Here is a 57,671-nt window from a genome sequence, read left to right as displayed (position 1 = left end):
CCTACAGGTTCTTTGCTTCCGCCCGGAGTTAAAACTTCCCAGAATAAAGTATGGTTAAAGTGTCCTCCTCCATTGTTTCTTACTGCTGGTTTATCAGTTCCTGTCTGGCAGATTTCTTCAATAGTTTTTCCTTCAAGATCAGTTCCTTTAATCGCATTATTTAAATTGTCTACGTATGTTTGATGATGTTTTGTATGGTGGATTTCCATTGTTCTTGCATCAATTGTCGGCTCTAATGCGTCGTAAGCATATCCTAGTTTTGGTAATTCAAATGACATAATTTTATTTTTAATGTTATTACCCAAATTTAGCCATTATTTAATCTATATTCAAAAAATGAGGATTACTTTAATAAATCTTTAACATTGATATATTGATTTAGAATGAATTAAATTTTCATGGTAAGAAAGTCTAATGACGGAAGCTTATCAATTTTGAAAAATTTATTTTTGAATTAAAGCTGATAACAAACCAAAGGGTTCAAACAAGAATTTTTTCAGACTTTATTTTAATGCTATATTGAACTCTTTCAGGATCACAAATTTTGTGGATTCAATGAAATATTGAAATATCTGACAAAAACCCTAGCCTCGATTGCAGCAATTGTCTGAGCTCATTTTAGGATTTCGGCGGCGGCTTCGCCGCCGAAATCCTAAAATAGCGAGTGCGGAAAGCGAGATAAAGCTCCAAAAAAAATAATTTAATTTCAAACCAAAAACTAAAAAAGCACGAACATTAAACGTCCGTGCTTTCTATTTAACAAATTAAATTCAATTTATTTATTCATCGACATCAGGAATTCTTCGTTATTCAAAGTTCCTTTGATGTTTTTGTCTACAAATTCCATTGCTTCGATTGGATTCATTTCAGAAAGGTATTTTCTAAGAATCCACATTCTCTGGGAAGTAACTTCATCCAGAAGCAGATCGTCTCTACGGGTACTTGAAGCCACCAAATCAATTGCAGGATAAATTCTTCTGTTGGCAATTTTTCTGTCCAACTGAAGTTCCATGTTTCCTGTTCCTTTAAATTCTTCAAAGATTACCTCATCCATTTTAGAACCGGTATCGATAAGAGCTGTTGCGATGATCGTTAGAGAACCTCCTCCTTCAATCTTTCTTGCCGCTCCGAAGAATCTTTTCGGTTTATGGAGTGCATTTGCATCAACACCTCCCGATAAAACTTTACCTGATGCAGGAGTAACGGTATTGTAAGCTCTTGCCAATCTTGTGATGGAGTCTAATAAAATCACAACATCATGACCACATTCTACCATTCTCTGTGCTTTCGCCAGAACAAGGTTAGCCACTTTTACGTGCTTTTCTGCCGCTTCATCAAAAGTAGATGCAATTACTTCCGCATTCACGCTTCTTTCCATGTCGGTAACTTCTTCCGGACGTTCGTCGATCAGAAGAACCATCATATAAACTTCAGGATGATTGGCAGCGATAGAATTGGCAATATCTTTCAGCAACATGGTTTTACCGGTTTTCGGCTGTGCAACGATCATTGCTCTCTGTCCTTTCCCGATGGGTGCGAAAAGATCCACCACTCTTGTAGAAATAGTAGAGCCTTTTCCGGCAAGGTTGAATTTTTCCTGTGGGAAAAGCGGCGTTAAATATTCAAAAGCAACACGGTCTTTAATAAAAGCAAGATCACGTCCGTTAACTTCTGTGGGTCTTAATAAGGAAAAATACTTTTCTCCTTCTTTCGGTAATCTTACAATCCCTTTTACGGTATCTCCTGTTTTCAGGCTGTAATTTCTGATCTGTGCCGTAGAAACGTATACGTCGTCCGGTGAAGAGATATAACTAAAGTCTGAAGAACGTAAAAATCCGTAATTGTCCGGTAAAATTTCCAAAACCCCTTCAATGCTTACCATTCCGTCGAAACTGAATTCCTTTTTAGGAGCTTCGTGCTGTTCTTCCGCTCTTTCAGAATGCTGCTGTTGCTGCTTATTCTGATGCTGATTTTGGTTTTGATTCGGACTTTGGTTATGGTTTTGATTTCTATGCTGGTTTCCGTTGTTGTTCGGATTGTTGTTTTGTCCTTTTGGGGATCTGGCCTGCTGTTGAGGGGTATTATTCGGCTTTTCTTCTGCCGGAGCAGCTTCCTGAGATTCTGTGTTTTTTGGAGCTTCTGTTTTTTCCTGAGGCGCTTCTGCATTGGTTGTACTGGCAGGAGAAACTCTTTTCCTCTTTTTCTTAGCTTGTGCTGCTGCAGTCTGTTCTTCTATTGCTGCTGCAGGTTCCGCTTTGGTTTCTTCAGATTTTTGTTCTTCAGAAATGGGTTCTTTTACTTCTACTTCCGCTTTTTCTTCTGCTTTAGGTTTTGTTTCTTCCGCAGGTTTCGCTTCAGCTTTTGTCTTCGCTGCCGTTTTTTTCGGAGCAGCTTTTTTAGCAGGAGCCTTCGCAGGTTTTTCTGCCGGTTTTTCTTCAGTATTCGTACTGATTTCAGTAGCGTTGAAATATTCTTTTGCTACTTTTGGATTGGAGGCCTGAAAGTCAAGAATTGCAAAGATTTTGTCATTTTCAGTGCTGTTTCTTGCCACTTTAACGCCCAAATCCTTTAAGATTTTAGTCAGTTCCGTTACGGATTTTGACCTTAACGTTTCAATGTTAAACATATTTAGTGTAAAAAATGTAATTAATTGTGAATAAGAAAAGTAAGTCAGGTGACTGTTGTTTTCAAGTACATTCGTATAATGCAAATCTACACTTATTTTTGAATTGTGCAAAATTTATATTACTTTTGCGTAGAATTAAATATTCAATGCTACAAAGAATACAGACTATATGGACTTTTTTAGCAGTGTTGGCTGCTGTATTTCTGTTCATTACAGGAGAGGATGTTGTTATTTCGGACAGCATTCCTGTGATTAATATCGGATGTATTGTCCTTGTTTTGGTGGGAGTACTCAGTATTTTCAGCTTTAAAAACAGAAAAAGACAAATTCTGCTGAATAACATCAGCATTATTATAAACGCTTTGTTGATTGGTGTATTGATGTACTGGTTACTAAAATTATCCGGAGGAATAGATTTTCCTGAGAAGGGTATTGAGCCGGTTTTCTCATTAATTGCGGTGATCTGTCTGCTTATAGCAAACATTTACATCAAAAAAGATGAGAGGCTCGTAAAATCTGTAGACAGACTTCGATAACCTTACAACGATTTTTTGAGTGAGAACAGCTTCTTTTAGGAGCTGTTTTTTTATTTGTGTATTTTCAGAATTATTCGTCTTTAGGAGATGTATTCCTATTATTTTTCAACTGAATATATTTTCCGTGCAACATTTCCGTTTATACTGCGACAGATTGTTTATAAATTATTAAAAATGAAAAAACTTACTTATCTTACTTTCTCGCTCTTTTCAATATTTTCTTTTGCACAGGAAGTTTCGACGGAAAGAGTGCAAACTGTGCTTGCAACTCTGGCCTCCGATGAAATGAAAGGCAGAGAAATCGGAACTGCTGAAAATGATAACGCCGCCAATTATATCGCAAAGCTTTTTAAAGAAAACAATTTAGATTTCTGTACCGGAAATTCTTATCTCGTTCCTTTTGAATACAAGGGAAAAACCGTGTATAATGTATGCGGCGTAAAAAAGGGTAAAACAGAAAAATTCTTAGGATTTTCCGGACATTTTGATCATATCGGAACCAGCAATAATCTTAAAGACAATATTTACAACGGAGCCGATGATGATGCAAGCGGAATTACCACTCTGGTAGGAATTGCAGATTATTTCAAAAATAAAAAACCGGAGTTTTCTTTGGTTTTCATGGCATTTAACGGAGAGGAAAAAGGAATGCTGGGTTCCAGAGCCATTTCAAAGGACGAGAATTTAAATCCGATTTATGATAAAATGACTGCGCTGTTTAATTTTGAAATGGTGGCTACAGAATCTGCTTTCGGAAAGAATGCTTTGTTTATGACGGGTGATGAATTTTCGGATCTTGATGAATTGTTTAATAAAAATGCGGCAAACGGCTTAAAAATAAATCCTGATCCTTATGCTTCAGAACAGCTTTTCTACCGATCAGACAATGTGAGTTTCGTTAAGAAAAAAATTATCGCGCATTCTTTTTCTACGGTTGACATGACGAAAGCTACACATTATCATCATGAAAACGATGATGTAAATGTGGTGGATTTCGAGAATTTAACCACCATCATCAATAATTTCGGGAAGACTTTAGACAAACTTTCGCCAAAGAATTTTGAACCGAAGTATAACGATAAAGTGAAATTTTAAAATTCGATATCTAAAGCCATCTTTCTTCGGGTGGCTTTGTTTTTTCTGAGAAATATCTGCACGAAAATCTGTAACAAAATACTTGGTACATCAACTTATTATAAAGTAAAAGTCGATTAAAAACGTCTTATCATTTTAATTACGTAATTTTGCTATCCAATTTTTTCATTGAATGAACGAATATAAAAAAATATTAAAATTCGCCAAACCACACCAGAAATATATTTTCGGAAGTTTATTTTTCAACTTATTATATTCTGTATTTCAGATTGCTTCTTTAGGAACCATTCTTCCTGTTTTGGGAATGCTTTTCGGAACTATTAAAAGGGAAGATTTTGAATCTCCGCCTGTTTATTCCGGAAACCTTACAGATTTATTTCCTTATCTGAAAAACTATTCCAATTACTACATCCAGACTTTAGTGGATGATTATGGTACGCTGAATGTTTTGGCATGGCTCTGCGTCATCACAGCATTTATGTTTTTGCTGAGAAACCTTTTCAGATATTTAGGATCTTTCCTGTTGATTAATTATCGTGTAGGTGTTACAAAAGATCTGCGCGGAGAAATGTACCGTAAGGTTTTAGCTTTGCCGGTTTCATTTTTTACAGAAAGCAGAAAAGGAGATATGATGTCGCGTATGTCCAATGACGTAGGCGAGGTGGAAGGCAGTATTTTAGGAAGTTTGGTAGAGCTGATTAATGCTCCGTTTATGCTTGTGAGTACTTTAATAAGTCTGTTTCTGCTAAGTTCTGAATTAACCCTTTTTTCTCTTCTGGTTTTACCGGTGATGGGAACTTTAATCGCGTTAATCGGGAAAAGTCTTAAAAAAGATTCTCACGAAGCGCAGAATGAAATGGGAACGATATTTTCTATTGTTGATGAAACTTTAAAGTCTTCAAAAGTAATTAAGATTTTCAGTGCAGAAAAGATCATGGATAACCGCTTTATGGGTTCTATGCAGAGATGGATCAACAGCTCAATACGATTGGGAAGAAAAAAAGAACTGGCATCGCCAATCAGCGAATTTCTGGGCTCTGTTACCTTCTTAATCATTGCATGGTATGGCGGAAAGCAGATTGTTGTGGAACACAGCATTGCGCCACAGGATTTTCTGGTTTTTTTAGGAATGTTCTTCCAGATTTTGCCTCCGGTAAAGAGTTTATCACAATCAATTTCAAACGTACAGAAAGGAGAAGCTTCTTTGCACAGGGTTTTGGAAATTCTTGAAGCTGATGTAAAAATTGAAGAAGTTGCTGATCCTGTAAGTATTTCGACGCTTAATACAGCTATTGAGTTTAAAAATATCGGTTTTTATTATGATAAAGAACACGCCATTCTTAAAAATTTCTCTTTGAGTATTCCAAAAGGAAAAACGGTAGCTCTTGTCGGACAAAGCGGAAGCGGAAAAACAACGATCGCGAATCTTCTGGCAAGATTTTATGATGTTTCCGAAGGGGAAATTCTGATTGATGGGGTAAATATTAAAAATTTAAGGTTAAAAGAATACCGTAAGCTTCTCGGGATGGTTACCCAGGAATCTGTATTATTTAATGATACGGTGTACAATAATATTCTGATGGGGAAACCTGAAGCCACCAGAGAAGAGGTAATTGCCGCTGCTAAAATTGCCAATGCAGATAACTTTATTACGAATCTTCCTGACGGATACGATTCTAACATCGGAGATGACGGAGGAAAGCTTTCAGGAGGTCAGAAACAGAGGGTTTCCATTGCAAGAGCCGTATTGAAAAATCCACCGATTATGATTCTGGATGAAGCAACTTCTGCTTTGGACACCGAATCGGAAAGATTTGTTCAGGATGCACTGGAAAAGATGATGGAAAACAGAACCTCTTTGGTTATTGCCCACAGACTTTCTACCATTCAGAAAGCGGACTGGATTGTGGTAATGGAAAAAGGGGATATTGTAGAACAGGGAACCCATCACGATCTTATCGCGAAAAAAGGTGTTTATCACAAACTTGTAGAACTGCAGAATTTCGATTAATTCTGTTTACAATAAAATTAAGAAAGAGTATTTCGAAAGGGTTAAAATCTGAGGAATACTCTTTTTTTTATTAAACGGATTCAGTTTCAATGCAAGATTAAAAACCAATATCTTTATGAATCAGGTTTTCAAATTTCCATTTTTGGCTTCATTTAAGCTTATTATTTCTACAAAACAAAAGCTTCTGCAACATGAACGATGCAGAAGCGACCTTTAAAAACTATATAATTGTGACTATTATATTCTTTACTGTGTATTTATTCCATTAAATTCAGCTTGTTTTATTGCCCATGCAAAAGCATTCGCAGAGATAATTGAATTATAAACATCCTGATCTAATGCATCTCCTCCTCTTCCATAAGAAGTTTTAACAACCGGCAAATTACTTCCGTTTACTTCAAAAGGACAAATAGTATCAGAAGCACCACAATTTGAATTAAAACCACCATCACCAATCCATATGAAATTCAGTGTTTTATGCTTAAATGCAGTGACTCTTCCCGCTGTACCTCCAGGTGAAGCCTGTGATAGATCAGAATCTGTAGAATATATATCTATTTCGCTGGAAGGAATACCTGATGCATAAGTAGTTGCTGAAGCATCTTCTCCCCAAGTCTTGCCTCTTGCATCACCAAAAGGTCCGTTTATAATTTCATCATTAATTACAGGAAGTCTGTACAAAGCACCCGCTGCATTTACACCACCTGTTGTAATGGTATTATCATTAAATACATACCTAAAAAGTCTTTGCATACCTGCATTGGATTCACTGAATGCCAAAACAACTCCTCCTTTCACCAAATAATCTGCAATAATATCTGCTTCAGCATCAGAAGGTGCCCATGAATATCCTATAACCATAATATCAACAGGACTTGAACCAGAAAGCCAACCTTGCAACTGAGCAATACTAGGACTATTTCCACCATTAATTCTTGTAAACCCTTCTGCTTTTACTACACTTGTTGCTGTAGTCCCAAAATTTGAGGCTGTAGAAATCATTCGTCCAGATGCTGCTATTCCTGAAAAATTATACCCATATACATTTTCTGACGTTCCTACTGCGAGTAATCTTTTAATTGGAATAACTACAACTACACTTACCGTACATGTTGTAGATACACCACCTTGGCTATCAGAAGTTATTGTAATTGTTTTAACCGAAGTAGAAGTAGGCGTGCCCGTTCCTTGTAAAGTAATGTTTTGATTTCCAGTTGCTGTAAAAGTTCCGGAACCACTAAAAGAAATTCCATCAACTGTATTAGTGGTAATCGTGTAACTTCCCAGAGAAGTAACATTTACAGGCAATGTTATTGTATTTGAAGCCGTGAGAGGCGTTCCTACTTTATATACACCATTTACTATTGCTTTTCCACAACTCATTGTATAGGTTGCTGCAGGGCTTAGAACAGTAATCGTAACTGGTGGTGTACACGTAACATCAACTCCATTGGCAGAAAGCTGTATTGTGTCTGTTTGTATCGCGGCAGGAGTTCCCTGTCCCGGAATTTGTATTGTTTGTATACCTGTGTTCAAAAAAACTCCTGTTCCATAAAAATTATAACCGTTAGTTGTGGTGCCCATAATCGTATAATTTCCTATTTTAGTAACATTTACCGTCACACTAAGGTAATTGGAAGTGGTTAATTCTTTTCCTTTTACGTAACTTCCAACAGCTTTTGTATTAGAACAATCGATTGTAAAAACCGATTTTCCTATTTGTCCGCAGACGCTTTTCCATTCATTATCTGCAAGGCTCCAATAGTTCAGGCAGTCTTCTGTGGTATTGTAAACCGTAAGACCATCATCATTTGCCGAGTTGATGACTATGGCATTTCGCTGAGTTTCAGTAAGACGCGGAATGAGAATTCCCTTATTGCTATTTCCTGAAACAATGTCCAGAACAGAATTGGTATTGGGCGAAGAAGTATTAATCCCTACTGCTCCGTTGTACTGCGAAAAAAAATTTTCAAAAGCAAAGAACAGAACAATCAGTAATGTTCTTGCTAAACATCTGGTAATTTTTGTATTCATCATTTTTTATTTTTAGATTAAAATTTTAAATAAAGATTATAATCTCTGCAAAATTAGTCTCTGTAAAAATGATGTAACAAAATTTTTGATACGCAATGTTACTCACGCGTAGTAAAACTCACACGTTATTAACATTTTAACACAAATTCAGAATTCCGGATGATAAAAATCTGAAAACTGCATGGTCTTATATTTTAAGAAGAAAGCTGTTGATATTAATATCGGAAGGAATATTCAGTTTTTTTCGTATTCTGTACTTTTTACTTTCTACGGCTCTTATGCTGTTATTGGTACACTGGGCAATTTTTTTCGTATCGAAATCCAGCTTCATTAATGCACAAAAATAGAGTTCAGAATGAATGAGGTTAGGATTAATCTCTAAAATAGCGGGGATGAAACCCGGAAAAAAGATTTGAAATCTCTCAAAAAACAAAACTGAATTTTTCTCTGCCAGTCTGAATATTTCTTCAATATTTTCGTCCGTAAGATGATTCACCAGCATCTGGTTTTTCATGAGCTGAGTATTGGTTTTTATAAGGTCTTCAATTGTTGAATCCTTAATTTTTGTGTTTTTCATTAATCCGTTGATAAGTTCATCTTTCTGGCTTATAAATACCATATCTATTAAAAAAGAAACGATAGAAAATAAAATATTAATGAGTTTTATGGTAATGTAATCTTTGTTTTGTAAAAATTTGCTTCTCGGTAAAAAGCTAAAATCATAATAAAGACAGATAATAAAATTAAAGCTGATGAACAGAGCTAAAAAATAAATTTCAATCTTGTCTTTACGGTAATTGAAGAAAAGAGGTATGGCAAACAGAATACTGAAATAGAAATATTCTATCCCTGCCAATTTTGATGTATAGATATTAAAAAAGCTTACAATAAGAGTAAGGAATACAAGAATGCTGGTAACTGTTATCTTGATATTCTTATGAGACTTTTTTACCTTATCTTCAATTGAGATCATCAATATCCAGAATAGGGTAATGATGATCAGGAAAACAGAAGCAATAATATCTCTGTAAAAAGTAATTATAAAAAGAGAATAAAATAAAAATATAAAAAAAAGAAAAAGTAAATAGCGATTAATTAACTGATCATAACCATTTTCAGAATTATCCACTTTTTCTCCTTTATGGAAGAAAAATTTGTAAATCATTGAGTGTGTTTTTTTAGAACTGAATTTATCGTTTAGTACTTTAAATTCAATATTGCAAATATACTAAAACCTGATAAACTATTTTTACCTTCAACCTCAAACATCTTAAAACCCCGATTTTTCATTTGAAGAATAAATTTCAATAAAGTAATACATCAAAATTATCGGTAAATTGTCTGGTGTCAATTAAAGGTAAAGTTAGCAGATCAGAGGATCTTTTACACACTACACCTCCACTCAATTATACGTATGCGTAGTAAAGCGTAATAAAAGACTGTGCAAACTCTTAAAAAAACAAAAAGAGAGGCTAAAAAAACCTCTCTCTGTATTATAATAATTTTGTATCAGATTCTATTCTTCCTTCATTCTGGCGATCACATCAAGACCTCCTTTCGTAATGTCCCCGATCTTACATACAATTTCTGTATCTAACGGAAGAAATACGTCCATTCTGGAACCGAACTTAATGAAACCGAACTCGTGTCCTGCTTTTGCCGTATCGCCCTCATTACAGTAGAAAACAATTCTTCTTGCCACATATCCTGCAATCTGTCTGAAAACCACTTTATGATTGGTTAAACTTTCCACTGCAACGGTTGTTCTTTCGTTTTCCGTAGAAGACTTTTCATGCCACGCTACAAGATATTTTCCCGGATGATATTTCTTATAAATTACGTTTCCTGAAACCGGATATCGGCAGATATGAACATTCAGCGGAGACATAAAAATAGAAATCTGAATCGCTTTTCCTTTGATAAACTCGTCCTCTTCTACTTCTTTAATCATTACCACTTTTCCGTCCACCGGAGCAATAACATTTTCTTTGTGATCGAGAATTTCGCGATTCGGAACTCTGAAGAACCAAAATACTAAACTGTAGATTACCAGTAATGGCAGAATGATCACCAACGACCACATTTCAAGAAAATAAATCGCCAATGCGCCCAAAATGATGAACAGAATGGTGGCAACGGTAATGGTTCCTTTTGATTCTCTGTGTAATTTCATGAGATTAAATAAATTTTTCTAAAATAAAGTACAAATATACGACAGGAACACAAATAATGAAACTATCCAGCCTGTCTAATACACCTCCATGTCCCGGAATGATGTTTCCGCTGTCTTTCACGGCAAAATTTCTTTTCAGTTGGCTTTCCACCAAATCCCCGATCGGCGCGAAGGCAGCAACCAGAAAACCTACCACCATCCAGTTTCCGCGAAGATCCGGATGATAATGTTCTACAAAGTAAGACAGGATTAAAGTAAGAACAACACCGCCAATATAACCTTCCCATGTTTTTTTAGGAGAAATTTTAGGCGCCATTTTATGTTTTCCGAAGAATTTTCCGGTTAAATAAGCAAAGGTATCACTGCTCCAGATCAGGATGAACAGAAACAGTACTTCTAAAGAAAAACTGTCGTCATAGCTTGTAAATTTAGGAAGTCCCAAAGCAAAGCTGAAAGGCAGAGCCACATAAATTACGGTGAAAATAAGCTTTCCGCTGTCAAAATATAATTCGTTCGGGAATTTAAATAATGTAACGGCAGCAATCACGATAAGAACCATTGCAAGGATTTCACTCAGTCTGAAATCGAAAAAGAAATCAAAATTGAAATACCTTTTCGAGAAGACATAAAAAATAAAAATTACCAAAGGAAAAACAACAAACCGTTCATAGCCTTTCCCGAATTTCATGATTTTAAAACATTCCCAAGAACCGACTCCCATTAAAAGTGTGATTAATCCGTAATACAGATACTGCTGTTTCACAAGATCCGGCGAAATACTGTTGATTAAATGGGCTCCAAGCGGAGTGGTACAAAGAATAATAACTGCTACGTAAACAATTCCTGATAAGGTTCTTTGAATGAGATTTTTGTCCAAGATGTTAAATTTTAAATCTGATGCTTAATCTTCAAGCAACAATAAAAACAGTTTTGTATTGGTATGGGAAGAAGTATCCATTTTCGACTGTCCGCCGCTGATGGAAGTTAGATTTTTGATATTTCCGTTTCTTTTGATCTTTCCCATCGCATCATTCAGGTTGTTCACAATCTGTGAAATATTCGCCATAATGATAATTTTATCCGGCAGTCTGGAAGAATGATAATGAAGGATATTATTGTGAGAAAGCATAATTCTTCCGTCGTACGCAATAAGATATTCGCAGGTAATGAAACTTGCATCATTATTGCTCTGAAGTTCAGAAGTATACGGTGTTTTTACCACATTAAGGAAATTCTGAAGGTCTTTATCCCAACAGAATATATTGTGAATTCCTTCAATTTTAATAATCTGGTTCAAAGTCTGTAACGCCTCCGCTTCATCAGCACAGTAGTTAAAAAAACCTCCGGAATGCGTAAACAGTTGGGCAAACTTATAGTCGAGATCCGCATTTTTCAGGGAATCTCCTAACTTTTCCAGACTCTGCTTTTCTTCCTGCTCAGGCTGGTTGGTAAGTTTGCTTACAATCTTCTTAAATAAATTCAATTTGATCTATTTTTAGTCAACTTTATACAAAAATATAAATTAATCATATAGAAATCCAAAAACATACCGAGAAATATAAAAAAACCCGACAATTTTGGAACTGTCAGGTTTTGTGTTATTTAAATTCTAAGAAATTTTAAAGCTGTGTAGGGCTTTCAGGAGCCTGAATTTCGTTGTCTCCTTCTTTCTCTTCAACAAGAATCTGTTCTTGTGGTTCTTTACCATCCGGAATCGTATTGGTAACAGGTTTCTCTGTTAATTCGGGATCCCATGCTCTTTTTCCGAAAATTTCTTCAAGATCTTCACGGAAGATTACTTCTTTTTCTAACAGCTTACTTGCCAAAGCATCAAGCTTGTCTTTATTCTCAGTTAAAATCTGAACTGCTCTGTCATACTGATTTTCGATAATTCCTTTGATCTCAATATCAATTTTCTTCGCTGTTTCTTCAGAATAAGGTTTTCCGAAAGAATATTCAGACTGCCCTGAACTGTCATAGTAAGAGATATTCCCGATATTCGGACTCAAACCGTAGATGGTTACCATTGCCTGAGCTCTTTTCGTTACACTTTCAAGATCAGAAAGCGCTCCTGTAGAAATATTATTGAATATCACCTGCTCTGCAGCTCTACCTCCCAATGTTGCACACATTTCGTCCAACATTTGTTCTGTAGTTGTTAACTGTCTTTCTTCCGGAAGATACCAAGCTGCTCCCAAAGAACGTCCTCTCGGAACAATAGTTACTTTCAATAGCGGTGAAGCGTGTTCTACCAACCATGAAATCGTGGCGTGCCCTGCTTCATGATAAGCAACTCTTCTTTTTTCAGAAGGTTTAATGGCTTTATTTTTCTTTTCAAGACCACCGATAATTCTGTCAACCGCATCAAGAAAATCCTGTTTCGTTACCGAAGTATGGTTATTTCTTGCGGCAATTAATGCTGCTTCATTACAAACATTCGCAATATCCGCTCCACTGAATCCCGGTGTTTGTTTTGCCAAGAATTCGCGGTCTACATTATCATCAAGTTTGATTTTCTTTAAATGAACATCAAAAATCTGTCTTCTTTCGTGCAATTCCGGAAGGTCTACATAAATGGAACGGTCAAAACGTCCGGCTCTCATTAACGCTTTATCCAGAATATCCGCTCTGTTGGTTGCAGCCATTACAATAACGTTTGTATCGGTTCCGAAACCATCCATTTCAGTTAAAAGCTGGTTCAGCGTGTTCTCTCTTTCGTCGTTTCCGCCTGAGAAATTATTTTTTCCTCTTGCACGTCCGATGGCATCGATCTCATCAATAAAGATAATCGCTGGAGATTTTGCTTTTGCCTGAGCAAAAAGGTCTCTTACTCTTGAAGCTCCTACCCCAACAAACATTTCCACAAAATCTGAACCTGAAAGCGAGAAGAAAGGAACTTTCGCCTCTCCGGCTACTGCTTTTGCCAATAATGTTTTACCGGTTCCCGGAGGACCCACCAAAAGAACTCCTTTCGGAATTTTACCTCCCAGTTTGGTATATTTTTCTGAGTTCTTAAGGAAATCCACCACTTCCTGAACTTCTTCTTTAGCACCTTCCAGACCTGCAACATCTTTAAATGTTACCTGAATTCTTTCTTTTTCGTCAAAAAGTTTCGCTTTAGACTTTCCGATAGAGAAAATTTGTCCGCCGGGTCCGCCTCCGCTACCCATTTTTCTGAAAAGAAGGAAATAGAAAATTCCTAAAATCGCAATCCAGATTAAAGCCTGAATTAAAAAGCTCGTTAACGGACTTTCGCCTTCCGCATAATCTTTAGACGTTTTTATCGCCGGATTTTGCATTCTGATGGCATCAAATTTTTCAAGGAAAAGTCTAAGATCTCCATATTTAAGCGTGTAATCTGCCTTTGGAGCCATCATAAGCCCCGAAAAAGGATTAGATTTATCGTCTTTTTTTACGGTAGCTGTTTTGGCAGCCTGCGTTAAAAATACATCAGCTTTCTGAGCCTGTTTGTCAATTAAAACTCTCTGGACTTTCCCTGCCTGCATTTCTCTGAAGAAACCGTCTTCATCAATTGTCTTACCCGTGCTGTCGCCCATAGAATTGGCAACAAAGAACAGCACAAGTGCTACAATCATGATAGGAAAAAACCAGTTAAATCCTTTATTGTTCATTTATACTTTTTAAAATTTAATAATTAATTTTCGATTCTCGTAATCACAGCATCTCCCCAAAGTTCTTCAATATCATAATACTCTCTTACTTCTTTCTGGAAAATGTGGACTACCACGGAAACGTAATCTACCAAAACCCACATAGAGTTTTCGGTACCTTCTACGTGCCAAGGTCTGTCTTTAAGGTCGTTTCTTACTTTTTTCTCTACACTTCCCGCCAACGCCGAAACCTGCGTATTTGAGTTTCCGCTACAAATGATGAACGTTTCTGCTACTGAATTTTCGATATTGGAAAGATCAAAGATCATGATATCTTCACCTTTTACATCCTGGATAGCCTCTACAATTTTATCTATTAGCGCTTGTTTTTCTACTGTTTTATTCATTAAAAAATACTATAATCTGCAAATTTATTGTTTTTCTTTTACTTTAGCCTTATTTTTAGCCTTTTAAAGTCTTAAAGTTTTCTTAAATGAGTGCACTGTTTTATCTGAAAGAATGTTCTTCTACTAATGACGAAATATCTAAGTTTTTACTTTACGGAGATTCAGATTTTATTGCACTTCACACATTTAATCAGACGAAAGGTCGCGGACAGTACGGAAATACATGGTCTTCAACGGCTGAAAAAAATTTGGCGTATACTCTTGCTGTAAAGGCTGAACACTTTACAGTCTCGGATTTTATGTTCAATTATTATACCGCAATTGCAATACGGGATTTCCTTGACAATTTGACTGACTGTGACGTGAAAATAAAATGGCCGAATGATATGATTCTTAAAAATAAAAAAATCGTCGGGATTCTTATTGAAAAGAAAAAATTTAATCAAAATCAATATTTCATCGTAGGAGCCGGATTTAATATTCTTCAGGAAAAATTTGAAATTTCCAATGCAGGATCGCTTTTAACGCAGACCGGAAGATGTTTTGATCTGAATGATTTTACGTTGGAACTTCATGATTTTTTAACCGAAAAACTGAAAAATATTCCTTTGGAAGAGGAAATCCTCAAACTTTTCAATACAAATCTATTCCGTAAAGACGAAATATCCGTCTTCGAAATTGAAAAAACACGCCAAAATGGCATCATCAAAAAAGCTGACGAAAATGGTGAACTCTGGATTGATCTTGAAAATGACGGACTACAGTCTTTCTATCACAAAGAGGTAAAATTACTTTACTGATTGGCTCTTTTAATGTAAAGAAAAGCAGCAAGCGGGAAAAAGATCATATTGGGAAGCCACATCGCCAAAGCCGGCGAAATACTTTTATTTTCCGAAACCACTTTTAAAGCCTCAAAGGAAAATACGAAAACAAAGGCTAAAGAAATACCCAGAGCTAAGTTAATCCCCAATCCGCCTCGTTTTTTCTGCGAAGAAAGTGAGAGCGCCAGAAAGGTAAGAATAACGATAGAAAAAGGCATTGAGGTTCTCTGATGAAGCTCGTTTAAGTGCGCATTTAAGTTGCTGTTTCCTTTTTCGGTTTCTCTTTTAATAAATTTTATCAGTTCCGGTGTTGTTTTATTCTGCCCTAAAAGTTCATTAGGGAAAAGTTCTTCCGGATCATGACCGTATTTTTTCTTCAGATCGAAACCGCTGGATAATTTCTCTGTATCGTCTTTATTGATGGTTTTTTCCGTATAGGAATTCAGGACAAATTCTTTTTTGTCTTTATCCCACGAAACATCGGAAGCCTTTAATTCGTATGTCATTCTTCTGTCCTTATCAAACTTCTGATAGACGAATCCTGAACCTCTTTTGTCTTTTTTATTCCATGAATTGATAAAGATGTATTCGGTTTTGCTTAATTGCGCAGAAACCGGAGCCGTCCCTAAAACTTTCTCTTTATTGGTTGCATTGTAAGTATAGGCTTCAAGCTGGTTTTTCTGAATATTCGCCCACGGAAGCAGAAAATGATTGATTCCCAACGATAAAACAGCAATAAACAAAGACGTAAGCAAATAAGGCCTTGCAAACCTGTGAAAACTCGCTCCACTGCTGATGACGGCAACAATCTCGGTATTGTTTGCCATTCTTGAGGTGAAATAAATCACCGAAATAAAGACGAGAATCGAAAGGAACGTCATGACCAGATTCACGATCCAGAAAGGATAAAAGTGAATCAGGAAGTACGTAACATTAAGTTTCGGGTCTAATGCCGTTGCATTTTCAATTCTTGGAATTTTCTGCTGAACATCGATCACCAAAACAACAATAGACAGCAATATCAGCATGAAACTGAATGTTCCAAGGTATTTTCTAACGATATATCGGTCTATTATCTTAAGCATTTTACTGCGTTTTTATTTTTAATTATAATCTCTGACGAAGAATTGGAACCACCGAATTTTTCCACTGATAGAAATCTCCTGCCATAATATGTTCTCTTGCCACTTTTACCAGATCCAGATAAAAAGCTAAATTATGAATGGAAGCAATCTGTTTTGCCAGATATTCTTTAGAAACAAACAAATGTCTTACATACGCTTTAGAATATTCTCTGTCTACGAAACTTGTTCCAAATTCGTCCAGAGGCGAAAAATCTTTCTTCCACTTTTCGTTTTTCATATTCATGACTCCTTTCCATGTGAAAAGCATTGCGTTTCTGGCATTTCTCGTCGGCATCACACAATCCATCATATCAATACCTAAACCGATGGATTCCAGAATATTCCACGGAGTTCCCACTCCCATTAAATATCTCGGTTTTTCTTTTGGTAAAATATCGGTAACCTCATCTGTAATTCTGTACATTTCCTCTTCAGGTTCGCCTACGGAAAGACCGCCAATTGCGTTTCCTTCAGCACCCGCTTCCGCAATGACTTCTGCGGAAATTTTTCTTAAATCTGAAAAAGTAGATCCCTGAACAATGGGGAAAAGCCTTTGCTTGTGACCGTACAACTCAGGATTGTTTTCCGTCCATTCAATACATCTTTTTAACCAACGGTGTGTAAGTTCCATTGATGTTTTTGCCTGATTGTATTCGCACGGATACGCCACACATTCATCAAAAGCCATAAAAATATCGGCTCCGATCTGTCTCTGGATCTCCATGGATTTTTCCGGAGAAAACATATGGTAACTTCCGTCAATGTGAGATTTGAATCGGGCTCCTTCCTCAGACATTTTTCTGCTGCTCGCCAGTGAAAACACCTGAAAGCCTCCCGAATCCGTAAGAATCGGCAGATCCCAGTTCATGAATTTATGCAAACCTCCTGCTTCCTGCATGACTTCCATTCCCGGACGAAGGTATAAATGATAGGTATTCCCCAGAATAATCTGAGCTTTGATATCTTCTTTTAATTCTCTCTGGTGAACGGTTTTTACACTTGCAACGGTTCCTACAGGCATAAAAATAGGCGTCTGAATTGTCCCGTGATCTGTGGTAAGTTCTCCGGCTCTCGCCTTCCCCTCAGAGGTTTTTTCTATATTAAAAAACTTTTGCATCTTAAATTATCTCGATAAAGCAGGAGGATTCTGAAGATTTCCTGTTTTATTTTTTTTATCCTTTACATACTGATCCGCTTTCGGATCTTTCTCTAATATTATTTTCTGGGCATCATCTGCGATACCGCTCATCTGTTCCTTTACTACATAATATTTGAAGCTTTCCACAAAATCCTGAGATTTTACATTGTGCGTTTTCAGAATATATCTTGTTCCTGCCTCCAGATTCGTGTTTGGATACATGAAAGTCGCCTGATCGTTAATGGAAAGATCAGCCATAATTTCTGCCATCTGATCTTTCGGGATCAGATTTTTAGGCTTATCGATGTAGTCTCCGCATGAAAACAGACACATCAGAACGAAAATGAAGATCAGCTTTTTCATAATCTGTTGATGATGGATTTCCATTTTAAATTTAAAACTCCAAAAACCGCTTCATGAATGATGCCGCCATTCATTTTGCTTTCTCCGAGAATTCTGTTTGTAAAAATAATAGGAACTTCTACAATTCTGAATCCTTTTTTAAAAGCCCTGAATTTCATTTCGATCTGAAATCCATATCCTTTTAATTTGACATTATCCAAACCAATTTCTTCCAGCACCTTTCTTGAAAAGCAGACAAAACCTGCCGTGGTATCATGAATCGGAAGTCCTAAAACAAACCGCACATATTTTGAAGCGAAATAAGACAGCAAAACGCGTCCCATTGGCCAGTTTACCACATTTACTCCTTTGGAATACCGGGAACCGATTGCCATATCTGCGTTTAAACAGGCTTCATACAGTTTAGGAAGATCATTCGGGTTGTGAGAAAAATCGGCATCCATTTCGAAAATATAGTCATACTTGTTTTCGATTGCCCATTTAAAACCATGAATGTATGCTTTTCCCAAACCATCTTTCACTTTTCGTACCGAAAGATGAAGATAGTGCGGAAATTTTTTCTGTAAATCCTTCACCAGATCCGCCGTTCCATCAGGAGACGAGTCATCCACTACCAAAATATGAAAGTCATCTTCCAATGCAAAAACTGCGGAAATAATATTTTCAATATTTTCCTTTTCGTTGTAAGTCGGAATTATGACCAGTTTTTTCATTTCAGTTTGCAAAGATAGTTTATTTAACCTTTTTATTTTATACAAAATAATCTATAATTTTGCAAAAAAATTCCGTTGCCGTTATCACAAACATTTATAAATCATGTAAGAATACCTGAAAATAACGATTGGGTAATCTTTATATTGCTGGGCTGTATCTTTTTATACCTTTTTATGATGAACGTTGTAGAAAGAGAAGCCAACCTGAAAGACTTTCTGCTTCAAAAATATTTTGATGCCAGTAACAACCTTCCGAGCTGGGTAATCACTTCCTGTGTTATCACTCTTACGCTTTCGGTTTTAATCTCACAGTATATTCCTGTTGTTCCTAAATTTGTTGCCGATCTTCAGGTTTTAGGATATCAGCTTAATAAATTCGGTTTCTGCTTAATTGCGGTTATTCTTTTTTATGCAGTAAAATCAACTTTAGGATTTTTATTTTTCCAAAGCATTGGTGACGGAAAAAAATGGACTGTTTTTTATTTTACCTCTACAAAATTTTATTTTATCCTGTCTTTTTTGTTAATAATTTTATGTGTAACCCACTATTATTTCCCGATCGACAGAAATAAAATGTTTTTATATTACATTTTATTTTTCTCTTTTGTATTCATTTTCAAGGTGTTTTTCTATTTATTTCATAAGAACAACATCTTACCCGAAAAATGGTATTATAAATTTTTGTATATTTGCACGCTCCAAATCGCACCCATTTTGTTGCTTTGGAAACTATTGTTTTTTTAATAACTGTCAATGATGAGAATAAAGTCTATATTGGTTTCTCAACCAGCGCCAAGTGAGTCGTCTCCGTACCTGGAAATTGCAAAGAAGGAAAAGATAAAGATTGATTTCCGCCCTTTCATCCACGTCGAAGGAGTTGACAATAAAGAGCTTAGAACACAAAAGATCGATCTTACACAATATACCGGAATTATTTTCACGAGTAAAAATGCGATCGACCATTACTTCAGATTAGCTGAAGAGCTTCGTTTTTCGGTTCCTGACACGATGAGATACATCTGTCAGTCGGAAGCCATTGCGAACTATCTTCAAAAGCATATTGTATACAGAAAAAGAAAGATCAGCTTCGGGGAAAAGAATTTCTCGGACCTTCTTCCGCTGTTTAAAAAATTCCCGAGCGAAAAATATCTTTTGCCCTCATCAGATGTTTTAAGTCCGGATATTACCAAAACAATGGAGGCTTCTAATGTAGACTGGAAAAGAGCGATCATGTACAGAACGGTTTGCAGCGATCTTACAGATATCAATGTAAAAGATTATGATATGCTGATCTTCTTCAGTCCGCAGGGAATAAAGTCTTTACAGCAGAATTTTCCGGATTTCAAACAGGAAGAAACAAAAATCGGCGTTTTTGGCGCAACCACTTCAGCAGCAGCAGAAGAAGCAGGGCTGAAAGTAGATTTAATGGCTCCTACAAAGGAAACTCCGTCCATGACGATGGCTTTGGAAAAGTATATTAAAGCACTACACAAGTAAGTTTTAATACAAAAATATACAGGAACCGTCTTTTCTTACCGGAAAGATGGTTTTTTTTTAACTAAATTTGAACAAGAATTAATATTGAATGGAAGCTCCAAAGGCAAAAAAAATAGAAAAAACACTTGAAATACACGGTGATAAAAGGTTAGATCCCTATTTCTGGCTCAATGAAAGAGAAAATCCGGAAGTTATAAAATATCTTGAAGAAGAAAATGCATATGCAGATTTCATCATGAAAGATACAGAGTCTTTTCAGGAGGAACTTTTTGAGGAAATGAAAGCCCGCTATAAAAAAGACGATGAATCTTTACCTCATTTCTTTAACGAATACTGGTATATCGTTCGTTATGAAGAGGGAAAAGAATATCCTATTTTCTGCAGAAAATATCAAAGTCTCGAAAACGAAGAAGAAATTATTCTGGACGTTAATATTTTGGCAGAAGGTGAAAGTTATTTTGAAGTCGGAAATGTTGCTGTTTCTCCAAACAACCAATTGGCTTCATTTTCAACGGACAATGTGAGCCGAAGAATCTACACCATTAAATTTAAAAATTTACAGAACGGAGAAATTCTTCCTGATAAAATTGAAAACACTACAGGAAAAGCAGTCTGGGCAAATGATAACGAACATATTTTCTACATCAGAAAAGATGAAAGTTTAAGAGCTTTTCAGGTGTACAGACACAAACTGGGGACAGATTCTTCAGATGATGTGCTGATTTTCCATGAAAAAGATGATACATTCGACGTTAATGTTTTCAAAACCAAATCTCTGGAATATATTTTCATTGCCAGTTCGAGTACGATTTCGGATGAGCACAGATTTATTCCTTCGGATAATGTTTTCGCAGACTGGACGATTATTCAGCCCAGAATAGATGATCTGGAATATTCGGTTGAACATTACGAAGATGAATTCTACATCATTACCAACGCAGACGATGCTTTTAATTTCAAAATTGTAAAGACAAAGATTAATAACTGCGGAATGGAAAACTGGGTGGATGTTATTCCGCACCGTCCGGAAGTTCTGCTGGAAGGTTTTGAGATCTTTAAAAACTATCTGGTTCTTGAGGAAAGAGAACAAGGTCTGTTACAGATTAAAATTATTGACGAAAAAACGCAGGAATCGCATTATCTGCCGTTTTCAGATCCTACCTATACTGCTTACATTGGAGTAAATCTGGAATTTGATACGGAAGTTCTCCGCTACGGCTATACTTCTCTTACACAGCCAAGTTCCACCTACGAATATAATATGAAGGAAAAAACCACAAAACTTATGAAACAGCAGGAAGTTTTGGGCGGAAAATTCTTTGCCGAAAATTATATTTCCGAAAGAATCTGGGCAGATTCCAGAGACGGAGAAGCGAAAGTTCCCATTTCTCTGGTTTACCATAAAGATACCCCAAAATCTGCGGATACACCTTTACTTTTATATGGTTATGGAAGTTACGGACACACTGTTGATGCAAGTTTTTCAAACGTGAGGCTTTCTATTTTAGACAGAGGTTTTATTTACGCAATTGCCCACATACGAGGCGGAGAATATCTGGGAAGAGAATGGTATGAAGACGGAAAAATGCTGTTCAAGAAAAACACATTTTTTGATTTTATTGATGCCGGAAAATTTTTAATTAAAGAAAATTATACTTCCTCAAAACATTTGTACGCGATGGGCGGAAGCGCAGGAGGACTATTGGTGGGAGCGGTAATGAATTATGAACCTTCCCTATTTAACGGAATTGTAGCACAGGTTCCTTTTGTGGACGTTGTAACGACCATGCTGGACGAAACCATCCCTTTAACAACAGGAGAATACGACGAATGGGGAAATCCGAATGACGAAGAATATTATCATTATATGAAAGAATATTCGCCGTATGATAATGTAGAAGCTAAAGATTACCCAAATCTATTGATTACTACAGGATTACACGATTCTCAGGTACAATATTGGGAACCGGCAAAATGGACGGCAAAACTGAGAGAACTGAAAACGGATGACAATATCCTGATTTTCAAAACAGACATGAGCGCAGGACACGGCGGAGCGAGCGGAAGATTTGAATCTCTGAAAGAAGATGCTTTGGAATATGCTTTCCTGATGAAATTAGAAGATAAATATTAAACCGATTTTATGACACTCCTGATTATTTTCTTTGGTCTTGCGGTGGTATATTACCTTTTTCAGAAAAACAGAATCAACAGAATTGAAAAACAGGAATACCTCCGCGAAAGGAAGAATGAAAAATTCGAACAGCTTCTGGATCTCGCAAGAAAACAGGATACGGCAAGATCTGAAGAGCAGGACAAAAATAATAACACGGAGAATTGATTGATACATTATGATGAACGAAGCGGAATTATGGCAAAAAGTAGAGCAATTTTTCATTGAAAATTTCGATACGGAAAAAAATGCTCCGATAGAAACCTACCTTTTCCTGATCGGACTTCAGGAACTGGGAAGCGGACAGCAGAAATATACAAAAGATGATAAGGTGAATTTAATCCACATTGCAGTGTGCAGATTACTGGAGCCTTTCGGATATTATAAATTTTCGCATTACGACGACGACGGATATCCACACTTTGACAAACTGGAAGATCTTCCGGAACTGAAACCGAATGAGCAGCAGCTTTTAATGAAAAAAGCAATTATTCAGTATTTTCAGGATGAGGAAATACTTTAGTGATAAAAAAAGGAAAGTACATTTTACTTTCCTTTTTTATTTTAATGCACAGCGGTTGTTATAATAAAAAATTAAAAATTTATAAAAAAATGTTAAATAACGTGTTTTTAAGAAAAATTACACAATTTATTGGCGCGTTTTTTGTTTATCAAGTCATAAAATAATTAATTTTAACACTCATTATTTCAAAATCGATTAAAATAAAGTAAATGAATAATAAGTTCATCCCAATAATTTCGGTGTTTATGACAATTTCACTGATTGTCTTTGTTACGCTCCAGTTTTATTGGCTGAAAAATTATTACGGTGCACTGGAACAGGAGTTTTCCAATAAAGTGTATTCCGCATTGGAAAGTACTTCCAAAAACATGGAAGAAATTGAAGTAGATAAATATTTAAATATTGACAATAAAGATTTCAGAAACAATATTTTAGCAAACAGCGATCAGCCTACGTTAACGACGATTCAGCAGGTAGAAGATTCCGGAACGCAGAGACAGATCATTTACTCTAAAAATATTATTGAAAAAAGTCAGCTTCCGATTTCCAAACAGGGAGATTCCATCAAGCTTACAAAATTGTATTCTGACGAAGCGGCATATAAAATAAAAAGAGATACGACCAGTCGTGAAATTCTTACCGCAGACATTAATCAGGATCTGGAGAATGGAGATTATGCGATGAAGGAATATGCGAAGATTATAGGAAATAATTTACCGATCAGCAAAAGAGTTGATGCAAAAATTTTAGATTCAGTTATTACCAAAGAATTAAAAATCAGAGGAATCAGCGCGAAATTCGGCTATGGAATTATTGATAAGAATAATAATCTTACCAAAGTTTTTAATAAAGATTATAAGGAGAAAAAAGACAACAATACGTATAGTTATCCGCTTTTTACAGATCAGAAAGAAAGAACACTTTACAGTCTCGCTCTGGTATTTCCAAAGAAAGATTATTCTTTAGCCATGAACAACTGGCCGATGCTTTTGGGAACTTTTCTTTCGCTTCTTACCATTTTGGGAATTTATATTATTTCCATTAATTATATGATGAGGCAGAAAAAACTGGCGGAAGTGAAAACGGATTTTATCAACAATATGTCTCACGAGTTTAAAACTCCTTTGGCAACAATTTCTGTGGCAACAGATTCTTTGGCGAATGATAAGATTGCAACCAATCCGGAAAAGGTAAAATACTATTCGGAACTGATTAAGCAGGAAAATCTGAGGATGAAAAAGCAGGTGGAAAACGTTCTGAATATGTCTAAACTTGAGCGTAATGAGGTAAAATTATTCCTGAAAGAAACCAATGTAAGAGAACTCATCAGAAGAACGGCGGAATCTTTCAGCCTTATTGTAAAGCAGAGAAACGGTACACTGAGAGAGGAATTCAATGCAACGAATTATAATTTTAAAATTGATGAATTCCACATCTCGAATATGCTGGTAAATCTTTTGGACAACGCCAATAAATATTCGCCGGAAACGCCTGAAATCTCAATTAAAACAAGAAATGAAGGACATTTTTATGTAATTGAAGTTTCGGATAAAGGAATGGGAATGGAAACCCAGAATAAAACGAAAATTTTCGAAAAATTCTTCAGGGAAGAAACCGGAAATATTCATAATGTAAAAGGACAGGGTTTAGGACTTTCCTATGTTAAAAAGATTGTGGAACTCCATAAAGGACAGATTATTGTAGATTCACAAAAAGGAAAAGGAAGTACATTTACAATAAAGCTTCCAATGGCGTAGATAAAAATTTAACCAATAAACAAATATTAGAAAAGAGGAGAATGACTTGTTCATTCAAAATTATTAACGATTAATAGTTAAAACTATGAGCAACAGAATATTATTAGTAGAAGACGACCAGAGTTTTGGGGCAGTGCTGAAGGATTATTTAACGATAAATAACTTCGAAGTTACTCTTGCTACAGACGGAGAACAGGGATTGAAAGAATTTACGGAAAATGAATTCGATATCTGTATTTTCGACGTGATGATGCCTAAAAAAGACGGTTTTTCATTAGCAGAAGACGTAAAAAAAATAGATAAAAATACACCGATCATTTTCTTAACCGCAAGAAATATGAGAGAGGATATCTTAAAAGGATATCAGTTGGGAGCAGATGATTACATTACAAAACCATTTGATACAGAGCTTCTTTTATATAAAATTAAAGCAATTCTGCAGAGAAGTTCCACGTTGGAAAATGAAGAGCAGGAACAGTTCAAGATCAGCAATATTTTCTTTGATTCTATGCTGAGACAACTGAGAGTTGGCGATAACGAATACAAGCTTTCTCCAAAAGAAAATGAACTATTGAAACTTCTTTGCATCCACAGAAACGATTTCATGCCGAGAGACTTGGCGTTGAGAAAGATCTGGAAAAAAGAAAACTATTTTACGGCAAGAAGTATGGACGTTTATATTGCTAAACTTCGTAAACTTCTGAAAGACGACGAAGGACTGGAAATCATCAACGTACACGGAGAAGGATTCAGACTTTTGGTTAAGAATTAATTCTAAAATATCACTATTATTATAAAATTGGCAAAGCATTTAAAAATGTTTTGCTAATTTTGTTTTATATGAAAAATACATTGTTAGGCATACTTGCCATTTCTATATTTGCTGTATCGTGTAAGAAGGATGAGAGAGCTACTTATCTTAAAGAAGAAACCGGAGTTCAGCAGGCTCCTGTAGCGGTTAATCAGGCTCCTAAAGCTTCTATTCTGGATCAGGCGGGAATTAAAACAACAACAGGATCTGGAACTTCCACCGTTACTTCTCCCGGAATGAATCCGCCACACGGTCAACCCGGCCACAGATGCGATATCCCGGTCGGACAGCCATTAAATTCGGCTCCTGCACAACCTCAACAGGGAACTCAGAATGTTGCGGTAAATGCTCCGCAGGGACAGACCATTCAGATAGATCCAAATTCTTTACAACCCGGAAAATTTGCCGTAGACCAAAGCGGAAAAGCAAAAACCGTTAAAACTCCGAAAGGGATGAATCCGCCTCACGGAGAACCGGGACATCGATGCGATATTCCGGTAGGACAACCTTTGAACAGCAAACCGGCTCCGATTCAGCAGCCTGTACAGCAGAATATGGCACAAAACACTCCCGCTCCCGCTCCAACCCCTGCTCCAACAGGTCCGAAACCGGCGGTAAATCCTCCGCATGGAGAACCTTGGCATGACTGTGCGAAGAAAGTTGGAGAAGCCCTGTAAGAATTATGCTTGTTTACGACGTCAGCCAGAACATCAGCGAAACCATTCATGAAGATTTTCTGATGAATAGTCTTGATCGATGTATTAAGCCACATGATCATAACTTTTTTGGTCTTGAATATCATGTCTCCGTAACATTGCGGGACAAGACGTTTCTTCCCTGTGTGACTTTAAGACATCTGGGAAAAGCGATACAGTTACAGTTTGAAAGACTGCACAAAACATATTATTCGGGAGTAACCGCCAGAAACCAATTACCTCAGGATTACGTTCAAAAAGATATTATTGAAGGCTTGATAGTTCAAGACAATACAGTTTCTCTGTCAGATATTGAGAAGATCGAAAAGTGTAAATATTCTTTTCCCGAAGAATTTCAGAAAAAATTCAGTTTTTACCCCACCCATTACTTTCTTGCTCAATTTGGTGACGGAAGTTTTGAAAATTTTCGTGGCTCCGAAACAGGATTTTATGAGGTTCCCGCTAACAGAGATTTGGAAGATATTGTAGAAATATTTAATTCAACTTTAATACTCGAAAACGGAAATATTATTGAATTAAAAAACTATATGGATTGGAAAAAAAACGAGAAAGAGTTTAAAAGAATTCATTTGGGAAAACCTTTTTTCGCCTGCTATTTTGGAGGATATGAAGAAAAAGATTTTGAAGATAAGTTAGCCAAAATCCGAATTAATTTTAGAGAATAACCATCATCATTAACATTTTTCCTACCTTTGTATGGTGAAATTTATTCAGTTTATATTCGTTATCTTTTGTCTGGGAATTTTTTTAGTTCCTAAAGACAGTTTCTATGCACAGAATATGCAGGAAAACTGTTGCAAAAAAGATTCTGAAATGAGCTGCTGTAAAAAAGATCACTCCCAAAATTCCGAAAACAATCATCACGAAAAAGAGCAGAAATCAAATTGTAACGACGATTGCTGTTCAACGTGTTTAGCCTGTTATACTTTTATAGAAACTCCTTTTTCAAAGAGTTTACAGTTAGAATATTCATATTACAAATCGAATAAAAATTCACAGTTCGAATATTCGGATCCTTATCTTTCAAGCCGTTTAAAAGAAATCTGGCAGCCGCCAAAAATAGCTTAATTAAAAATAATGTTACTAAACATCGGTTGACCGGCATCAGAATGACTGGTTATCGACCTGATGTTTATATTGCAGCATTCAAGCTTTAATTAATCTAAATTTTAAACAAAATGAAATTATATATTTCCAGGATTATTCTTGGTGTATTCTTATTATCCGTACAATGTATTTTTGCCCAGAATCTTTCTAAAAACCAGTTCAAAGTAAAAGGAAACTGTGAGATGTGCAAAGAAAGAATCGAAAACACTGCTAAGAATGCAGGCGCAAAAACAGCAACCTATTCAATTGATTTACAGACATTAACTATTGAAACAAACAACAATGCTTCTTCTGATGAAATCTTAAAAAAAGTCGCCGAAGCAGGTCATGACAATGAAAAATTCAAAGCCTCTGCTGAAACGTATGAAGCTCTTCCCGGATGTTGTCATTACGACAGAAATTTACAGCCGCAAATAATTGATAATCATAAAATTCATACTAAAAAAGAGACTGAGTTTTATGTGAAAGGCAATTGCGAATCCTGCAAAGCAAGAATTGAAAAAGCGGCAAAAGATGCAGGAGCAGATTCCGCAGAATGGAATGCTGAAAGACAAATTGTAACGCTGAATTTTGATTCGAAGAAAACATCATCAGACAAAATTTTGAAGAAAATTGCGGAAGTTGGGCATGATAACGAGAAGTATAAATCCAGCGAAAATACCTATAAAAACCTGCCTTCCTGTTGTCTGTATGACAGAGAAACTCCTTTTGGAGAAGCAAATCCGAAAGTTCATGCGGAAGAAGTAAATCCTTCAGAAAACACAGATCACGCTGATCATCATGAAGCGGGTGAAAATCACAGTAGTCATGAAAAAAATATAGAAGGTGTTACTGTAAACGGATCAAAAGCAGCAACGTCTTTAAACAAAAAAGAGGCAGGGCTTATTTTTAATATTGATAAAAAAGAATTGCTGAAAGCAGCCTGCTGTAACCTTTCTGAAAGTTTTGAAACCAACGCAACGGTTGATGTTTCTTTCAGCAATGCCGTTACAGGGACAAAACAACTGAAAATGTTAGGTTTAGATCAAAAATATACGAGCCTGACAAAAGAATTACTTCCCGAAATTCGTGGCTTGGCTTCCGCTTACGGACTGAATTTCATTCCCGGAAGATGGATTGAAAGCATTCAGCTTACCAAGGGCGGAAGCACCGTAACGAACGGTTATGAAAGCATCACAGGACAAATTAATACAGAACTTCTGAAAAATGCAGAAAAGCCGGAAACTTCACTGAATTTATTTTCAGATTTTAACGGAAGAGCAGAAGCGAATATCACCAGTGTTTCGCCCATCAATGAAAAATGGTCACAGACATTTTTGCTGCACGGAAACGGAACTTTTGGAGATACGGATATGAATGATGATGGATTTCTGGACAGACCGAAAGGAACTCAGTTAAATGCAGCTTATTTACTGAATTACAATGATTTGGAAAACTCAGGATTGGGTTCGCATTTTGGAATTAATTTCATCAAAGACGAAAGAACTTCGGGACAGACCGGATTCGATAAAAAAGTGCCACAGGAAAAGCAATCGCTGTACGGAGTTGGAATTGATATCTCCAGATTTCAGGTTTGGAATAAAACTGGATATGTTTTTAAAGGAAAACCCTACCAGAGTCTGGGCTGGATGAACCAGTACACTTTTCATCAGCAGGACAGCTTTTTCGGACTGAGAAATTATTCCGGAAAGCAGCAGACGTATTATTCCAATTTAATTTTTGAAAGTATTTTGGGAAATACCAATCATAAATATAAAGCCGGAGCAAGCTTCATGTATGATGGATATGACGAAAACTATTTAACCTCGACCATCAAAAGAAACGAGATTGTTCCGGGAGCTTTTGCGGAATATACTTTAACAGGTTTAAAATACACCTTAGTTGCCGGAGCGAGAGTAGATTTTCATAATCTTGCCGGAACGCAGTTTACACCGAGACTGAATTTTAAATATGATTTTACCCCGCAGACGATTTTGAGACTTTCCGCAGGAAGAGGGTTCAGAACAGCCAATATTTTTGCCGAAAGTCAGCAGTATTTTGCATCCGGCCGATCTATTCAGGTATTGCAGAACGAAGGGAATATTTACGGTTTAAGACCTGAAATTGCCTGGAATTATGGAGCCAGTTTACAGCAGGAATTCAAGCTTTTCGGAAGAAAATCTACCGTTGTTGCTGATTTTTTCAGAACGGATTTTCAGAATCAGGTGATGGTGGATCTTGACCGGTCTCCTCAACAATTAACTTTCTATAATCTTGACGGAAAGTCTTTCGCCAATTCTTTCCAGACTCAGTGGGATTTCATTCCTTTCAAAAATTTTGAGGTGAGACTGGCTTACAAATATTACGATGTTCAGGCAGATTATCTGGATGGAAGACGTGAAGTTGTTCCTTTCATGGCGAAACACAGAGGTTTTGTGAATTTTGCCTACTCTACCAACAAAAACAGCAAAGGTGGATTCTGGAGTTTCGACACCACACTGAATGCAGTCGGAAAACAGAGGCTTCCCAATACTTCATCGAATCCTGCTGAATTTCAGCTTCCAACCTATTCTGAATCCTATGCGGTTTTAAATGCACAGATTTCAAGGAATTTCAATAAGAAAATCAGGGCGTATTTAGGAGGAGAAAATTTAACTTCCTATTATCAGAAAAACGCCATTGTTGATGTTAAAAATCCTTTCGGAAATTATTTTGACGGCGGAATGGTATATGCTCCGATCATGAAAGCTAATTTTTATGTGGGACTGGATGTTACTTTTTAAGTTTGAGATTTTGAGGGTTCTAGCGTTAGTGAGTTGGAGTAGTAAGCCAAAAACCAGAACTAATATTAGTTGCAATTAGTTTAAACCATTAAGATTTCTGTTAAGGAGTTTAGAATATTAAGATGAGCTTCGCTTTTTTAGTTTTATCCTTATTAAAATCAATTTGATTTTCTAAACTAACTTAACTACTTAAATCCTCTTAATGTTTCAGAAAATTCAGCAATCAAGCTTATATTATTAAGCATGGTTTCAATAATTTAATAGTGTTGGAATCATGCTTTTTTGTACATTTATAGGAAAGCAAAAGGATGTCGCAAACACTTATCTTTGAAGACCAGTACAAGAAACTGGGATTCGAAACTTTTTCCGAAAACAATCTGCACGATTTTAAAGACAACAAGTACAAATCTGAAATTAAAATTTTCTATATTCCTGCAGGATACGACCTGTCTGTGGATTTCAGACATTATAAAACCGAAAATCCGGCTCTATTTTTTCTGACGAATCAGCATCTGCAAATTGAAAAAGGAAGCAACGAATCTCATTTGATCTATTATAACCGGGATTTTTACTGCATTCAGATTCATGATAAGGAAGTCGCCTGCGACGGACTGCTTTTTCATAACGTGTTTGAAATTCCTTTTGTTGAACTCGATGCCGAAGAAAATTCTGCAATTCAACATTTATTTCAAAACATTAAAAACGAACTGGAATGGAAAGATTCTTCCGCAGAGGAAATGATCCGAACCTACGTTAAACAAATCATCATTCGCGCCACCAGAAAATGGAAAAAGCAGAATCTGAATAATGATGAAATAAAAATTCCGGCGCACGAACTGGATATTTTCAGGGATTTCAGCCGTTTGCTTGAAGTTTATTTTCGGGAAAAACATAATGTGGCTGATTATGCAGAACTGCTTCATATTTCTCCAAAGACACTCACGCATAAATTCAAAAATCTGAATCTGGAATCTCCTAACCAGTTTATCATCAGCAGAATTTTATTGGAAGCCAAAAGGCTTTTATTTTATACCGATAAACCCGTAAAAGAAATCGCTTACGATCTGGGCTATGAAGATCCTGCTTATTTCAACCGTCTTTTCACGCAAAAAATCGGAAGTACCCCTGCAAATTTCAAAAAAAATTACAATTCGGGAAAAAAGTACAATAGTTAGTTCTTTTTGTGTATTTATCTGGAACGAAATCTGCAATACCTTTGTCACATCAAAATAACAATATTAAAACAAAAACATTATGAGACGTAACGCAACAGCCGTTTGGAACGGAACTATTAAAGAAGGAAAAGGACATCTTACCACACAAAGCACCACTTTAAACCAGACTCAGTATTCATTTAACAGCCGATTTGAAGACGGAGTGGGAACAAATCCTGAAGAATTACTGGCAGCGGCTCACGCAGGATGTTTTACCATGAAATTAAGTGCAGAGCTTTCTCAGGCAGGCTTTACTCCGGAAGAATTAACGACAAAATCTGTTATTACTTTAGATCCGAGCGCAGGAAAAATTACAAAATCTGAATTGACATTAACAGCTAAAGTTCCCGGAATTTCAGAAGAAGAATTCCAGAAATATGCAAAAATTGCGGAAGAAGGCTGTCCGGTAAGTGCAGCATTCAATTTCGAAATTACTTTGGAAGCTACTTTGGCTAACTAAGAGTTTGAACGATTAAGATTTTAGTTAAGAAATTAAGACTATTAAGCTCTTCACGTAAATTATTTAAAATCTTAATATCAACATGAATAGGAACGGGCTTCAGCCCGTTTTTTCATTAAAAGAACAAATAAAAGACTTTAGCCAAAACTTAAAAAACTGAAGATTCAACTTAATTAACCTCAGTTCAGGATAAGAAATAAAATTTAAACAATTGATTTATAGCATTATATTTATTTATCGCAAAGAAAAACAAAATTTTTTTTTACTTATTGAAAGTTTGTAAGCTAAACAAAGGCACTTCGTTTATTTAAAAAAGACAAAAATGGTATTACTTTGATAAGTTTTACGACTTTGTATATCTTAAAAGCTGAATTCCTGATAATTGAATCTCTTTGTTTAACCTTGCGGTTAAGAAGACTTATCCCGAACTCAGGTTAGTTAAGAAGTTAAGACTATTAAGCTCTTCACATAAATTATTTAAAATCTTAATATCAACATGAACAGGAACGGGCTTCAGCCCGTTTTTTCATTCAAAAAATAAACCATAAGGCTTTAGCCAAAATTTAAAAAAAAATATTCAACTTAATTAATCTAAACTTCTTACAAGAAATCTTAATGGTTTAATATAGACGGATACATTTAATCTTATTATAAAATATACCGATTGGTATATTTTTGTATCTTTGCAGGAATTCAGCAGAAAAATGTCAAAAGCAGAAAAGACAAAACAATTCATCATTGAGCAAACCGCCTCTTTATTTAATACCAAAGGCTATACCTCTACATCCCTTTCGGACATTACAAAAGCGACGGGTTTAACCAAAGGAAGTATTTACGGAAATTTTGAAAACAGAGATAAAGTAGCTCTTGAAGTATATCAGTTCAACGCAGGAATGCTGAAGAAAAATATGCAGAGATCTTTCGGTGAAGAATATCCTACGATGTCTGCCAAACTGTATGCTTTTATTGCATTTTACAGAAAAAACTGGAAAATTGTCTTCCAAAACGGCGGCTGTCCGCTAATGAATGCAGCGACAGAATGTAATGACTCCTTTCCGGAACTGAGAAAAAAAGTAAGACATTCGTTTGAAGACTGGATAAAAAGCATCTTAAATATTATTATTGAAGGACAAAAAAGCGGAGAATTCAAACCTGAAATTAATGCGGAGGAATTTGCATCCTTATTCATCATGATGATTGAAGGCGGTATTCTTTTATCCAAAACCACAGAAGACGAAAAATATCTCAACATCGCCTTAGACAGGATCTTACAGGTTATCGACAAAGAAATTAAACAAAATATCTCATAATTCATATGGATAAATTACAAATCATAAAATCATTCGTCGGAAAAGAGTTTACAGCATCTCCTTCCCCATTTATGAAATGGCTGAATCCTGTTGTCCTTTCGGCAGAGGAAGGACAGTTGGAATTCCAGTACAAGGTAAGGCAGGAATGGCTGAATCCGATGGGAAATCTCCACGGCGGAGTTACCGCAGCTATTTTTGACGATGTTATCGGAGCCACTATGTTCTCTTTAAACGAAAAAAACTTTATCGTAACCATAAATAACAGCATCGATTATTTTTCAACAGCAAAAGAAAATGATAATATTGTAGCTGAAACGAAAATCATCAAAAGAGGAAAGCAGTTTGTGAACGCACAGTGCGAAATCTGGAATGCAGATAAAACGCGCCTTATTGCAAGAGGAACCTCTAATTTATTCAAAATCAGTAACTAAATGAAAAGAGTTGTCATTACAGGACTTGGCGCAGTAACGCCTTTAGGAAATAATGTTGAAGAATTCTGGAACAACAGCATCAACGGCATAAGCGGAGCCAACAAAATCACCCACTTCGATACAGAAAAATTTAAAGTTCACTTTGCCTGTGAGGTTAAAAATTTTGATCCGAAAGTCCATTTAACACATAATGAAATCAAAAGAAGTGATCTTTTTTCCCAATACGCGATGTATTCCACAGCGGAAGCTTTAAAAGATTCCGGATTGGAGCTTGAAAAAATGGATCCTTTCGACACCGGAGTAATCTGGGGAACCGGACAGGGCGGAATGTGGACGTTCGAAAGTGAAGTAATGGAGTTTACCAAAGGAGACGGAACGCCAAGATTCAATCCTTTCTTCGTTCCTAAATTTATCGCCAACATGGCTTCGGGAATGATTTCAATGAAATTCGGACTTCAGGGAATCAATTATACAACCATTTCAGCGTGTGCAACCGGAAATACTGCTTTGATGGATGCTTTTAACTACATCAGATTAGGAAAAGCCAAAGTGATTGTGAGCGGTGGTTCTGAAGCTGCAATTACTCCTGCCTCAGTTGGTGGTTTCTCTATTATGAAAGCCATGTCTACAAGAAATGATGATTTTGCCACCGCAAGTCGTCCTTATGATGCAGACCGAGATGGTTTTGTGATGGGAGAAGGAGCGGGAGCCTTAATTCTTGAGGAATACGAACACGCTAAAGCAAGAGGCGCAAAAATTTACGCAGAATTGGTGGGAGCAGCAATGACAGCCGATGCCTATCACATGACAGCACCTCATCCCGATGGAGTCGGAGCCATTAAAGCGATGCAGTTGGCTCTACATGAAGCAGGAATCAACACCGAAGATATTGATTATATTAATCCTCACGCTACTTCTACTCCAATAGGAGATTTGGTTGAATTAAACGGAATCAATAAATTATTTAAAGGAAGTAAAAATCTTGACATTAGTGCTACAAAATCCATGACGGGACATTTGCTGGGAGCTGCCGGAGCCGCGGAAGCTATTCTTTCAATCAAAGCGATAGAAAAAGGAATTATTCCGCCAACCATTAATCTTCACAGGATTGATGAAAACATCCCGAAAGACCTGAATATTGTTTTTGGAGAAGCGAAAGAAAAGAATATCAATTATGCATTGAGTAATGCTTTTGGTTTCGGAGGACATAATGCCACGTTGATTTTTAAGAAGTTTTCTTAAGCTTTTTGAATAAATCTCTGGAAGATTGAGCAGATAAAACAATTCTATATCATCCGCTCTCAATCAAAGAAAAAATAGTAATTCAGTAGATTCTTCCTTCGTCAGAATGACAAACGTGCAGGAAATTTTTAATTTAATAGAAATAAAAAAAGCAGTCAAACCGACTGCTTTTCTGTTATGCTTTCAACCACTCCGATTTGGAAAGGTAATTCTCATCCGGATAATAAATAAAAAGAAGATTTCTTCCTTTAATGGTATTAATGATCGGTTTTGTTAAATCTCTCGGAACGGCGGGACAACCCCAACTTCTGCCGATTCTTTTGTGCATGGCGGCAAATTCTTCGCTTACATAATCTGCGCCGTGCATAACGATGGCTCTTCTGTACGCTGCATCATTAAATCCTTTGTCCATTCCAAGTAATCTAAGAGAATAGCCGTTGTCGCCGTCGTACGTTGCATCCGTGATATAAAATCCTAAGCTGCTCTGCAACGAACTTTCCGTGTTAGAAAAATTCGTAGCAAATTCTTCGCCTGTATTTTTTCCGTGTGCAACCAATGAATTAAACAATACTTTTTTCTCATTCATGTCAATTACCCAAAGTCTTTTTGTGTTCGAAGACATAGAAAAATCGCATACCGTAAGTAAATGCGAATCTCCGTTAAGCAAACCTGCTTTCTTCATATTTTCAAAACCTGTTACTGCTTTGAAAAAAACTTCCTCATTAAGTTCGTGTCCCTGCTCGAAAACAATAGATCTGTATAATTCTTCTGATGAACTTACTGCTGTTGCCGCAGATTTCTCAGATTTCGTGTCGGCTAATCTTACAATTTTTTTTGTACTGATTTCATTCTTTTCGATTGCCTTTTTTGGAGACAAATAGAATGAAGTAGTAACGATGTAAGCTGCACCTAATAAGCTATACAATGCTTTCATTCACTATTTCACTATTATGTTAAATCCAATTGAGTCAGCAAATGTATAAAACATAATTAGGGTAAGCGCAATAACTCCACAAAGTTTAACGCAATTTAAGAAATTTTAACTACCAGATAATGAGCTACTTCTTATTTTATTATATAGATATTCAATTTCATCCCAATATTCTTCATTGATGTCTTTATATACCATATAAACCCATTCAACAGCCAGTAAATCTAAAGGTTTTTTTGATTCTACCCACTCTATAATACTATTTATAGTTATCTTTTCATCAAACGCAAACCATTCGCCTGCAGGATGCAGCAAATTTGAAAAAAGTACAGGAAAAACTTCATACTTATTAATTTTTTTCACCTCATCAAAAGTATACGAGCTTTGGAATATTGTGGTAGCTATATATTTTAAATGAAAATCCTGTTTTAATTCCGTATCCAAATAAAGATCAGATAATGCAATCCAAATAGGTTTCCGTTCATCAAAATTAATAACTTCTTTCATAGCTCATCATGATATTATTTTTCAGAATCTGCAACAAATTCCAGACTTACGGAATTCATACAGTAGCGCAATCCCGTTGGTTGAGGACCATCATCGAAAACGTGTCCCAAATGCGAATCGCATCTTTTGCAGAGTACTTCTACCCTTTCCATTCCGTAGGTAGTATCTCTTTTGTAATACACTCCTTCTTTATCTGCTTCAAAAAAACTTGGCCAGCCACAACTGCTCGAAAATTTTGAAGTGGATCGGAATAAATGGTTTCCGCACACCGCACAGTAATATTCTCCCAATTCATCAAATTCATTGTATTTTCCGGTGAATGGTCTTTCCGTTGAGGCTTCTCTGGCAATGGCATATAAATCCGGAGACAGGATTTTTCTCCATTCTTCATTTGAAATATCGAGTTTTGAAGTGTCTGTTCTGGAGTAGTATGGATTGTTTTTTGCTTGGTTTTCCATAGAATTTTAAATATTTTTTATCAAAGACAAAATGTAAGCATCAAAACCGGTGCCTTTGAGAAATGAAAATAACGAATTAAAAATTTTTACAACAATATTAACAGATGAAATTTCACAACCAAATTTACTAAATTTGAGGATATGAATGATGAAGCCAAAAGAAAACAGCTCAGAAAATACAAAGCATTTGCCACAGGATTATTTGTGTTGATGGCAGTTCTGTTTATCGGAACAACCCTATTGCAAAAAACCATAGACTCGCACTGGATAGGTTACGTTCGTGCCTTTTCCGAGGCGGCAATGGTGGGAGCTTTGGCAGACTGGTTTGCCGTAACAGCCCTTTTCCGCCATCCGCTCGGATTACCGATTCCGCACACCAATCTTATTGAAAACAGCAAACAGAAACTGGGAGACAATCTGGGAAATTTTGTCGTAACCAATTTTCTTTCTCCGGAAAACATCAGACCTTATATCCAGAAATTAAAAATCTCGAATTTTGTGGGAGAATGGCTCGGAAAAGAAAAGAATCAGGATGTTTTGCTTAAAAATCTTTCGGATATTGTTCTGGATATTTTAAATAAGCTCGATGACTCGGAAGTAAGCCGTTTTATCAGCAAAAAAGTGTCTGAAATGACAGATACCATCAAACTGAACGCCATTTTAGGCAACGGAATCAACTATCTTTTAGACAAAAACGATCATCAGAGGATTATTACCAATCTTTCTTCTCAGATTAAAAATTACATCGCTGAAAATGATGAAATGATTAAAGACCGCGTGAAAAAAGGAAGCTATACTTTTATCCCTGCTTTTGTGGATAATAAAATTGCTGATAAAATTACCTCCGGACTTTCAGATTTTTTCAAAGAGATTGAACAAGATCCGAACCACGAAATACGAAATCTGATCACCCAGAAAATCTATGATTTCTCCAATGAACTCAAACAGGATCCGAAATGGGAAGAGGAATTCAAAAACATTAAAAATGATCTCCTCAAAAACGACAAGCTGAATGAATATTCCAACGACATCTGGATTTCCATTAAAAATACGTTAACGAAAGAACTTCAGGACGATGAATCTTCATTAAAGAAATATTTATCTAAAAATCTGAATGAATTTTCACAGAATTTAAAAAATGACGAAAATTTTCAGAAAAAAATCGACGACTGGGTTCGTGTTACCGCTTACAAATATATTCTAAAAAATACCCATCAATTCGGAAACCTCATCAGTTCTACCGTCGGAAACTGGCAGGGAAAAGAATTAAGCGAAAAGCTGGAGCTGGAAGTAGGGAAAGATCTTCAGTTCATCCGTGTGAACGGAACGATCGTCGGTGGTTTGGTGGGGCTGATTATTTATACGATTGCGCATTTTTTCTTGTGACCATTTTAAATTAAGTTAAAATCAAACCATGAAAAAAACACTCTCACTGTTATTTTCTTTAAGCATAACATTTTTACTTTGCCCAAAAATTGAATTAAAAAAAGTAATAGATTGTTCTCAAATTTTCAAAGGAAAGATTGCCGGAAATCCTGTCACAATGCAGTTGATCTATGATGGAATTATCGATTATCATCAGTATCAGCATTTTGTGAAAGGTTGGTATTATTATGATAAATACAAAAAGAAAATTCCCTTGACGGGAGTTTATGATTTGGCTAATTTACATCTTTATAATTTTGGAAGTCAACATTAAAAAACATCGGACTCATTTTCAATTGACTGTAGACGTGAAAAATGCTTCAATTACAAAGTCAAGATGAAAAATTAACATATTTTATAATTTTTTTTTGTTTTTCTTATTGAAAGAAAAGAGTATTTTCGAGATTGATAAATATCTCATTAATATGAAAAAATTATTAAATGGAGCAACTCCATTATCAAGAAAAGCTCTAAAAGAAATAACAGGTGGATTAACAAATTTAGTAGTATATGATCCTGACAACAATTATTGTCAAAGTGCACTTGAAATTGTTCCTGTAGGATGTCCTTGTAATTCTAAAAGTATTTGCCCACAAAGATTCGGACCAGGTGCTATAGGAAATAATTCAGGACCAGCTACATTAGCGGGCGCATGCATTAATGGTGTTTGTGCAGGTTCTGTGAATCCTTAAGTAAAACTTTCAACTACTAAACAGTAGTTTTTGAATTACTGTTTAGTAAAAAAGTTTATTATACTTCTATATTTTTATCGTTTCAACTTATCTTGGTAAACGACTAGCTCTCGTCAAAATCGCCTTATTAATATCATTAATCAGTTGCGGACCTTCGTAGATAAATCCTGTGTACAACTGAACCAACGTTGCTCCTGCATCCAGCTTTTCGAGTGCATCTTTTGCAGAATGAATTCCGCCAACTCCAATAATTGGGAATGCTCTGTTACTCTTATCAGACAGATATTTAATCATTTTTGTGCTTCTTTCACGAATCGGTTTTCCGCTAAGACCGCCATTTCCAATTTCTGCTAAAACTTCAGGTGACGTTTTCAGACCTTCCCGGTTCACGGAAGTATTGGAAACTACAATTCCGTCGATCTTTGTTTCTGCAATCAGCTCAATAATTTCATCTAATTGATTGGTATTCAGATCCGGAGCAATTTTCAGCAGAATTGGTTTCTGTACAGATTTCGACTGGTTGATTTTTTTCACTTCCGTAATCAGTTCACGAAGGTATTCTACATCTTCCAGTTTGGCATGGCTTCCTACGTTCGGACAGCTTACATTCAGCACAAAATAATCTACGTAAGGATGAAGCCCTTCAAAACATTCCAGATAATCCTGCGTGTAATTTTCGGGAGAAGTATTTGTATTTTTTCCGATGTTTCCACCGATGATAATTTTTCCCTTGTTGCCTTTCAGTTTTTCAATCGCTGCTTCTAAACCGTCGTTATTAAAGCCCATTCGGTTGATAATTCCGCCATCTTCAATTAAACGGAACAGTCTTTTTTTAGGATTTCCCGCCTGAGCTTTCGGCGTTACGGTTCCGATTTCTACAAATCCAAAGCCTAAATCTCCCAGTTCATTAAATAAAACCGCATTTTTATCGAAACCTGCCGCTAAACCCACAGGATTTTTAAATTTCAAGCCAAAAACTTCTCTTTCCAGACGTTTGTCTTCAATAGGTTTTGGAAAAAATAATTTGGTAAGAAATCCGAAATTTTTAAGCATCGAAAAAGTAAAATGGTGTACTTCTTCAGGATCAAATTTGAAAAGAATCGGACGAATGAGCGATTTGTACATTGAAAAAAAGTTTTACAAAAGTACTCATTTTAAAATTAATGTTCGGTTAATGTATGATATTTTATGGAAAAAGATATTATCAATGGTATCTATAAAACATAAGATCTGTGTAATGTGCTAAAGCTACGATCGTTTGTTAAATTGCTTTCAGGAGCTATTTCCCGCTTTCCATTACAATCTTTTTTTGCAAAAAAGGATTTTCATTACAATCGGGGCTAAACCTCGGTCATTAATTTAAATGTGAGAAGTCTTCACAAAGTTGATGGAAGTTTAAGAAATTAAGAATATGCGCTCAAATCCAGTTTCAAAATATCCCCTACTTTTTTGAAATCCTCATCAATAGTCGCATTTACCGTAATTCTTTCGTTGGAAAAAGGATGATTAAATGTCAGTTGATGAGCGTGAAGCGTCATTTTATTAATGTCAAATGTCTGAAGCCATAATTTATTCTGTTTATTACAGCCATGTTTCCGACAGCCTAAAATGGGGTGTAAAATGTGTTTAAAATGTTTTCTCAACTGATGAAATCGTCCCGTTTCGGGGATGGCTTCTACCAGACAATATCTGGAAGTCTGATGCTTTAAAAAGGGCAAATCGATCTCCGAAGTCTGCAGACGGCGATAGGATGTTATTGCATTTTGCGTAATTTCGTTTTCGTTAACCAGATCATAATCAATCGTTTCCTCTTCTTTTGTCCAACCCCTAAGAATGGCAATGTATTTCTTTTCAACCAGTTTATTCTCAAATTGGGTACTCATCATTCTCAGCGTTTCTTTATCTAAAGTAAACAGCAAAACACCCGAAGTTTTCCGGTCTAAACGATGGACAGGATACACTTTTTGCCCGATCTGCTTTCTCAGCTCCTGAATCGCATACGTATCCGCTTCTCCGGAATAAAAAGATTTATGAACCAACAATCCGCTCGGTTTGTTGATGGCAATAAGATGTTCGTCGCGATAAAGAATTTCTAACATCCGGCAAAAGTAGAAGTTTTATATTATTCTTCAAACTTAAGATGTGTATTAAAAAACGGCAGCATCTGATTTTCAATTCTTCCGTTTTCCTTGCTTACTTCGCTTCCGTGCGTTCCGATGTATTCCTCAGCTTCATGTTTTATACCGAGTAATTCCAGTGTTTTGCTGAAATTCAGGCAGCTTGGCGGAATGTGTTTCAGCTCGTCGTTTCTACCCCAGTCGAATTTTATGGCTTTTAATTTTTTCAGATTTTCATATTGTGAAAAAGGCAGTTCTGAAGTGGAATTCCTGTTCATTTCGTCTAAAATGGCTGAATTAATCCTTACATTTTCACCTTCAAAAGAAAATGGAAGATCTGCAAAAAAGGGAGCTTTATTTTTATTTCCGTTGTAAGCTCTTGCGATGGCAAAGACAATATTTAACCTTGCATTTTCCGGTTTGGATACATCCTGAATGTTTTTAATTTGATCAGCATTTTTATAGAGTTCCATTTCTGAAAGTGCAAAGAAACGCGCGTCTAAAATTCCGGGTGACAGTGCATACACAGAAGAAAAAACTTCGGGATGAAGAATTGCATTTCTCAGCGCTCCGTTTCCACCCATAGAATGTCCTGAAATTCCGCGGCTGTCTTTGTTTGCTATTGTTCTGTAATTTTTATCAATAAAATCGACCAGCTCAACAGAAGTGAAATCTGACCAGTTTCCTGAAGATTTTGAGTTGGCGTAAAAACTTCCTTTGAAAATGGTACTTTCATCGGGCATAACAACGATAACGGGGTTTATCTTTTTTGAATAAATCGCCCGATCAAAAAGATGATTGATCTTATCGTTGTTCACCAGCAAACTGTCGCTCCAGAAAAAACCGTGTAAAAAATAAATAACGGGATATCTTTTGGAGGATTTTTCATAATCCGGCGGAAGATAAACGGTTACTCTTCGCTTAGGATTTTCTTCTGCATTATTCTGTAATGTTTTAGCGGTAATATAGGTTGTAACGATCTTTCCCCCAGAAATTTTCTGTGCAGATAACAAATGGTTCACCAAAAGGAAAACAATAATTAATAATCCTGATTTTTTCATGACTCAATTTTGATAAAGCAAATTACGACAAATTGTCTCAAATTAAGACAATAACAATTAAAATGATTTCATACCTCTGATATTGAAAAAAATTAACATTTTAAATTCTTTTGATAAAAGAGAGAATCTTTATTTTCGCGCAAATTTTTAACTATGAAAAAGCTATTTTTTACTTTACTGGTGAGCATTTTTCCATTAATTTCTTTTGCCCAGAATTCAGATTCACTGAAGTTGGGAAAATCCAACAGAGAGTTTTTTATCAAAGGAGATCAGAAATTTAAATTTTCCGAGTATAAAAAAGTGTTCACCAATCCTGAAGCGCTGAGCTATATGAAGAAAGCAAACACGAACAGTACGGTTTCTCAGATTTTCGGAGCGATTGGCGGTGGTTTTATCGGTTTCGGATTAGCAAAACAGATATTACGTACCAAAACGGCTTATCACAATGGTGTAGCCTACAAAGTAAAAGATAAAAGCGGTTGGGGATTGGTAGGAATCGGAGCCGGATTTGTGGGAATCGGGATTCCTTTTGCGATCAGTTCCGGAAAAAATCTGAAGAAAGCTGTGGATACGCAAAACCAAAATCCGGAAGGAGGAGAGGCAAAAACCGCTTCTTACAGGTTAGACATCACAGGAAACAGCATCGGATTATCCTACAATTTCTAAAATATACAAGAGCAGTTTTTACAACTGCTTTTTAAATGCTGTTCTTAGTAGTCCTGATTGAACGGCATGTCTGAGCTCTTTTTCTGTTTTCAGCGCGGCGGCTCCGCCGCGCTGAAAACAGAAAAAAGCGAGTAGTGAAAGCAGATTCCCGACTCCTGAAATTTAAAAATGTAAATATTTGCTGTCTATTGACGGCTTTTTTTATTGAATTTCATGGAATTGGGATTCAAATTCATATTTTTGCACTTTCAGACGTTAAAAAATTATGGCAAAGCAAGAAGATGTTTTCAAGAAAGTGATTTCTCACGCTAAAGAATATGGTTTTATTTTCCCTTCGAGTGAGATCTACGATGGTTTATCCGCTGTTTATGATTATGGACAAAACGGAGCCGAGTTAAAAAATAATATCAAGCAATATTGGTGGAAAGCGATGGTACAGCTTAACGAAAATATTGTGGGTATTGATTCGGCGATCCTGATGCACCCAACTACATGGAAGGCTTCGGGGCACGTAGACGCTTTCAACGATCCATTGATTGATAATAAGGATTCTAAGAAACGTTTCAGAGCAGATGTTTTGGTGGAAGATTACTGTGCTAAAATTGAAGATAAGGAGAACAAGGAGATTGAAAAAGCAGCGAAAAGATTCGGTGATGCTTTTGATAAAGAACAGTTTGTGGCAACAAATCCAAAAGTTTTGGAATACAGAGCCAAAAGGGAAGCAATCCTTTCCAGACTGGCAAAATCTTTAGAAAATGAAGATCTTGCTGATGTAAAAGCGTTAATTGAAGAGCTGGAAATTGCTGATCCTGACACGGGTTCTAAAAACTGGACGGAGGTAAGACAGTTCAACCTGATGTTCGGAACTAAATTAGGGGCTTCTGCAGATTCTGCAATGGATCTTTATTTAAGACCGGAAACTGCGCAGGGAATTTTCGTTAATTTCCTGAATGTACAGAAAACCTCCCGTCATAAGCTTCCTTTCGGTATTGCACAGATCGGAAAAGCGTTCAGAAACGAGATTGTTGCAAGACAGTTTATCTTCAGAATGCGTGAATTCGAACAGATGGAAATGCAGTTTTTTGTTGCTCCGGGAACAGAGCTTGAGTTCTACGAACAGTGGAAGCAAAAGCGTCTGAACTGGCACAAAGCTTTAGGTTTGGGTGACGAAAATTACAGATTTCATGATCATGAAAAACTGGCTCATTATGCAAATGCTGCAGCAGATATTGAATTTAATTTCCCTTTCGGTTTCAAAGAACTGGAAGGTATTCACTCAAGAACGGATTTCGATTTAAAAGCGCATGAAGAATTCTCAGGCAGAAAACTTCAGTTCTTCGATCCGGAAAGAAACGAAAACTATGTTCCGTATGTGGTGGAAACTTCGGTTGGTTTAGACAGATTATTCCTTTCTATTTTTTCTCACTGCTTAAGAGATGAAGTTTTGGAAGATGGTTCCGAAAGAACGGTTTTATCTTTACCTCCGGCTTTAGCACCAATTAAAGCAGCGATTCTTCCGTTAATGAAGAAAGACGGATTAGCAGAATATGCAGAAAAAGTTTTTAATGATTTAAAATACGATTTCAATTTATTCTACGAAGAAAAAGATGCGATCGGAAAACGTTACAGAAGACAAGACGCTATTGGTACACCTTACTGTATCACGATCGACCACGATTCTTTAACCGATCATACGGTGACGATAAGAGACAGAGATACGATGGTTCAGGAAAGAGTTCCGGTTTCAGAGTTGAGAAGAATTATCGACGAAAAGACAAGTTTCAGAAATTTACTTTCTAAAATATAGACCGAAAGCCTTGAGAAATCAGGGCTTTTATTTTTTTAAGAACATATCCCCGAATTTGCTATTTTTGAAATTCAAATTTTAACCATGAAAAAATTAACACTTTTGGTTTTTGGTCTTATTCAGACAATTGCTTATTCTCAGACTCAGGATCTGGCTTCTTTAGCCTCAGGCAAAAATGTAGGGATGAATGCGCTGTTTGATACCAAAGACAATCTTTACGGCTATGTTTCTATCTATTCCTACGGAAAAACTGACAATAAAAAACAGAAATTCGAATACGTCATATTAGATAAAAACCTGAATCCGGTTGCCAATAAAGAATTTGAAGCGGGACTTCTGGTTTCCAATTATTTCGGATATGTGGATTTTAAAGGGCAGATTATTCTTCAGCCTTCGGACATCAATTATCTTCAGGCTTTTTCCAAAGATGCAGCGGCTCCGGTTTCTATGGTTATTGATCCTAAAACCAATACAGTAAAGCCCAAAGTGTATTACGATTATCAGGAAGACGGAACGTTTAAAGAAATCTCACAGCCCAAAACTTTTAAAGAAGAAAGAAAAGAAAACCGCGCCGAGAAGAAAGAGAAAGGCTACAATTATGTTTCCGTGGTCGGAGAAATTAAAGAAGGTGGTTATCTGGCTTTAGAATACAACGATTACGGAAAATACATCAATAAAAACAGCCTGATAAAATTTGATGATAATAAGAAAGAAATCTGGCGATACAGCTACAATACAAACGGAGATAAAAAAGTATTTTCCGACCTTTCCATTTTGGAAAAGGACGAAAACCGCATCTACGGAATCCTGAGAAAGGTGAACGATGACGACAAAACATTCTCTCTTGTAGTGATTGATATGAAGACAGGAAAAGAACTTTCCAACAAACCGATAACGGGACTTTCTCCGGAAACCATTTATAATATTGATGCTTTAAGCGGAATTGATAATGATAAAACTTTTGATGATAAAGTAGTTTTGCTGGGAAGAAATTATATTTCCAAAGAAAACAGAGGCTTTGCAAGATTTATCCTTGATAAAAACAATTATAATGTAGATCTGAAAACCATCAGCTACAAACCGGATCTTTCCAACCACATTCCAAAGCTGAGCGCAGACGGAGGCGTAGAAAACGGCTATTATCTTCAGACAAAGGATGCGTATTTTATGAGCGACGGCAGTGTGGGAATTCTTTCGGAGAAATTCAAACCAGCGGGACAGTACAATGCTCCGAAAACAACTGATCTGGTTTACATTAACACCGATAAAGATTTTAGGGTAAAAGATGTACAGGTTTTTGAAAAAGAAAAATCGAAGTGGGTAAACAGCGATTATCTTTTTTCTCAATATCTGAATGACGGAAAAGATGTTGTCTTTTTCTTCCGCGATTATCAGAAAGATCAGGTAACCAAAGAAAAGAAGTGGAATCTTTTTATCAATACGATTATTGACGGGAAATTCAAGCAGGAAGTTGTTCCTATTTCAGAAAAAGATAATTATGTGGTAACGCCGTATGTTGCGAAAGAAGGCTACATTCTGCTTCGCGAGTTCAACGAAAAAGAAAAATTCAATAAAATCCGCCTGGAAAGACTGAATTATTAAGAGTTGATTTAAATTTTATACTCAATAAGAATCCTGACCTTCGGTCAGGATTCTGTCGTTTGATAATAATCTGCAATATTTTTAATTTCATCAAGACTCAGGTTCCACATAAAGTTCAGGAACTGCTGATAACTTTCACTTTGATTTTTGGGATCTACCCGATCTAAATATCGATTTAAATTGTAGTTTTTTCTCGCTTCATAAATCTTGGCAAAACATTTTCCGAGCCAGTTTTTATAATACTTTTCCTCTTCATTATCCTGCAAAAACTGAAGACTCGCATAAATTCCGACTCCGTAATCTTCCGAATGATAAAAATTAGGCAAAGTTTCCATTCTTGCGATTTTTTCTACCGTAGAATAAGAATCGGAAGGTTTTTCATCCGGAACATCATTTTTAAGTTCAGGAAATACTTTTTTGAGGTTATTGATTCTTAAAACCATTTCAGGATGCGATTTCAAGGAATCTTTATTCAGTTTTTCTTTGAAATGATTGTAATTATACAGAGAAAAATCTTCTTTTTTCAGCCATTTGTCTTTAAATTCCTGCTTCGGAAGATTAAAATATTTTTTATAGGTTTCCACTTTCAGCTCTCTTGGCGAAATGGTATCAAAATCTTCCAGTCTTTTCAGGGCATTAACGTATTCAGCTTTTTTAAAATCGCTGTTTTTAAAAACCACATATCCTAGAGAATCTGCCTGCATTTCCTGCTTTCTGTTTTCCGCCCCTTTTCTGTAGATTCTGTTTTTCATCACATCAAAAGCCCTCTGATTACGGTTTTCCTTCGTCGATTTTATATCCTGAACCACCATTTTGTCCATTTTATCCTGTTCGATCATGCTCAGAAAAGTTTTCAGCGTATGCTCGGAAATTTTATGTCCTAATTCATGGGAAATTACGGCAGCAAGCTGATCGTCATTATTCAGCCAGTTGAAAAGCCCCATATTGATGACAAAAGTGCCGTCTGCAAAACAGTATGCATTCGGAGTGTTGTCTTTGGCGATAAGAATTTTTAAATTTTGCGGAATCTGGGAATTGTTTTTTCTTAACCGTTCGATAAGATTTTTAACCTTTGCATCAAACACAGAATTGAAAGCAAAATCTTTTTCCTTTACTTTTTTTTCAAACTCTTTGTCGAATTCTTTATAAATTTTAGAAAGCTCATTGCCCGTCTTTCCGGGATAATCGGATCTGCTTTTTTTACTTAAACTTTCGGTATTCGCCGTGAAATTTCTCAGAAATTCTTTTCTCTGGGCATAATCTGCCGTATCGAGAGGTTTATACATCTGTCCGAAAGCGGTGATAACGAAATGGATAAGCAATAAGGAAATTAGTTTTTTCATCATCTTTTACATCAATAATCACAAAAATAAATCATTTCGTTTCATGTTTTCAAATTTATTTTAAATTTGTTTAAGATCAATTGCTATGACAATTCTTATTTATTTTGTGACATTTATTGTCATTGCCGTACTTCTCTTTTATGTTTTGGGATATGGTTATATTTTCAACGGAATATCCAAAACCTATTTAAGGGGAAAACTCAGCGCCAATATTGATGACGGTACCTTGTTTTCCGGCAACCTCATCGCTACAGAATCTCCTGAACTTTGGGAGGAATCTCCCGAATACAACAAAAAACAATTACCGAAAAATATCGTTGAAGATTTAACACATTCCAATAGCGCATCTTTTATTGTGGTGAAAAACGGAAAGCTGCTTCACGAAGAGTATTGGAACGGCTACAATCAGCTATCGAAAACCAATTCTTTCTCTATGGCAAAAGCAGTTACGGTAATGCTTTTGGGCAAAGCACTGGAAGAGGGAAAAATTAAAAGTCTTGATGATAAGTTTTCGGATTATTTTGAGGAATTTAAAAATAAAGATTTTGCTAAAAATTTAACGTTAAAAAATCTGGCTCAGATGGAATCGGGACTGGACTGGGATGAAAATTACAAAAATCCTTTTCTGCCCAATGCGAAAGCTTATTACGGAAAAAATTTAATGAACGCCACTTTTTCAAGGAAATTTAAAGAAAATCCGGGAGAAAGATTTGAATATCAGAGCGGTTCTACGCAGCTTTTAGGGTTTGCCATTAAAAAAGCTGTCGGACAGTCCTTGGCAAGTTATTTATCCGAAAAATTCTGGATTCCGATGGGGATGGAACAAAATGCAACATGGAGCACGGATGAAAACGGAATGGAAAAAACATACTGCTGCATTCATTCCAACTCCAGAGATTTTGCAAAACTGGGGCAGTTATTTCTTAACGACGGAAAAGTTGAGGATAAGCAAATTTTAAATCCGGATTTCATCCAGACAATGCGTACTCCGACTAAAAATTCTGAGGAAATTTACGGAATGGGATTCTGGATCAATCATGACAATCCTATAAAGCATTATTATTTTTTGGGACTTCAGGGACAATACATCATTATGATTCCGGAACATGATATGGTGATTGTAAGGACAGGAAGCTATAATAATCTTCCGAAAAACGATAGAGGAAGACCGGATCAGGTGAAATTTCTGGTGAATGAAACGGTAAAAGTATTTCAATAAAAATATGGAAAAATACAGCCCAAAAGTTGATGAATACATTGAAAAATCTCAGGATTTTGCAAAACCTATTCTGAATTATATCCGAGAAACCATTCACGAATTCTGTCCTGATGCAGAAGAAGCAATCAAGTGGAAGTTTCCCACATTCCTGTATAAAGGGAAGATTCTTTGTTCAATGGTTGCTTTTAAACAATACTGCAGTATGGGATTCTGGCTTCATGATGAGATGACATCGCTGAAAGAGTTTGAAACGGAGGCTGAAAAAACGAATATGTTCAGCCTGGGTAAAATTACAGAAACAGAAAATCTTCCTTCAAAACCTCAGCTTAAAAAGATGATTACTGAAGCGATGGAACTGACAGATATGGGCGTTACTTTGAAAAAAGCAGCTCCATCGAAAACAGAAACAGAGGTTCCTGATTATTTTCAAAATGCTTTGAATGAAAATGAAAAAGCTCTGGAAATTTTTAAAAAAGCTTCGCCCTCTTTCCGTAAAGAATATATCAACTGGATCACAGAAGCTAAAACGGAATCAACCAGAAACAAAAGAATGGATCAGGCTTTAGAGTGGATCTCTGAAGGAAAAGGCAGAAACTGGAAGTATGAAAAAAGGTAGTTTTACATCTAATGAAATCTGAAATTTGCCTCTTTGAGCGTATTGTTTTTTAAAAAAGCTTCATATTCGGGAGACATCTGTTTTCGTCCGAAAGTATTTTCGCCGCTCATGCTTCCGAGACGTACTTTATCTTTGCCGTATTTTCTGTTCATGGCATCCATTGCTTTCATCACCGGCAAATGCAGATTCTGGGTATCTTCTTCAAAAAGATTAATCAATCTTTGATCTTCCGGCACAAAATCGTTAACAATAACGCCAGCTTTTTTATAATGAAATCCTTCTTTGAAAATATCTTCAAACAATTCATTTACGACTCTGCCAATTAAAATTGATGAATTGGTAGGATTGGGAAGAATTCGGGTTGCGGCATTCCGATATTCAGGAAGATCCTTCCTGAATCGGTTGGTCTGTACAAAAACCGTTACCATTTTGCAGCAGGTATTTTGTTTTCTGAGTCTTTCTGAACAATACATCCCGAAAGTTTCCACACGCTCGCGAACATCTTCTTTTTTGGTAAGCATTTCCATGAAACTTCTGGTGACGGCAATGGATTTTTTGGGAGACGGAGCATCCAGTTCTAGCTGACGGATTCCTTTCAGTTCGTTCACCATTCTTACTCCGTGAATTCCCATGATCTTCCGAACCCACATTTCAGGCTTTTGAAGAAGATCCCATGCTTTATGCACTCCATTGTCATGCATTTTTACGGCAAGACGTCTTCCGATTCCCCAAACGTCATCAATTTTTAACCATTTTAAGGCTTTTTCTATTTTTTCAGGGGTATCTAAAATATAAATTCCGTTAAACTTTTCGGGAAATTGTTTGACAATGCGGTTTGCCACCTTACAAAGTGTTTTGGTAGGGGCAACTCCTATACTTACCGGAATTTTTTCCTGCTCATCAATCTCATTTTTGATTTTGAGACAGTAGTCGTAAATATCGATATATTTGAAGCTTTTCAGATCCAGAAAAAGCTCATCAATCGAATAGACCTCATAATCAGACTTATCCACATACGCTGTGGATATCTCTATAACGCGCTGACTTTTAAAATTATACAATTCGAATTTTGCGGAAAAACATTGTACATCATTCTCTTTAAATAATTCCTTATACTTAAAAGCCGGAGCTGCCATCGGAATTCCCAGATCTTTAGCTTCTTTACTTCTGGACACTACACAGCCATCGTTGTTGGAAAGTACCACAACGGGTTTATTTTCTAGTTTCGGATCAAGCGTTCTTTCGCAGGAAACAAAGAAATTATTGCAATCTACCAAAGCATACATAATAGTTGATTCTGTAGAACAAAATTAGATACTATTTGTATCATTTTTAATATATTTGCAGATACAATTTGTATCAATGTCAATTTTTTCAGATAACATCAGGTTTTTAAGAACCCAGAAAAATTTATCGCAACAGGAACTTGCGGACAAAACATCAATGAGCCGTGTCCGGTATTCCAAATACGAGGATGGGCGTTCTGAACCGCCTTATGAACTGCTCATCAGAATTTCGAAGTATTTCAATATAAGTATCGATTTGCTTCTTACGGTAGATATCCGCAAATATCCGCTGGAAGATGTATTAAAGCTTCCGGATAACAGAATTGTTCTTCCGGTTGTCGTTGATAAATTAGGCAACAACAGCATTGAAATTGTTCCTCAAAAAGCATCAATGGGTTATTTATCCGGTTACAGTGATCCGGAATATATTGAGAGTTTACAAAGGATTTCCTTACCTTTTTTAATTAACGGAAAGTACAGGGCATTTCCCGCAAAAGGAGATTCAATGCCTCCTTTTAAAGACGGTTCTTATATCATCGGAAAATATGTTGAAAATATTGAAGATCTAAAACCGAATAAAAGTTATGTTTTCGTGACTTTGAATGACGGTATTTCTTACAAAAGATTTAAATCGAAAAAGAAAAAAGCAATAACAGTAGCCTCAGACAATTCATTTTATAAATCTTACGACATTTCTCTAGGAGAAATTGTTGAAATCTGGCAATATGCCTCAGGAATTTTTCCGGAAGATTTTGAACCTGATCATTTTGATAATTATAATTTAAAAGAGATGTTTCTGGAGTTAAGAAGAGATATCAAAGAAGTGAATGATAAACTCATATGAACTCAGCATATTTAATAATAAAAAATATACAATCCTTATACAAAAGAGATAAGAACACATAAATCTCTATCCTACAATTTACAGATTTTTCAGCAAGACTATGAAAAGTAAATACGATTCGGAAGCAGCTTTACAGATTTTATCTGTTCGGCTTCCTAAATGTTATTTTATAAATGTTCAAAGGAATTATATAAGTCTCAAAAGTATATTTTTCTATCATTTGTCTATTTTTTGAATCATTTAATTTTCTCTTTATAAACTAAACAACACTTTTTGCCAATTCTACGGAGTTTTTTATTACTTGCAATTATCATAAGTTAACAGATCTGTATTATTTTTTTTGACCAAAAATTTCACTAAGATTAAAAGCAGGCTTTTAATTAAGATTTTCCAGAATCTGTATCGTTAATTTTGGATGATTTTTCATGTATTCGGCAATCTTCAGCCAGTTGCTCTGTTTGGGTTCGTAGTATTCCAAAACATTATTTTGAGCGTATCTCATTTTGGGAGGATACCATTCATTCTTTTTTACAAACTTCAGTAATTCTGTTGCTTTTTTAGTTACTGAATTTTCTCCTTGTTTATAAGAATGTAAAGACACTCTGTCGTACCAGCTTAAGACATGATAGATACTGTCTAAAGCAAGTGCTGAATTTTCATAGCTGATTATATTTTCCATATTTTTTGATTTTGCATATGATGTTTGAAAGTTTTTAAAAAAAGTAAATCAGAATTTTTAAGTTTTCTAATGATTAAATTTCATTCCTAAAAACGGTACTTTTCATATCACAAAAATGGATATGCAAAACGCCAAAACTCGACGTATTAAAATTTAATTTTCTAATACAAAGAGCAGAAGTTTAAATTTTAAAGCTAAAAATCAATAATCTTCTGGTTAACAATAATATTCTGATTCATCTCAAAACAATATTTATTTTCATTAAAATTCATAAAAAATACGTCACCTTTTGGCGTTTCCTATGTATAGCTTTGTATTTCAAAATCATAAAATTTTAAATAATGGATAAAGTAAGTTTACAGAGAATTGAAAAGCTTCATCCCTACGTAAGGGAAGAGGTAAAACAGATTGTGAAGGAATGCGATGAAGCATTAACCGGAAAAGCAAAAATAAGAATTACACAGGGCTTAAGAAGTTTTGAAGAACAGGAAAAACTTTACGCCATCGGAAGAATTACTTCAGGAAAAAAAGTAACTAATGCAAAAGCAGGACAAAGCATCCATAATTACGGATTGGCTGTTGATATCTGCTTAATGATCGATGGAAAAACCGCAAGCTGGGACACCGCAAAAGATTGGGATAACGATCAGGTTGCCGATTGGTACGAATGTGTAAAGATTTTCGCAAAATACGGCTGGGACTGGGGTGGAAACTGGAAGACCTTTAAAGACCTTCCCCATTTTGAGAAAAAGAATATTCCTACAAAAAAAGGGTTGGCAAAAACAAGCTGGAGAACGCTCTATAAAATGCCCAGAGACAAAGACAATTATCCTGTATTTTAATTCTCTTTTATTTGAAAATTAAATTTTAATACGTCGAGTTTTGTCGCTGCCCCCATTTATCTTTGCTTCAGTAAGATAACATCAAAGCAATTATTATATCAAGCTAAAACCAATAGTCATTTCCCGGAAATCTATTGGTTTTACTTGTCTAAAGTTGTTAAATGTTTCTTTAAAAAAAGTGAAAATCATATGAAAAAGACAACCATTCTTTCTTTGGACGGGGGCGGAATAAGGGGAATTATCACCTGCATTATTCTGCGTTACATCGAAGAGCAGCTTCAGTTTTATGATAAGCCAAGTGCCAGACTTGGTGATTATTTCGACTTTGTTGCGGGAAGCAGCACCGGCGGACTGATTGCTTCTATTATTCTTTGTCCCGACGAACACCGAAAAGCAAAATATTCTATCCAGAAAGGATTAGAATTGTACGCTGAAAAAGGTGGCGACATATTTCAGGTTTCTTTTTGGGAACGTTTGGTAAATCCTTTCGGACTTCTAAACGAAAAGATCTCTCAGGAAGCTCTTGAAAAAAATCTGAATGATTTTTTTGGAAATTTAGAATTAAAAGAACTCATAAAACCATGCCTTATAACAAGTTACGATATAGAAAACAGAAGAGCAAAGCTTTTCAATTCCTGGAAAGCGAACTTAAGTACAGATAATTTTTATGTAAAAGACGTTTGCAGAGCGACTTCTGCAGCTCCTACATATTTTAGCCCGGTTCAGATAAAATCCATGTACGGACAGATTTTCAGCTTAATTGACGGCGGAATGTTTGCGAATAATCCGGCTTTGTGCGCGTACGCAGAAGCAAGAAAAATTCCTTTTGCAGAAGTTTTGAAAAATCATCAGAAAGCCAATCATCCAAGTGTAAATGATATGATTATTGTATCCATAGGAACAGGAATTGAAGCAAGACCTTATTCATTCAAAAAACTGGAGAAATCCGGAAAAATAGGCTGGGTAAATCCGATCATTGATATTCTGATGTCTGCCAATGCAGAAACGGTTGATTATCAGTTGGGTCAGATGTTTCAGACTTTAGGACTGAGAAATCAGAAAAATTATTACCGGCTTAATCCTTCATTAAAAAATGCTTCCCCTGCAATGGATAATGTAAAAAGATCAAATATTGAAAATCTTATACAGGCAGGATTATGTTATATTGATGAAAACCGAGAAATGCTGAACCAGATCGTTCAGAAACTCATTAAAAACAAAATATAAGCTATAAGACTTATAATAAATCAATATAAGCTTTTTTAATTATATTTAAATAACAACTAATCATTACCAATCATGAAGACAATATTTACATTTCTTATACTCAACATTCTATCCTTTATTGCCGGCTGCTTCATTTTTTATTTCTTGTTCGATTGCTTTAATCCTCCGATTACAGAAGAAGGGCATCCATATATGCCGATTGAAAATGTATTATGTTCGGTAATCGCAGCTTTTGTCTCTACCATTCTATTTTTCATCTTCATCAGAAAATATATTGCAGAAAATTTTTAATTTTTTTTGAAAATAATAAATAATACGTCAAGTTTTGACGTTTGCTGCTCCTACATTTGAAATATAAAATAAAACAGAGCAGAAGAACAATTAAAATAAATTTTGAATTCAACATTTACGATAAATACATATTCAATTTTTAACACCAAATAAAAAAACAAAATGAAAACACAACATCATCATTCTGACATTATCTTCGACAGAACCCGTTACACCATTGAATGGAGCGATATTGAAAATGCCGAAACAGATTACGACAATTATCTTAATGACATCCAAACCTCTTACGACGGATTTTTAAAAATGATGACCTTTAAGAAAATATATATCAATTAATTTTTAAACACATCAAGTTCTGCCGCTGTTCAGCAGTCTGGTATACTACTATCCTTGTTTCGTTTTTCTAAATTCTTCATTTTTCAAATGTTGAACAGCCGGAACTGTGTTTAAAAATCATCATCAAAACATCTATAAATCAATAAACAAAAATTACATATATTATGATAACAAAAGAAGAACTAAAACTTTACTTTGAAAAAGGGGATCAGCCCACACAAAATCAATTTTGGGAATGGATGGATTCTTACTGGCATAAAGAAGAGAAAATTCCGCAGGATTCTGTTGAAGCATTTGAAAAAGTAATTCCGCTTTTTGACGGAAATAATTTAATAGGATCCGGGATTAAACTGACAATACCGTCCAATACAAAGAAGATCTTTGCGGCTGCATACTCGTATGAAGGATTTAACTATCAAATAAGAGAGGTCCTTTTTAATGAAGGTTTAGAAGAAATCGGGCAATATGCATTTAGCAATCAGAACATCAAAGTTATTAAAACTCCCTCTACATTAAAACTCATTGGATCTAATGCTTTTGATAGTCAATCCAATACAAGAGGAACAGGTGTTTTAGAAAAAATCATACTCAATGAAGGTCTTATAAGGATTGAAGATTCTGTTTTCTTGAATTATAAAGCGGCAGTTAATGATCTATATATTCCAAACACAGTACAATCAGTAGGAAAAAATGCTTTTTTAATTCCTTCATTACAAGCGGTGTCTGCTCCTGCAGGATTAGATCTTAGTGCTTCGGGAATTCCTGCAACAGCAGTAATTACGTACAGATAAAAATCATCATCGAACAAAGATCACAAAACTCATATCGATTCTAAAAAATAATCTTCAAAAAAATTAAAATACGACAAGTTTTGTCGCTTTAACCTCATATATTTGTGGTAGAAACTTTTAACAATGAAAAAAGATTTTTATCTCACAAGGTACGCCTTAATTATTAAAAGACTGGAAGGTTCTCCGGCTACTTATTCTCAATTGGAAGAATACCTTCTTAATTCCTTCGAATTTCAGGATGCGGGGATTAAAAGCTACTCTATCCGTACACTGCAAAGAGATATCCGAGAAATTTCAGATCTTTTCAATCTTTCTATTCATAACAAAAAGAAGGGAGACAACCGATATTATATCGAAAGCCGTCCGATTATGGAAGTGGATGAATACAACCAGAAGTTACTGGAATCTTTTCAGGTAAGCAATGCGCTAAATCTTCATCCTGATTTTTCTAATCTTATCTTTTTCGAAAGCAGAAAGCCGACAGGTGTTGAACATTTTTATGATCTTTTCTTTGCCATCCGTAACAAAAGAATTGTTTCTTTTGAGCATTACAACTATAAAAATAAGCTGATGACTTCCAGAAAAGTTCATCCGTTGGCTTTGAAGGAATCTAAAGACAGATGGTATCTTATTGCTATTGATACGAAAGACAAAATGCTGAAATCTTTCGGACTAGACAGAATTAATTATCTGGATGTTTCTAAAAATAATTTCAGGGAGAAATACAAATACAATTTCCGCGAACATTTTAAAAATGCTTTTGGGGTAATGAATCTTGCGGAGCAAAATCCACAGAAAATTGTTCTGAAATGCAGCAGACATCAGGGAGAATACATCAGAAGTTTTCCGCTTCATCAGTCTCAGAAAGAAACCAAAGAAACACCGGAAGAAATATTTTTTGAATTTTTCCTGCATCCTACTTACGATTTTATGCAGGAAATCCTTTCCTTTGGAAAAGAAGTTCAGGTACTCGAACCTAAAGTTTTAGTTGATGATATCCGCAAAAATCTTCAGGAGTCTTTAAACAGGTATCTTGAAAGCTGAAAAACTTATCATTTCGATACGTTTTTTTGATTACTTTTACATAAATATACCAAAGTGAAATATTTTTTTGTGCTTCTTTTTTGCGGTGTTTTTTCTTTCTGCTTTTCGCAGCAGACAGAGGAATTTAAACTCATTAAGAATTATTATAATCAGCACCGTTCCATGCTCGGCAAAGAGTTTAAGAAAAAATTTGATGCGGAGACCGATAATTATCATAAAGCATCCATAAAGCTAGATTATATGCTTTTCATGCAGAAAATGGACAGTGTAGAAAATGTCGCGCTTACAGGAGCTTTGTTAAAAACCAAAAATCTTGAAGATCTCAGCAAATTAAAATTACTGAAAACTCTGTCTCCCGAAGCTCCTGCGGCTCCTTCGGTAGTTACAGATAAAATGGCAGATTATCCGGGGGGAATAAATCAGCTTCGAAAAGAAGTGGCTGATCTTTTTTACCTCGGTGGTGTATATTCCGAAGTAAAAACCGTAAAAACTAATGTGGCTTTTATTGTAGAGAAAGATGGCAGCATCAGCAACGTTCAGGCGGAGGGAGATAATTTCACGTTCAACAGACAGGCAGAAATCGCTCTTTATTCTGTTTCACAAAAGTTTTCGCCTGCGATCATCAACGGTGGTCCGGTACGATATCGTTTCCGGCTTCCTTTAACCATGAATATTGAACAATAAATGTTTACCGACGAATATTTCATGAAAATGGCTCTTCATGAAGCTGAAACCGCGTTAGAAAAAGATGAAGTTCCTATCGGATGCGTAATAGTTTCCAATAACAGAGTGATTGCAAGAGCCCATAATCTTACTGAAACCTTAAACGATGTAACGGCTCACGCAGAAATGCAGGCAATAACTTCTGCTGCCAATTTTCTGGGCGGAAAATATTTAAGAGACTGTACTCTCTATGTCACAATGGAACCTTGTGTAATGTGCTCCGGCGCATTGTCCTGGTCACAAATTTCAAAAGTTGTCATCGGGGCAAGAGATGAACAACGGGGGTTCATCAATAAGAACCTTTCTCTTCACCCCAAAACAGAAATAATTACCGGAATTTTAGAAAATGAATGTTCTTTAATTGTGAAAGAATTCTTTAAATCTAAAAGATGATATAAAAGTTGAGGTTGAGGATAATATTATCAATCGTTTTTTTAATCTGAACCTCAACCTTTTACTATAAATTTTTCCCCAGAAAATATAACCCTTTCAAAGTATGCAATCTGTCC

At 35.8% G+C, this 57,671-nt stretch carries 59 protein-coding genes (2 of these 59 cut by a window edge); 36 read left to right on the top strand and 23 right to left on the bottom strand.

The window, feature by feature from the left end; all coding sequences use genetic code 11:
* Positions 1 to 278, bottom strand: the start of a protein-coding gene (locus tag B0E34_RS08450) for a superoxide dismutase (protein ID WP_087708648.1). Its footprint begins 319 nt before the window's first position; the window shows 278 of its 597 coding nt (coding positions 1-278); its start codon is at positions 276 to 278; its stop codon lies off the left edge, out of view.
* Between the two features lie 497 nt (positions 279 to 775).
* A complete protein-coding gene (rho, locus tag B0E34_RS08445) occupies positions 776 to 2,626 on the bottom strand; it encodes a transcription termination factor Rho (RefSeq protein ID WP_087708646.1) in 1,851 nt (616 codons plus the stop codon).
* 146 nt (positions 2,627 to 2,772) lie between these two features.
* Here rho and B0E34_RS08440 point away from each other — a divergent pair, with 146 nt between their 5' ends.
* From B0E34_RS08440 to B0E34_RS08430, 3 genes are all read left to right on the top strand, one after another.
* Complete coding sequence (locus B0E34_RS08440; protein WP_087708644.1) at positions 2,773 to 3,162, top strand: DUF4293 family protein; 390 nt, start codon at positions 2,773 to 2,775, stop codon at positions 3,160 to 3,162.
* A 174-nt stretch (positions 3,163 to 3,336) separates the two neighbouring features.
* Positions 3,337 to 4,257 carry a M28 family peptidase gene (locus B0E34_RS08435; RefSeq protein ID WP_087708791.1) on the top strand — a complete coding sequence of 307 codons (921 nt, stop codon included), beginning with the start codon at positions 3,337 to 3,339 and terminating at the stop codon, positions 4,255 to 4,257.
* A 172-nt stretch (positions 4,258 to 4,429) separates the two neighbouring features.
* Positions 4,430 to 6,268 (top strand): ABC transporter ATP-binding protein, encoded by a 1,839-nt coding sequence (locus B0E34_RS08430; RefSeq protein WP_087708642.1) that lies wholly within the window; start codon positions 4,430 to 4,432, stop codon positions 6,266 to 6,268.
* Between the two features lie 246 nt (positions 6,269 to 6,514).
* Here B0E34_RS08430 and B0E34_RS08425 read toward each other — a convergent pair whose 3' ends face one another.
* The 7 genes from B0E34_RS08425 to rsfS all read right to left on the bottom strand — a co-directional run bounded on the left by B0E34_RS08425 (position 6,515) and on the right by rsfS (position 14,493).
* Positions 6,515 to 8,305, bottom strand: coding sequence for a phage tail-like protein (locus B0E34_RS08425; RefSeq protein ID WP_123956579.1), 1,791 nt, complete (start codon positions 8,303 to 8,305; stop codon positions 6,515 to 6,517).
* 184 nt (positions 8,306 to 8,489) lie between these two features.
* Complete coding sequence (locus tag B0E34_RS08420; RefSeq protein ID WP_087708638.1) at positions 8,490 to 9,467, bottom strand: helix-turn-helix transcriptional regulator; 978 nt, start codon at positions 9,465 to 9,467, stop codon at positions 8,490 to 8,492.
* A gap of 351 nt (positions 9,468 to 9,818) precedes the next feature.
* Positions 9,819 to 10,475 (bottom strand): phosphatidylserine decarboxylase family protein, encoded by a 657-nt coding sequence (locus B0E34_RS08415; RefSeq protein ID WP_087708636.1) that lies wholly within the window; start codon positions 10,473 to 10,475, stop codon positions 9,819 to 9,821.
* 4 nt (positions 10,476 to 10,479) lie between these two features.
* Entirely contained in the window at positions 10,480 to 11,352 is an 873-nt protein-coding gene (locus B0E34_RS08410) for a phosphatidate cytidylyltransferase (protein ID WP_087708634.1), read from the bottom strand.
* A gap of 24 nt (positions 11,353 to 11,376) precedes the next feature.
* On the bottom strand, positions 11,377 to 11,958 hold the full coding sequence (locus tag B0E34_RS08405) for an LUD domain-containing protein (protein WP_076391567.1): 582 nt from the start codon (positions 11,956 to 11,958) through the stop codon (positions 11,377 to 11,379).
* Between the two features lie 136 nt (positions 11,959 to 12,094).
* The gene (gene ftsH, locus B0E34_RS08400) at positions 12,095 to 14,107 is read right to left on the bottom strand and encodes an ATP-dependent zinc metalloprotease FtsH (RefSeq protein ID WP_087708632.1); all 2,013 of its coding nucleotides are present in this window, start codon (positions 14,105 to 14,107) and stop codon (positions 12,095 to 12,097) included.
* 23 nt (positions 14,108 to 14,130) lie between these two features.
* On the bottom strand, positions 14,131 to 14,493 hold the full coding sequence (rsfS, locus tag B0E34_RS08395; protein WP_087708630.1) for a ribosome silencing factor: 363 nt from the start codon (positions 14,491 to 14,493) through the stop codon (positions 14,131 to 14,133).
* Between the two features lie 86 nt (positions 14,494 to 14,579).
* On the opposite strand from rsfS, the gene B0E34_RS08390 reads away from it, so the two are divergent.
* Complete coding sequence (locus B0E34_RS08390) at positions 14,580 to 15,293, top strand: biotin--[acetyl-CoA-carboxylase] ligase (protein WP_087708628.1); 714 nt, start codon at positions 14,580 to 14,582, stop codon at positions 15,291 to 15,293.
* Here B0E34_RS08390 and B0E34_RS08385 read toward each other — a convergent pair.
* Genes B0E34_RS08385 through B0E34_RS08370 form a run of 4 tightly spaced genes read right to left on the bottom strand, consistent with a single transcriptional unit; the run spans position 15,287 to position 18,652 of the window.
* Positions 15,287 to 16,399 carry an LptF/LptG family permease gene (locus B0E34_RS08385; RefSeq protein WP_087708627.1) on the bottom strand — a complete coding sequence of 371 codons (1,113 nt, stop codon included), beginning with the start codon at positions 16,397 to 16,399 and terminating at the stop codon, positions 15,287 to 15,289. The two genes, B0E34_RS08390 and B0E34_RS08385, sit on opposite strands and share 7 nt — an antisense overlap.
* Positions 16,400 to 16,421: 22 nt before the next feature.
* Positions 16,422 to 17,555 (bottom strand): tRNA guanosine(34) transglycosylase Tgt, encoded by a 1,134-nt coding sequence (tgt, locus tag B0E34_RS08380; protein ID WP_076391557.1) that lies wholly within the window; start codon positions 17,553 to 17,555, stop codon positions 16,422 to 16,424.
* 6 nt (positions 17,556 to 17,561) lie between these two features.
* On the bottom strand, positions 17,562 to 17,939 hold the full coding sequence (locus B0E34_RS08375; protein ID WP_087708625.1) for a DUF4296 domain-containing protein: 378 nt from the start codon (positions 17,937 to 17,939) through the stop codon (positions 17,562 to 17,564).
* Positions 17,936 to 18,652: a polyprenol monophosphomannose synthase gene (locus B0E34_RS08370; RefSeq protein ID WP_087708623.1), complete on the bottom strand. Its 717-nt coding sequence runs from the start codon at positions 18,650 to 18,652 to the stop codon at positions 17,936 to 17,938. Before B0E34_RS08370 ends, B0E34_RS08375 begins: the two co-directional genes overlap by 4 nt.
* Before the next feature lie 75 nt (positions 18,653 to 18,727).
* Here B0E34_RS08370 and B0E34_RS08365 point away from each other — a divergent pair, with 75 nt between their 5' ends.
* The 16 genes from B0E34_RS08365 to fabF all read left to right on the top strand — a co-directional run bounded on the left by B0E34_RS08365 (position 18,728) and on the right by fabF (position 34,655).
* Complete coding sequence (locus tag B0E34_RS08365) at positions 18,728 to 19,396, top strand: DUF4271 domain-containing protein (RefSeq protein WP_087708621.1); 669 nt, start codon at positions 18,728 to 18,730, stop codon at positions 19,394 to 19,396.
* Positions 19,397 to 19,408: 12 nt separating this feature from the next.
* Positions 19,409 to 20,149 carry a uroporphyrinogen-III synthase gene (locus tag B0E34_RS08360; protein WP_076391975.1) on the top strand — a complete coding sequence of 247 codons (741 nt, stop codon included), beginning with the start codon at positions 19,409 to 19,411 and terminating at the stop codon, positions 20,147 to 20,149.
* A gap of 88 nt (positions 20,150 to 20,237) precedes the next feature.
* Complete coding sequence (locus B0E34_RS08355; RefSeq protein WP_087708619.1) at positions 20,238 to 22,283, top strand: S9 family peptidase; 2,046 nt, start codon at positions 20,238 to 20,240, stop codon at positions 22,281 to 22,283.
* Positions 22,284 to 22,292: 9 nt separating this feature from the next.
* Positions 22,293 to 22,490: a hypothetical protein gene (locus B0E34_RS08350; protein WP_087708617.1), complete on the top strand. Its 198-nt coding sequence runs from the start codon at positions 22,293 to 22,295 to the stop codon at positions 22,488 to 22,490.
* Between the two features lie 10 nt (positions 22,491 to 22,500).
* Complete coding sequence (locus tag B0E34_RS08345) at positions 22,501 to 22,845, top strand: hypothetical protein (protein ID WP_076391546.1); 345 nt, start codon at positions 22,501 to 22,503, stop codon at positions 22,843 to 22,845.
* A 209-nt stretch (positions 22,846 to 23,054) separates the two neighbouring features.
* On the top strand, positions 23,055 to 24,602 hold the full coding sequence (locus tag B0E34_RS08340; RefSeq protein WP_087708615.1) for a sensor histidine kinase: 1,548 nt from the start codon (positions 23,055 to 23,057) through the stop codon (positions 24,600 to 24,602).
* An 85-nt stretch (positions 24,603 to 24,687) separates the two neighbouring features.
* Complete coding sequence (locus B0E34_RS08335) at positions 24,688 to 25,374, top strand: response regulator transcription factor (protein WP_027380477.1); 687 nt, start codon at positions 24,688 to 24,690, stop codon at positions 25,372 to 25,374.
* A 68-nt stretch (positions 25,375 to 25,442) separates the two neighbouring features.
* The gene (locus tag B0E34_RS08330; RefSeq protein WP_087708613.1) at positions 25,443 to 26,090 is read left to right on the top strand and encodes a hypothetical protein; all 648 of its coding nucleotides are present in this window, start codon (positions 25,443 to 25,445) and stop codon (positions 26,088 to 26,090) included.
* Positions 26,091 to 26,095: 5 nt separating this feature from the next.
* Entirely contained in the window at positions 26,096 to 26,794 is a 699-nt protein-coding gene (locus B0E34_RS08325) for a hypothetical protein (RefSeq protein WP_123956577.1), read from the top strand.
* A 31-nt stretch (positions 26,795 to 26,825) separates the two neighbouring features.
* Entirely contained in the window at positions 26,826 to 27,197 is a 372-nt protein-coding gene (locus B0E34_RS08320) for a hypothetical protein (protein WP_087708610.1), read from the top strand.
* Positions 27,198 to 27,307: 110 nt separating this feature from the next.
* The gene (locus tag B0E34_RS08315) at positions 27,308 to 29,998 is read left to right on the top strand and encodes a TonB-dependent receptor domain-containing protein (RefSeq protein ID WP_087708608.1); all 2,691 of its coding nucleotides are present in this window, start codon (positions 27,308 to 27,310) and stop codon (positions 29,996 to 29,998) included.
* A gap of 308 nt (positions 29,999 to 30,306) precedes the next feature.
* Positions 30,307 to 31,173: a helix-turn-helix domain-containing protein gene (locus tag B0E34_RS08310; RefSeq protein WP_087708606.1), complete on the top strand. Its 867-nt coding sequence runs from the start codon at positions 30,307 to 30,309 to the stop codon at positions 31,171 to 31,173.
* Between the two features lie 79 nt (positions 31,174 to 31,252).
* Complete coding sequence (locus B0E34_RS08305; protein WP_087708604.1) at positions 31,253 to 31,672, top strand: OsmC family protein; 420 nt, start codon at positions 31,253 to 31,255, stop codon at positions 31,670 to 31,672.
* 704 nt (positions 31,673 to 32,376) lie between these two features.
* Positions 32,377 to 32,982 (top strand): TetR/AcrR family transcriptional regulator, encoded by a 606-nt coding sequence (locus B0E34_RS08300; protein WP_087708603.1) that lies wholly within the window; start codon positions 32,377 to 32,379, stop codon positions 32,980 to 32,982.
* Positions 32,983 to 32,987: 5 nt separating this feature from the next.
* Positions 32,988 to 33,413, top strand: coding sequence for a PaaI family thioesterase (locus B0E34_RS08295; RefSeq protein WP_087708601.1), 426 nt, complete (start codon positions 32,988 to 32,990; stop codon positions 33,411 to 33,413).
* Positions 33,414 to 34,655, top strand: a complete 1,242-nt coding sequence (fabF, locus tag B0E34_RS08290; RefSeq protein WP_087708599.1) for a beta-ketoacyl-ACP synthase II — start codon at positions 33,414 to 33,416, stop codon at positions 34,653 to 34,655.
* Positions 34,656 to 34,830: 175 nt separating this feature from the next.
* Here the strand turns inward: fabF and B0E34_RS08285 are convergent, their stop codons facing one another.
* The 3 genes from B0E34_RS08285 to msrB form a co-directional block, all read right to left on the bottom strand.
* Complete coding sequence (locus tag B0E34_RS08285) at positions 34,831 to 35,589, bottom strand: murein L,D-transpeptidase catalytic domain family protein (RefSeq protein WP_087708597.1); 759 nt, start codon at positions 35,587 to 35,589, stop codon at positions 34,831 to 34,833.
* 105 nt (positions 35,590 to 35,694) lie between these two features.
* The gene (locus tag B0E34_RS08280) at positions 35,695 to 36,093 is read right to left on the bottom strand and encodes a DUF7079 family protein (protein WP_087708595.1); all 399 of its coding nucleotides are present in this window, start codon (positions 36,091 to 36,093) and stop codon (positions 35,695 to 35,697) included.
* 14 nt (positions 36,094 to 36,107) lie between these two features.
* Positions 36,108 to 36,551 carry a peptide-methionine (R)-S-oxide reductase MsrB gene (gene msrB / locus B0E34_RS08275; RefSeq protein ID WP_087708593.1) on the bottom strand — a complete coding sequence of 148 codons (444 nt, stop codon included), beginning with the start codon at positions 36,549 to 36,551 and terminating at the stop codon, positions 36,108 to 36,110.
* 141 nt (positions 36,552 to 36,692) lie between these two features.
* Between msrB and B0E34_RS08270 the strand changes: the two genes are divergently transcribed.
* The 3 genes from B0E34_RS08270 to B0E34_RS08260 all read left to right on the top strand — a co-directional run bounded on the left by B0E34_RS08270 (position 36,693) and on the right by B0E34_RS08260 (position 38,668).
* Positions 36,693 to 37,937: a DUF445 domain-containing protein gene (locus tag B0E34_RS08270; RefSeq protein ID WP_087708591.1), complete on the top strand. Its 1,245-nt coding sequence runs from the start codon at positions 36,693 to 36,695 to the stop codon at positions 37,935 to 37,937.
* Positions 37,938 to 37,965: 28 nt separating this feature from the next.
* Entirely contained in the window at positions 37,966 to 38,250 is a 285-nt protein-coding gene (locus tag B0E34_RS08265; protein ID WP_087708589.1) for a hypothetical protein, read from the top strand.
* A 151-nt stretch (positions 38,251 to 38,401) separates the two neighbouring features.
* On the top strand, positions 38,402 to 38,668 hold the full coding sequence (locus B0E34_RS08260; RefSeq protein ID WP_123956575.1) for a hypothetical protein: 267 nt from the start codon (positions 38,402 to 38,404) through the stop codon (positions 38,666 to 38,668).
* Between the two features lie 87 nt (positions 38,669 to 38,755).
* Here B0E34_RS08260 and B0E34_RS08255 read toward each other — a convergent pair whose 3' ends face one another.
* The 3 genes from B0E34_RS08255 to B0E34_RS08245 all read right to left on the bottom strand — a co-directional run bounded on the left by B0E34_RS08255 (position 38,756) and on the right by B0E34_RS08245 (position 41,846).
* Entirely contained in the window at positions 38,756 to 39,793 is a 1,038-nt protein-coding gene (locus B0E34_RS08255) for a quinone-dependent dihydroorotate dehydrogenase (RefSeq protein WP_087708585.1), read from the bottom strand.
* 278 nt (positions 39,794 to 40,071) lie between these two features.
* Positions 40,072 to 40,767: a pseudouridine synthase gene (locus B0E34_RS08250; RefSeq protein ID WP_087708583.1), complete on the bottom strand. Its 696-nt coding sequence runs from the start codon at positions 40,765 to 40,767 to the stop codon at positions 40,072 to 40,074.
* 23 nt (positions 40,768 to 40,790) lie between these two features.
* Positions 40,791 to 41,846 carry an alpha/beta hydrolase gene (locus B0E34_RS08245; protein ID WP_087708581.1) on the bottom strand — a complete coding sequence of 352 codons (1,056 nt, stop codon included), beginning with the start codon at positions 41,844 to 41,846 and terminating at the stop codon, positions 40,791 to 40,793.
* A 153-nt stretch (positions 41,847 to 41,999) separates the two neighbouring features.
* On the opposite strand from B0E34_RS08245, the gene B0E34_RS08240 reads away from it, so the two are divergent.
* From B0E34_RS08240 to B0E34_RS08230, 3 genes are all read left to right on the top strand, one after another.
* Positions 42,000 to 42,512 (top strand): hypothetical protein, encoded by a 513-nt coding sequence (locus B0E34_RS08240; protein WP_087708579.1) that lies wholly within the window; start codon positions 42,000 to 42,002, stop codon positions 42,510 to 42,512.
* A gap of 265 nt (positions 42,513 to 42,777) precedes the next feature.
* A complete protein-coding gene (locus B0E34_RS08235) occupies positions 42,778 to 44,319 on the top strand; it encodes a glycine--tRNA ligase (protein ID WP_087708577.1) in 1,542 nt (513 codons plus the stop codon).
* Between the two features lie 84 nt (positions 44,320 to 44,403).
* Positions 44,404 to 45,921 carry a hypothetical protein gene (locus tag B0E34_RS08230; RefSeq protein ID WP_087708576.1) on the top strand — a complete coding sequence of 506 codons (1,518 nt, stop codon included), beginning with the start codon at positions 44,404 to 44,406 and terminating at the stop codon, positions 45,919 to 45,921.
* Positions 45,922 to 45,965: 44 nt separating this feature from the next.
* On the opposite strand, the gene B0E34_RS08225 is transcribed toward B0E34_RS08230, so the two are convergent.
* The gene (locus B0E34_RS08225; RefSeq protein WP_087708574.1) at positions 45,966 to 47,267 is read right to left on the bottom strand and encodes a M48 family metalloprotease; all 1,302 of its coding nucleotides are present in this window, start codon (positions 47,265 to 47,267) and stop codon (positions 45,966 to 45,968) included.
* 82 nt (positions 47,268 to 47,349) lie between these two features.
* Here B0E34_RS08225 and B0E34_RS08220 point away from each other — a divergent pair, with 82 nt between their 5' ends.
* Complete coding sequence (locus B0E34_RS08220) at positions 47,350 to 48,483, top strand: serine hydrolase domain-containing protein (protein ID WP_087708573.1); 1,134 nt, start codon at positions 47,350 to 47,352, stop codon at positions 48,481 to 48,483.
* 4 nt (positions 48,484 to 48,487) lie between these two features.
* A complete protein-coding gene (locus B0E34_RS08215; protein WP_087708572.1) occupies positions 48,488 to 49,099 on the top strand; it encodes a YdeI/OmpD-associated family protein in 612 nt (203 codons plus the stop codon).
* A gap of 8 nt (positions 49,100 to 49,107) precedes the next feature.
* Here the strand turns inward: B0E34_RS08215 and B0E34_RS08210 are convergent, their stop codons facing one another.
* Positions 49,108 to 50,385: a Y-family DNA polymerase gene (locus B0E34_RS08210; RefSeq protein WP_087708571.1), complete on the bottom strand. Its 1,278-nt coding sequence runs from the start codon at positions 50,383 to 50,385 to the stop codon at positions 49,108 to 49,110.
* A gap of 76 nt (positions 50,386 to 50,461) precedes the next feature.
* On the opposite strand from B0E34_RS08210, the gene B0E34_RS08205 reads away from it, so the two are divergent.
* A complete protein-coding gene (locus B0E34_RS08205) occupies positions 50,462 to 51,229 on the top strand; it encodes an XRE family transcriptional regulator (RefSeq protein WP_087708570.1) in 768 nt (255 codons plus the stop codon).
* A 376-nt stretch (positions 51,230 to 51,605) separates the two neighbouring features.
* On the opposite strand, the gene B0E34_RS08200 is transcribed toward B0E34_RS08205, so the two are convergent.
* Positions 51,606 to 51,908 carry a hypothetical protein gene (locus B0E34_RS08200; protein ID WP_087708569.1) on the bottom strand — a complete coding sequence of 101 codons (303 nt, stop codon included), beginning with the start codon at positions 51,906 to 51,908 and terminating at the stop codon, positions 51,606 to 51,608.
* Positions 51,909 to 52,249: 341 nt separating this feature from the next.
* Here B0E34_RS08200 and B0E34_RS08195 point away from each other — a divergent pair, with 341 nt between their 5' ends.
* The 7 genes from B0E34_RS08195 to B0E34_RS08165 all read left to right on the top strand — a co-directional run bounded on the left by B0E34_RS08195 (position 52,250) and on the right by B0E34_RS08165 (position 57,555).
* Entirely contained in the window at positions 52,250 to 52,750 is a 501-nt protein-coding gene (locus tag B0E34_RS08195) for a M15 family metallopeptidase (RefSeq protein WP_087708568.1), read from the top strand.
* A gap of 189 nt (positions 52,751 to 52,939) precedes the next feature.
* A complete protein-coding gene (locus B0E34_RS08190; RefSeq protein ID WP_087708567.1) occupies positions 52,940 to 53,977 on the top strand; it encodes a patatin-like phospholipase family protein in 1,038 nt (345 codons plus the stop codon).
* A 453-nt stretch (positions 53,978 to 54,430) separates the two neighbouring features.
* Positions 54,431 to 54,604, top strand: a complete 174-nt coding sequence (locus B0E34_RS21290; RefSeq protein ID WP_157967242.1) for a hypothetical protein — start codon at positions 54,431 to 54,433, stop codon at positions 54,602 to 54,604.
* 164 nt (positions 54,605 to 54,768) lie between these two features.
* On the top strand, positions 54,769 to 55,395 hold the full coding sequence (locus tag B0E34_RS08180; protein WP_087708565.1) for a leucine-rich repeat domain-containing protein: 627 nt from the start codon (positions 54,769 to 54,771) through the stop codon (positions 55,393 to 55,395).
* A 123-nt stretch (positions 55,396 to 55,518) separates the two neighbouring features.
* Positions 55,519 to 56,439, top strand: coding sequence for a helix-turn-helix transcriptional regulator (locus tag B0E34_RS08175; protein ID WP_087708564.1), 921 nt, complete (start codon positions 55,519 to 55,521; stop codon positions 56,437 to 56,439).
* A 54-nt stretch (positions 56,440 to 56,493) separates the two neighbouring features.
* On the top strand, positions 56,494 to 57,123 hold the full coding sequence (locus tag B0E34_RS08170) for an energy transducer TonB (RefSeq protein WP_228423037.1): 630 nt from the start codon (positions 56,494 to 56,496) through the stop codon (positions 57,121 to 57,123).
* Entirely contained in the window at positions 57,124 to 57,555 is a 432-nt protein-coding gene (locus B0E34_RS08165; RefSeq protein WP_087708563.1) for a nucleoside deaminase, read from the top strand.
* Between the two features lie 64 nt (positions 57,556 to 57,619).
* On the opposite strand, the gene B0E34_RS08160 is transcribed toward B0E34_RS08165, so the two are convergent.
* On the bottom strand, positions 57,620 to 57,671 hold the 3' end of the coding sequence (locus tag B0E34_RS08160) for a type III pantothenate kinase (protein WP_087708562.1). Its footprint extends 707 nt past the window's final position; 52 of the gene's 759 nt are visible here — the last part of the coding sequence; its start codon lies off the right edge, out of view; it ends in the stop codon at positions 57,620 to 57,622.

This window comes from Chryseobacterium mucoviscidosis, from assembly GCF_002177115.1.
GTDB lineage: Bacteria > Bacteroidota > Bacteroidia > Flavobacteriales > Weeksellaceae > Chryseobacterium > Chryseobacterium mucoviscidosis.
This window is presented reverse-complemented; position numbering and strand designations above follow the sequence as displayed.

Bases quoted from the DNA above. Each gene is read 5' to 3' on its own strand.
- msrB (WP_087708593.1), bottom strand. From the start codon at position 36,551: ATGGAAAACCAAGCAAAAAACAATCCATACTACTCCAGAACAGACACT.
- B0E34_RS08265 (WP_087708589.1), top strand. From the start codon at position 37,966: ATGAAAAAAACACTCTCACTGTTATTTTCTTTAAGCATAACATTTTTA.
- tgt (WP_076391557.1), bottom strand. From the start codon at position 17,555: ATGCAAAAGTTTTTTAATATAGAAAAAACCTCTGAGGGGAAGGCGAGA.
- B0E34_RS08390 (WP_087708628.1), top strand. From the start codon at position 14,580: ATGAGTGCACTGTTTTATCTGAAAGAATGTTCTTCTACTAATGACGAA.
- B0E34_RS08425 (WP_123956579.1), bottom strand. From the start codon at position 8,305: ATGATGAATACAAAAATTACCAGATGTTTAGCAAGAACATTACTGATT.
- B0E34_RS08225 (WP_087708574.1), bottom strand. From the start codon at position 47,267: ATGATGAAAAAACTAATTTCCTTATTGCTTATCCATTTCGTTATCACC.
- B0E34_RS08180 (WP_087708565.1), top strand. From the start codon at position 54,769: ATGATAACAAAAGAAGAACTAAAACTTTACTTTGAAAAAGGGGATCAG.
- B0E34_RS08355 (WP_087708619.1), top strand. From the start codon at position 20,238: ATGGAAGCTCCAAAGGCAAAAAAAATAGAAAAAACACTTGAAATACAC.
- B0E34_RS08270 (WP_087708591.1), top strand. From the start codon at position 36,693: ATGAATGATGAAGCCAAAAGAAAACAGCTCAGAAAATACAAAGCATTT.
- fabF (WP_087708599.1), top strand. From the start codon at position 33,414: ATGAAAAGAGTTGTCATTACAGGACTTGGCGCAGTAACGCCTTTAGGA.
- B0E34_RS08340 (WP_087708615.1), top strand. From the start codon at position 23,055: ATGAATAATAAGTTCATCCCAATAATTTCGGTGTTTATGACAATTTCA.
- rho (WP_087708646.1), bottom strand. From the start codon at position 2,626: ATGTTTAACATTGAAACGTTAAGGTCAAAATCCGTAACGGAACTGACT.
- B0E34_RS08295 (WP_087708601.1), top strand. From the start codon at position 32,988: ATGGATAAATTACAAATCATAAAATCATTCGTCGGAAAAGAGTTTACA.
- B0E34_RS08285 (WP_087708597.1), bottom strand. From the start codon at position 35,589: ATGAAAGCATTGTATAGCTTATTAGGTGCAGCTTACATCGTTACTACT.
- B0E34_RS08280 (WP_087708595.1), bottom strand. From the start codon at position 36,093: ATGAAAGAAGTTATTAATTTTGATGAACGGAAACCTATTTGGATTGCA.
- B0E34_RS08240 (WP_087708579.1), top strand. From the start codon at position 42,000: ATGAAAAAGCTATTTTTTACTTTACTGGTGAGCATTTTTCCATTAATT.
- B0E34_RS08190 (WP_087708567.1), top strand. From the start codon at position 52,940: ATGAAAAAGACAACCATTCTTTCTTTGGACGGGGGCGGAATAAGGGGA.
- B0E34_RS08205 (WP_087708570.1), top strand. From the start codon at position 50,462: ATGTCAATTTTTTCAGATAACATCAGGTTTTTAAGAACCCAGAAAAAT.
- B0E34_RS08370 (WP_087708623.1), bottom strand. From the start codon at position 18,652: ATGAAAAAACTGGTCATAATTCCGACTTACAACGAAAAGGAAAATATT.
- B0E34_RS08360 (WP_076391975.1), top strand. From the start codon at position 19,409: ATGAGAATAAAGTCTATATTGGTTTCTCAACCAGCGCCAAGTGAGTCG.
- B0E34_RS08195 (WP_087708568.1), top strand. From the start codon at position 52,250: ATGGATAAAGTAAGTTTACAGAGAATTGAAAAGCTTCATCCCTACGTA.
- B0E34_RS08210 (WP_087708571.1), bottom strand. From the start codon at position 50,385: ATGTATGCTTTGGTAGATTGCAATAATTTCTTTGTTTCCTGCGAAAGA.
- B0E34_RS08220 (WP_087708573.1), top strand. From the start codon at position 47,350: ATGACAATTCTTATTTATTTTGTGACATTTATTGTCATTGCCGTACTT.
- B0E34_RS08375 (WP_087708625.1), bottom strand. From the start codon at position 17,939: ATGAAAAAGCTGATCTTCATTTTCGTTCTGATGTGTCTGTTTTCATGC.
- B0E34_RS08335 (WP_027380477.1), top strand. From the start codon at position 24,688: ATGAGCAACAGAATATTATTAGTAGAAGACGACCAGAGTTTTGGGGCA.
- rsfS (WP_087708630.1), bottom strand. From the start codon at position 14,493: ATGAATAAAACAGTAGAAAAACAAGCGCTAATAGATAAAATTGTAGAG.
- B0E34_RS08260 (WP_123956575.1), top strand. From the start codon at position 38,402: ATGAAAAAATTATTAAATGGAGCAACTCCATTATCAAGAAAAGCTCTA.
- B0E34_RS08245 (WP_087708581.1), bottom strand. From the start codon at position 41,846: ATGAAAAAATCAGGATTATTAATTATTGTTTTCCTTTTGGTGAACCAT.
- B0E34_RS08215 (WP_087708572.1), top strand. From the start codon at position 48,488: ATGGAAAAATACAGCCCAAAAGTTGATGAATACATTGAAAAATCTCAG.
- B0E34_RS08415 (WP_087708636.1), bottom strand. From the start codon at position 10,475: ATGAAATTACACAGAGAATCAAAAGGAACCATTACCGTTGCCACCATT.
- B0E34_RS08200 (WP_087708569.1), bottom strand. From the start codon at position 51,908: ATGGAAAATATAATCAGCTATGAAAATTCAGCACTTGCTTTAGACAGT.
- B0E34_RS08315 (WP_087708608.1), top strand. From the start codon at position 27,308: ATGAAATTATATATTTCCAGGATTATTCTTGGTGTATTCTTATTATCC.
- B0E34_RS08300 (WP_087708603.1), top strand. From the start codon at position 32,377: ATGTCAAAAGCAGAAAAGACAAAACAATTCATCATTGAGCAAACCGCC.
- B0E34_RS08385 (WP_087708627.1), bottom strand. From the start codon at position 16,399: ATGCTTAAGATAATAGACCGATATATCGTTAGAAAATACCTTGGAACA.
- B0E34_RS08345 (WP_076391546.1), top strand. From the start codon at position 22,501: ATGATGAACGAAGCGGAATTATGGCAAAAAGTAGAGCAATTTTTCATT.
- ftsH (WP_087708632.1), bottom strand. From the start codon at position 14,107: ATGAACAATAAAGGATTTAACTGGTTTTTTCCTATCATGATTGTAGCA.
- B0E34_RS08310 (WP_087708606.1), top strand. From the start codon at position 30,307: ATGTCGCAAACACTTATCTTTGAAGACCAGTACAAGAAACTGGGATTC.
- B0E34_RS08350 (WP_087708617.1), top strand. From the start codon at position 22,293: ATGACACTCCTGATTATTTTCTTTGGTCTTGCGGTGGTATATTACCTT.
- B0E34_RS08420 (WP_087708638.1), bottom strand. From the start codon at position 9,467: ATGATTTACAAATTTTTCTTCCATAAAGGAGAAAAAGTGGATAATTCT.
- B0E34_RS21290 (WP_157967242.1), top strand. From the start codon at position 54,431: ATGAAAACACAACATCATCATTCTGACATTATCTTCGACAGAACCCGT.
- B0E34_RS08255 (WP_087708585.1), bottom strand. From the start codon at position 39,793: ATGTACAAATCGCTCATTCGTCCGATTCTTTTCAAATTTGATCCTGAA.
- B0E34_RS08430 (WP_087708642.1), top strand. From the start codon at position 4,430: ATGAACGAATATAAAAAAATATTAAAATTCGCCAAACCACACCAGAAA.
- B0E34_RS08320 (WP_087708610.1), top strand. From the start codon at position 26,826: ATGGTGAAATTTATTCAGTTTATATTCGTTATCTTTTGTCTGGGAATT.
- B0E34_RS08305 (WP_087708604.1), top strand. From the start codon at position 31,253: ATGAGACGTAACGCAACAGCCGTTTGGAACGGAACTATTAAAGAAGGA.
- B0E34_RS08230 (WP_087708576.1), top strand. From the start codon at position 44,404: ATGAAAAAATTAACACTTTTGGTTTTTGGTCTTATTCAGACAATTGCT.
- B0E34_RS08250 (WP_087708583.1), bottom strand. From the start codon at position 40,767: ATGTTAGAAATTCTTTATCGCGACGAACATCTTATTGCCATCAACAAA.
- B0E34_RS08435 (WP_087708791.1), top strand. From the start codon at position 3,337: ATGAAAAAACTTACTTATCTTACTTTCTCGCTCTTTTCAATATTTTCT.
- B0E34_RS08325 (WP_123956577.1), top strand. From the start codon at position 26,096: ATGCTTGTTTACGACGTCAGCCAGAACATCAGCGAAACCATTCATGAA.
- B0E34_RS08235 (WP_087708577.1), top strand. From the start codon at position 42,778: ATGGCAAAGCAAGAAGATGTTTTCAAGAAAGTGATTTCTCACGCTAAA.
- B0E34_RS08330 (WP_087708613.1), top strand. From the start codon at position 25,443: ATGAAAAATACATTGTTAGGCATACTTGCCATTTCTATATTTGCTGTA.
- B0E34_RS08175 (WP_087708564.1), top strand. From the start codon at position 55,519: ATGAAAAAAGATTTTTATCTCACAAGGTACGCCTTAATTATTAAAAGA.
- B0E34_RS08165 (WP_087708563.1), top strand. From the start codon at position 57,124: ATGTTTACCGACGAATATTTCATGAAAATGGCTCTTCATGAAGCTGAA.
- B0E34_RS08440 (WP_087708644.1), top strand. From the start codon at position 2,773: ATGCTACAAAGAATACAGACTATATGGACTTTTTTAGCAGTGTTGGCT.